General features: G+C 68.8%; 56 protein-coding genes and 8 pseudogenes (1 of these 64 running past the window's edge). 27 read left to right on the forward strand and 37 right to left on the reverse strand.

The genetic code is table 11. From position 1 onward, the window contains the following. A partial coding sequence (locus G3I71_RS51740) for an integrase core domain-containing protein (protein WP_164322794.1) occupies positions 1-206 on the forward strand: 206 nt, incomplete at its 5' end. On the opposite strand, the gene G3I71_RS39565 is transcribed toward G3I71_RS51740, so the two are convergent. The 8 genes from G3I71_RS39565 to G3I71_RS39595 all read right to left on the reverse strand — a co-directional run bounded on the left by G3I71_RS39565 (position 164) and on the right by G3I71_RS39595 (position 9,276). Beyond that, the gene (locus G3I71_RS39565) at positions 164-589 is read right to left on the reverse strand and encodes an NUDIX domain-containing protein (RefSeq protein WP_164322797.1); all 426 of its coding nucleotides are present in this window, start codon (positions 587-589) and stop codon (positions 164-166) included. The two genes, G3I71_RS51740 and G3I71_RS39565, sit on opposite strands and share 43 nt — an antisense overlap. Before the next feature lie 138 nt (positions 590-727). Continuing rightward, the gene (locus G3I71_RS39570; RefSeq protein ID WP_343243208.1) at positions 728-2,026 is read right to left on the reverse strand and encodes a protein-L-isoaspartate O-methyltransferase; all 1,299 of its coding nucleotides are present in this window, start codon (positions 2,024-2,026) and stop codon (positions 728-730) included. Between the two features lie 79 nt (positions 2,027-2,105). After that, positions 2,106-2,699 carry a hypothetical protein gene (locus tag G3I71_RS52810; RefSeq protein ID WP_343243209.1) on the reverse strand — a complete coding sequence of 198 codons (594 nt, stop codon included), beginning with the start codon at positions 2,697-2,699 and terminating at the stop codon, positions 2,106-2,108. Beyond that, positions 2,687-2,974, reverse strand: coding sequence for a hypothetical protein (locus tag G3I71_RS52815; protein WP_343243210.1), 288 nt, complete (start codon positions 2,972-2,974; stop codon positions 2,687-2,689). The genes G3I71_RS52810 and G3I71_RS52815 overlap by 13 nt, the downstream gene beginning before the upstream one ends. A 349-nt stretch (positions 2,975-3,323) precedes the next feature. Further along, the gene (locus G3I71_RS39580; RefSeq protein ID WP_164322799.1) at positions 3,324-3,773 is read right to left on the reverse strand and encodes a hypothetical protein; all 450 of its coding nucleotides are present in this window, start codon (positions 3,771-3,773) and stop codon (positions 3,324-3,326) included. A 54-nt stretch (positions 3,774-3,827) separates the two neighbouring features. Beyond that, the gene (locus G3I71_RS53015) at positions 3,828-4,280 is read right to left on the reverse strand and encodes a helix-turn-helix domain-containing protein (protein ID WP_369335578.1); all 453 of its coding nucleotides are present in this window, start codon (positions 4,278-4,280) and stop codon (positions 3,828-3,830) included. 164 nt (positions 4,281-4,444) lie between these two features. Continuing rightward, the gene (locus tag G3I71_RS39590) at positions 4,445-5,158 is read right to left on the reverse strand and encodes an AAA family ATPase (protein WP_164322801.1); all 714 of its coding nucleotides are present in this window, start codon (positions 5,156-5,158) and stop codon (positions 4,445-4,447) included. A gap of 455 nt (positions 5,159-5,613) precedes the next feature. Beyond that, positions 5,614-9,276: a LamG-like jellyroll fold domain-containing protein gene (locus G3I71_RS39595; protein ID WP_164322803.1), complete on the reverse strand. Its 3,663-nt coding sequence runs from the start codon at positions 9,274-9,276 to the stop codon at positions 5,614-5,616. A gap of 404 nt (positions 9,277-9,680) precedes the next feature. On the opposite strand from G3I71_RS39595, the gene G3I71_RS39600 reads away from it, so the two are divergent. Together G3I71_RS39600 and G3I71_RS51745 are read left to right on the forward strand one after the other, a co-directional pair. Then, complete coding sequence (locus tag G3I71_RS39600) at positions 9,681-10,700, forward strand: LacI family DNA-binding transcriptional regulator (RefSeq protein ID WP_164322805.1); 1,020 nt, start codon at positions 9,681-9,683, stop codon at positions 10,698-10,700. A gap of 80 nt (positions 10,701-10,780) precedes the next feature. After that, positions 10,781-11,025 (forward strand): annotated as a pseudogene (locus G3I71_RS51745) (helix-turn-helix domain-containing protein); the annotation flags it as partial. Between the two features lie 106 nt (positions 11,026-11,131). On the opposite strand, the gene G3I71_RS39610 reads toward G3I71_RS51745, so the two are convergent. The 3 genes from G3I71_RS39610 to G3I71_RS39620 all read right to left on the reverse strand — a co-directional run bounded on the left by G3I71_RS39610 (position 11,132) and on the right by G3I71_RS39620 (position 12,705). Continuing rightward, a protein-coding gene (locus G3I71_RS39610) for an IS5 family transposase (RefSeq protein ID WP_343243217.1) occupies positions 11,132-11,931 on the reverse strand; the annotation gives its coding sequence in 2 pieces (ribosomal slippage) (positions 11,132-11,593 and positions 11,596-11,931; 798 coding nt in all). Positions 11,932-11,950: 19 nt separating this feature from the next. After that, positions 11,951-12,148 carry a hypothetical protein gene (locus tag G3I71_RS39615; protein ID WP_164322787.1) on the reverse strand — a complete coding sequence of 66 codons (198 nt, stop codon included), beginning with the start codon at positions 12,146-12,148 and terminating at the stop codon, positions 11,951-11,953. Between the two features lie 41 nt (positions 12,149-12,189). After that, positions 12,190-12,705, reverse strand: a complete 516-nt coding sequence (locus G3I71_RS39620; RefSeq protein ID WP_164322807.1) for a hypothetical protein — start codon at positions 12,703-12,705, stop codon at positions 12,190-12,192. 170 nt (positions 12,706-12,875) lie between these two features. Here G3I71_RS39620 and G3I71_RS39625 point away from each other — a divergent pair. Next, positions 12,876-13,046, forward strand: a pseudogene (locus G3I71_RS39625) (lamin tail domain-containing protein); the annotation flags it as partial. 284 nt (positions 13,047-13,330) lie between these two features. After that, positions 13,331-13,846: a MarR family winged helix-turn-helix transcriptional regulator gene (locus tag G3I71_RS39630; RefSeq protein ID WP_164322811.1), complete on the forward strand. Its 516-nt coding sequence runs from the start codon at positions 13,331-13,333 to the stop codon at positions 13,844-13,846. Positions 13,847-13,933: 87 nt separating this feature from the next. On the opposite strand, the gene G3I71_RS39635 is transcribed toward G3I71_RS39630, so the two are convergent. From G3I71_RS39635 to G3I71_RS39645, 3 genes are all read right to left on the reverse strand, one after another. Beyond that, entirely contained in the window at positions 13,934-14,359 is a 426-nt protein-coding gene (locus G3I71_RS39635) for a PPOX class F420-dependent oxidoreductase (RefSeq protein WP_164322813.1), read from the reverse strand. 71 nt (positions 14,360-14,430) lie between these two features. Further along, complete coding sequence (locus G3I71_RS39640; protein WP_164322815.1) at positions 14,431-14,826, reverse strand: nuclear transport factor 2 family protein; 396 nt, start codon at positions 14,824-14,826, stop codon at positions 14,431-14,433. A 151-nt stretch (positions 14,827-14,977) separates the two neighbouring features. Beyond that, positions 14,978-15,358, reverse strand: a complete 381-nt coding sequence (locus G3I71_RS39645; RefSeq protein ID WP_164322817.1) for a VOC family protein — start codon at positions 15,356-15,358, stop codon at positions 14,978-14,980. 286 nt (positions 15,359-15,644) lie between these two features. Between G3I71_RS39645 and G3I71_RS39650 the strand changes: the two genes are divergently transcribed. Then, complete coding sequence (locus G3I71_RS39650; protein ID WP_164322820.1) at positions 15,645-16,526, forward strand: radical SAM protein; 882 nt, start codon at positions 15,645-15,647, stop codon at positions 16,524-16,526. 36 nt (positions 16,527-16,562) lie between these two features. Here G3I71_RS39650 and G3I71_RS50505 read toward each other — a convergent pair. Next, a pseudogene (locus G3I71_RS50505) lies at positions 16,563-16,739 on the reverse strand (winged helix-turn-helix transcriptional regulator); the annotation flags it as partial. An 87-nt stretch (positions 16,740-16,826) separates the two neighbouring features. On the opposite strand from G3I71_RS50505, the gene G3I71_RS39660 reads away from it, so the two are divergent. After that, complete coding sequence (locus tag G3I71_RS39660) at positions 16,827-17,216, forward strand: hypothetical protein (RefSeq protein WP_203732572.1); 390 nt, start codon at positions 16,827-16,829, stop codon at positions 17,214-17,216. Between the two features lie 486 nt (positions 17,217-17,702). Here the strand turns inward: G3I71_RS39660 and G3I71_RS39665 are convergent, their stop codons facing one another. Further along, positions 17,703-18,821: an acyl-CoA desaturase gene (locus G3I71_RS39665; protein WP_164322825.1), complete on the reverse strand. Its 1,119-nt coding sequence runs from the start codon at positions 18,819-18,821 to the stop codon at positions 17,703-17,705. Between the two features lie 7 nt (positions 18,822-18,828). Continuing rightward, positions 18,829-19,884 carry a ferredoxin reductase gene (locus G3I71_RS39670; protein ID WP_164322827.1) on the reverse strand — a complete coding sequence of 352 codons (1,056 nt, stop codon included), beginning with the start codon at positions 19,882-19,884 and terminating at the stop codon, positions 18,829-18,831. 86 nt (positions 19,885-19,970) lie between these two features. Between G3I71_RS39670 and G3I71_RS39675 the strand changes: the two genes are divergently transcribed. Together G3I71_RS39675 and G3I71_RS39680 are read left to right on the forward strand one after the other, a co-directional pair. Then, a complete protein-coding gene (locus G3I71_RS39675) occupies positions 19,971-21,110 on the forward strand; it encodes a CdaR family transcriptional regulator (protein ID WP_164322829.1) in 1,140 nt (379 codons plus the stop codon). 561 nt (positions 21,111-21,671) lie between these two features. After that, positions 21,672-22,010: a co-chaperone YbbN gene (locus tag G3I71_RS39680; protein WP_164322831.1), complete on the forward strand. Its 339-nt coding sequence runs from the start codon at positions 21,672-21,674 to the stop codon at positions 22,008-22,010. A gap of 511 nt (positions 22,011-22,521) precedes the next feature. Here G3I71_RS39680 and G3I71_RS39685 read toward each other — a convergent pair. From G3I71_RS39685 to G3I71_RS50510, 5 genes are all read right to left on the reverse strand, one after another. Further along, a complete protein-coding gene (locus tag G3I71_RS39685; RefSeq protein WP_164322834.1) occupies positions 22,522-23,784 on the reverse strand; it encodes an MFS transporter in 1,263 nt (420 codons plus the stop codon). Between the two features lie 93 nt (positions 23,785-23,877). Beyond that, positions 23,878-25,080 carry an acyltransferase gene (locus G3I71_RS39690; protein WP_164322836.1) on the reverse strand — a complete coding sequence of 401 codons (1,203 nt, stop codon included), beginning with the start codon at positions 25,078-25,080 and terminating at the stop codon, positions 23,878-23,880. A gap of 56 nt (positions 25,081-25,136) precedes the next feature. Beyond that, positions 25,137-26,753, reverse strand: coding sequence for an FAD-binding protein (locus G3I71_RS39695; protein WP_343243211.1), 1,617 nt, complete (start codon positions 26,751-26,753; stop codon positions 25,137-25,139). Positions 26,754-26,946: 193 nt separating this feature from the next. After that, a complete protein-coding gene (locus tag G3I71_RS39700) occupies positions 26,947-27,663 on the reverse strand; it encodes a hypothetical protein (RefSeq protein ID WP_164322841.1) in 717 nt (238 codons plus the stop codon). A 116-nt stretch (positions 27,664-27,779) separates the two neighbouring features. Next, complete coding sequence (locus tag G3I71_RS50510) at positions 27,780-28,850, reverse strand: VOC family protein (protein ID WP_203732574.1); 1,071 nt, start codon at positions 28,848-28,850, stop codon at positions 27,780-27,782. A 422-nt stretch (positions 28,851-29,272) separates the two neighbouring features. On the opposite strand from G3I71_RS50510, the gene G3I71_RS39715 reads away from it, so the two are divergent. The 5 genes from G3I71_RS39715 (at position 29,273) to G3I71_RS39735 (ending at position 33,092) form a co-directional block, all read left to right on the forward strand. Then, on the forward strand, positions 29,273-29,716 hold the full coding sequence (locus G3I71_RS39715) for a MarR family winged helix-turn-helix transcriptional regulator (protein ID WP_164322843.1): 444 nt from the start codon (positions 29,273-29,275) through the stop codon (positions 29,714-29,716). Positions 29,717-30,131: 415 nt separating this feature from the next. Then, positions 30,132-31,388, forward strand: a complete 1,257-nt coding sequence (locus G3I71_RS39720; RefSeq protein WP_164322845.1) for a sedoheptulose 7-phosphate cyclase — start codon at positions 30,132-30,134, stop codon at positions 31,386-31,388. Continuing rightward, positions 31,385-32,179: a cupin domain-containing protein gene (locus tag G3I71_RS39725; RefSeq protein WP_164322846.1), complete on the forward strand. Its 795-nt coding sequence runs from the start codon at positions 31,385-31,387 to the stop codon at positions 32,177-32,179. Before G3I71_RS39720 ends, G3I71_RS39725 begins: the two co-directional genes overlap by 4 nt. Then, positions 32,176-32,577, forward strand: coding sequence for a hypothetical protein (locus tag G3I71_RS39730; RefSeq protein ID WP_164322848.1), 402 nt, complete (start codon positions 32,176-32,178; stop codon positions 32,575-32,577). The genes G3I71_RS39725 and G3I71_RS39730 overlap by 4 nt, the downstream gene beginning before the upstream one ends. Before the next feature lie 38 nt (positions 32,578-32,615). Further along, positions 32,616-33,092 carry a MarR family transcriptional regulator gene (locus G3I71_RS39735; RefSeq protein ID WP_164322850.1) on the forward strand — a complete coding sequence of 159 codons (477 nt, stop codon included), beginning with the start codon at positions 32,616-32,618 and terminating at the stop codon, positions 33,090-33,092. 23 nt (positions 33,093-33,115) lie between these two features. Here the strand turns inward: G3I71_RS39735 and G3I71_RS39740 are convergent, their stop codons facing one another. After that, positions 33,116-33,724 (reverse strand): TetR/AcrR family transcriptional regulator, encoded by a 609-nt coding sequence (locus G3I71_RS39740; protein WP_164322852.1) that lies wholly within the window; start codon positions 33,722-33,724, stop codon positions 33,116-33,118. A gap of 87 nt (positions 33,725-33,811) precedes the next feature. Here G3I71_RS39740 and G3I71_RS39745 point away from each other — a divergent pair, with 87 nt between their 5' ends. Further along, positions 33,812-34,579, forward strand: coding sequence for an SDR family oxidoreductase (locus tag G3I71_RS39745; protein ID WP_164322854.1), 768 nt, complete (start codon positions 33,812-33,814; stop codon positions 34,577-34,579). A gap of 101 nt (positions 34,580-34,680) precedes the next feature. Beyond that, a complete protein-coding gene (locus G3I71_RS39750) occupies positions 34,681-35,034 on the forward strand; it encodes a hypothetical protein (RefSeq protein ID WP_164322856.1) in 354 nt (117 codons plus the stop codon). 458 nt (positions 35,035-35,492) lie between these two features. On the opposite strand, the pseudogene G3I71_RS39755 reads toward G3I71_RS39750, so the two are convergent. Then, positions 35,493-35,765: pseudogene (locus G3I71_RS39755) on the reverse strand (ISKra4 family transposase); the annotation flags it as partial. A gap of 53 nt (positions 35,766-35,818) precedes the next feature. Here G3I71_RS39755 and G3I71_RS39760 point away from each other — a divergent pair. Further along, complete coding sequence (locus G3I71_RS39760; protein WP_164322789.1) at positions 35,819-36,070, forward strand: hypothetical protein; 252 nt, start codon at positions 35,819-35,821, stop codon at positions 36,068-36,070. 378 nt (positions 36,071-36,448) lie between these two features. On the opposite strand, the gene G3I71_RS39765 is transcribed toward G3I71_RS39760, so the two are convergent. After that, positions 36,449-36,661, reverse strand: coding sequence for a DUF4287 domain-containing protein (locus G3I71_RS39765; RefSeq protein WP_164322858.1), 213 nt, complete (start codon positions 36,659-36,661; stop codon positions 36,449-36,451). A 1,027-nt stretch (positions 36,662-37,688) separates the two neighbouring features. Between G3I71_RS39765 and G3I71_RS39770 the strand changes: the two genes are divergently transcribed. Together G3I71_RS39770 and G3I71_RS39775 are read left to right on the forward strand one after the other, a co-directional pair. Then, positions 37,689-37,955 (forward strand): hypothetical protein, encoded by a 267-nt coding sequence (locus G3I71_RS39770; RefSeq protein WP_239149623.1) that lies wholly within the window; start codon positions 37,689-37,691, stop codon positions 37,953-37,955. A 119-nt stretch (positions 37,956-38,074) separates the two neighbouring features. Then, positions 38,075-38,686 carry a restriction endonuclease gene (locus G3I71_RS39775; protein WP_343243218.1) on the forward strand — a complete coding sequence of 204 codons (612 nt, stop codon included), beginning with the start codon at positions 38,075-38,077 and terminating at the stop codon, positions 38,684-38,686. A gap of 276 nt (positions 38,687-38,962) precedes the next feature. Here G3I71_RS39775 and G3I71_RS39780 read toward each other — a convergent pair whose 3' ends face one another. The 4 genes from G3I71_RS39780 to G3I71_RS39795 all read right to left on the reverse strand — a co-directional run bounded on the left by G3I71_RS39780 (position 38,963) and on the right by G3I71_RS39795 (position 41,400). Then, positions 38,963-39,448 (reverse strand): hypothetical protein, encoded by a 486-nt coding sequence (locus tag G3I71_RS39780; RefSeq protein ID WP_239149624.1) that lies wholly within the window; start codon positions 39,446-39,448, stop codon positions 38,963-38,965. Between the two features lie 125 nt (positions 39,449-39,573). Continuing rightward, entirely contained in the window at positions 39,574-39,882 is a 309-nt protein-coding gene (locus tag G3I71_RS39785; RefSeq protein ID WP_164322861.1) for a hypothetical protein, read from the reverse strand. Positions 39,883-39,952: 70 nt separating this feature from the next. Next, entirely contained in the window at positions 39,953-40,822 is an 870-nt protein-coding gene (locus G3I71_RS39790; protein WP_164322863.1) for an IS5 family transposase, read from the reverse strand. A 371-nt stretch (positions 40,823-41,193) separates the two neighbouring features. Next, positions 41,194-41,400, reverse strand: coding sequence for a hypothetical protein (locus tag G3I71_RS39795; protein ID WP_164322865.1), 207 nt, complete (start codon positions 41,398-41,400; stop codon positions 41,194-41,196). Positions 41,401-41,618: 218 nt separating this feature from the next. Between G3I71_RS39795 and G3I71_RS51750 the strand changes: the two genes are divergently transcribed. The 7 genes and pseudogenes from G3I71_RS51750 (at position 41,619) to G3I71_RS52440 (ending at position 46,644) form a co-directional block, all read left to right on the forward strand. Continuing rightward, positions 41,619-42,149 (forward strand): transposase family protein, encoded by a 531-nt coding sequence (locus tag G3I71_RS51750; RefSeq protein ID WP_239149625.1) that lies wholly within the window; start codon positions 41,619-41,621, stop codon positions 42,147-42,149. After that, a pseudogene (locus tag G3I71_RS51755) lies at positions 42,146-42,319 on the forward strand (ISL3 family transposase); the annotation flags it as partial. The gene G3I71_RS51750 and the pseudogene G3I71_RS51755, both read left to right, overlap by 4 nt. 49 nt (positions 42,320-42,368) lie before the next feature. Continuing rightward, the gene (locus tag G3I71_RS51760) at positions 42,369-43,373 is read left to right on the forward strand and encodes a transposase (protein ID WP_239149626.1); all 1,005 of its coding nucleotides are present in this window, start codon (positions 42,369-42,371) and stop codon (positions 43,371-43,373) included. Positions 43,374-43,536: 163 nt separating this feature from the next. Further along, the gene (locus G3I71_RS39805) at positions 43,537-44,211 is read left to right on the forward strand and encodes an RNA polymerase sigma factor (protein ID WP_164322867.1); all 675 of its coding nucleotides are present in this window, start codon (positions 43,537-43,539) and stop codon (positions 44,209-44,211) included. Beyond that, positions 44,208-45,254: a CU044_5270 family protein gene (locus tag G3I71_RS39810; protein WP_164322869.1), complete on the forward strand. Its 1,047-nt coding sequence runs from the start codon at positions 44,208-44,210 to the stop codon at positions 45,252-45,254. Before G3I71_RS39805 ends, G3I71_RS39810 begins: the two co-directional genes overlap by 4 nt. Positions 45,255-45,769: 515 nt before the next feature. Then, positions 45,770-46,129 carry a transposase gene (locus tag G3I71_RS52435; RefSeq protein ID WP_275409365.1) on the forward strand — a complete coding sequence of 120 codons (360 nt, stop codon included), beginning with the start codon at positions 45,770-45,772 and terminating at the stop codon, positions 46,127-46,129. Continuing rightward, on the forward strand, positions 46,126-46,644 hold the full coding sequence (locus tag G3I71_RS52440) for a hypothetical protein (protein ID WP_275409362.1): 519 nt from the start codon (positions 46,126-46,128) through the stop codon (positions 46,642-46,644). Before G3I71_RS52435 ends, G3I71_RS52440 begins: the two co-directional genes overlap by 4 nt. Before the next feature lie 117 nt (positions 46,645-46,761). Here the strand turns inward: G3I71_RS52440 and G3I71_RS39820 are convergent, their stop codons facing one another. Beyond that, positions 46,762-47,550, reverse strand: a complete 789-nt coding sequence (locus G3I71_RS39820) for a helix-turn-helix domain-containing protein (protein WP_343243213.1) — start codon at positions 47,548-47,550, stop codon at positions 46,762-46,764. Between the two features lie 377 nt (positions 47,551-47,927). Here G3I71_RS39820 and G3I71_RS39825 point away from each other — a divergent pair, with 377 nt between their 5' ends. Continuing rightward, the gene (locus G3I71_RS39825) at positions 47,928-48,344 is read left to right on the forward strand and encodes a hypothetical protein (RefSeq protein ID WP_164322873.1); all 417 of its coding nucleotides are present in this window, start codon (positions 47,928-47,930) and stop codon (positions 48,342-48,344) included. A 181-nt stretch (positions 48,345-48,525) separates the two neighbouring features. Here the strand turns inward: G3I71_RS39825 and G3I71_RS39830 are convergent. The 7 genes and pseudogenes from G3I71_RS39830 to G3I71_RS39860 all read right to left on the reverse strand — a co-directional run. Next, a pseudogene (locus tag G3I71_RS39830) lies at positions 48,526-49,175 on the reverse strand (serine hydrolase). 456 nt (positions 49,176-49,631) lie between these two features. Continuing rightward, positions 49,632-49,931 (reverse strand): annotated as a pseudogene (locus G3I71_RS39835) (histidine phosphatase family protein); the annotation flags it as partial. Between the two features lie 352 nt (positions 49,932-50,283). Further along, positions 50,284-51,723 carry an NF041680 family putative transposase gene (locus G3I71_RS39840; RefSeq protein ID WP_164322875.1) on the reverse strand — a complete coding sequence of 480 codons (1,440 nt, stop codon included), beginning with the start codon at positions 51,721-51,723 and terminating at the stop codon, positions 50,284-50,286. Between the two features lie 185 nt (positions 51,724-51,908). Continuing rightward, positions 51,909-52,169, reverse strand: a pseudogene (locus G3I71_RS39845) (ATP-binding protein); the annotation flags it as partial. Between the two features lie 713 nt (positions 52,170-52,882). Further along, entirely contained in the window at positions 52,883-53,419 is a 537-nt protein-coding gene (locus G3I71_RS39850; RefSeq protein ID WP_164322877.1) for a GNAT family N-acetyltransferase, read from the reverse strand. A gap of 188 nt (positions 53,420-53,607) precedes the next feature. After that, positions 53,608-54,597: a tyrosine-type recombinase/integrase gene (locus G3I71_RS39855; RefSeq protein ID WP_164322879.1), complete on the reverse strand. Its 990-nt coding sequence runs from the start codon at positions 54,595-54,597 to the stop codon at positions 53,608-53,610. Next, positions 54,594-55,382, reverse strand: partial view of a tyrosine-type recombinase/integrase gene (locus G3I71_RS39860; protein WP_164322881.1) — the 3' portion only. It continues 144 nt past the right edge of the window; only the last 789 of its 933 coding nucleotides appear in the window; its start codon lies off the right edge, out of view; its stop codon occupies positions 54,594-54,596. The genes G3I71_RS39855 and G3I71_RS39860 overlap by 4 nt, the downstream gene beginning before the upstream one ends.

The raw sequence follows: 55,382 nt of genomic DNA on the forward strand, positions 1-55,382 counted from the left end.
CCGGACAGTGCTGGGACAACGCCCTCGCCGAGTCGTTCTTCGCCACCATCAAACGGGAGTTGCTCGACACGAGAACCTGGCTCAACCGGGCCGCGGCCCGCACCGCGATCTTCGACTTTGTCGAGGGCTGGTACAACTTGCACCGACTGCACAGCAGCCTCGGCTACCGCAGTCCCGCCGAATACGAGACCGCACCCGCAGCCTGACCACCACACCAATGGTGTCCGTCAAAGCGGAACAAGCTCAGCACACCGAGGAGCGGCGTCAGACACAGGCCGCCGGGCTTGATCCCCGCCTCTTCGCCCACCTCACGGACCGCCGTGGCAAGCAGCGTGCGATCCACTGGCTCGGGATGACCGCCTGGGACCAGGACCAGGCCGCCGGCCTTGTGGTGGATGTGCAGGACGCGCCGGTCACGGGAGATCACCACGGCGCTGCACGTGATGTGCGCCGGCAACGTCGCGCGACTCGTCGGGTCGCCCGCACCGTCGAGTACCGCCAACAGCGCTTCAACGACGGCGTGTTCGGCGGGGTGGCGCACCAGGTACGTCTGGACGAGCGCGCGGATTTCGGACAGGGCGGGCGCCATGTCAGCACCTTTCGAATGTCGGAGAACAGGGATCGGGGTACGAGCCGGCACCCTCGTGCGGGGGCGGTCCGTACGCCACACGGGGTACGGCGAACCGACGTCGGCGCGGGGCAGTCGGAGCCGGAAGCTCGCCAACGGTCACCGTGCCTCCTCGCCATCGGCCGTATCCGAGCCGGGAAGCGGCCAGGACAGTTCCGTGGTGCCGCTGCCGGCGCTGATCCACTGCTGGTCGTGGTCACCGAGATGGAGCCGGTAGACGGACGGCGCTCCTGCGGCCCTCCAGAGAGCGGCGACGCTCTGGATCTCCTCCCAGATGTCCCGGGGCCCCTCCGCCGCCAGACTCCACCGGCCGCTTTCGCCCGCCCGGGCCGTCAGCCAGGATCCGCACACCGGGGCGCCGATGACCAGGTGGTCGGCGCCCCAGTTCCGGACCAGACCGGGATACAGGTGATCGAGCGCAAGCCAGAATCCGCGGGCGTCGTCTGGTGGTGGCGCCGTACGGGTGTGGACGAGGCGACTTGTGTCTTCCCCGGCTTCGATACGGCCGAGGAACTCCCGCGTAATGCACAGCCGTTCGAAGCCGTGACCAGGCCGGTGCCCGAACTCCACGGGGCGCACCTCTCCTTGGACCCGGCCGTCGGCTGCGGCGGTGACGATCGCCAGGCCGGGCCACGACGGTGAGGTGCCGCTGAGGGTCGCCATCGCCCGCCCGCCCGGGGCGAGTTGGCCTACCCAGGCATGCGGAACCCTGGGCACGGCGTACGAGACGAAGATCCGCTCGTACGGCGCGCCACCCGGCCAGCCCTCTGCCCCGTCCCCGGTCACGGCCGTCGGCCAATACCCGAGGTCGGCCAGGCGGGCCTGCGCCGCCTCGGTGAGGTGCGCGTCGCGGTCCAGCGTGACCACGTTCCGGTCGCCGCAGATCCAGCAGGCGATGGCCGCGGTCACGGCGGCGCCCGTACCGATGTCCAGAACCCGCTGTCCCCGCCTCAGATCCAGCTCCTGCAACAGGCCGGCGGTCATGCCCACCACGCTGGTCATCGACGTGATCACCCCACCGGACCTCGGACCCGGGATACGGCCGAGAACCTGTTCGCCGGAGTGCTGGATGAGCACGCTCTCCCCGCCGTGGAGCAGCGCCAGCAGTTCGTCACGGTCGGCCGGATCGGCCCAGGCCAACAGGTCCCACCGCGGCGGTAGTTCTCCGGGAGGGCTGCGCCTCACGTATGCGTGCGGTATCAGCACCTCGCGCCGGATCGCGAGCAGGGCCTCGCGCACCGGTCCCAGCCGCAGCACCCCGGCTTCCTCCAGCCGGGCGACCATGCCCTCCCGCGCCGCAGCCGTGTCCCCGACGGCATGTGTGCACCCCCGCTCCGGCTCAGCCGGATCCGCCGGAGCGGTGTCGCGTTCTGGTGCGCCGTCCTGTGCCGAGGCCACGAGTCGCCCTCTTCCTGTCGCGCGGGAGTTCGGGTGCGTCTGGCTCAACGAGGTGGAAGAGGTTTCGAACGCACGTTTTTCAGACGTGCTGAGATCCGCCGCAGGTGAGGATGGGCGAGGCCTGTGCGATGCAACGACCCTTGCCCAGCCGGGCCCGAGACCAGAGCGATCTTGGCCGAAACGCCGAGCCCGCACCCTCCACTGTCGAACTGTTGGCGCCGCAGACCGGGCGGGTGCGGTGAACGAAGAGCGCCGGTTCACCGGGGGCTTCGCGAGCGCACGCGGGCAGGAACAGGAGAGAGATCGGCCGACGGCGTTCTGCGATGCTGACCTTCGTGCCCTGAGCGGCCGGGATTTGGCTGTTGCCTCGGTGTCGTCGCGCTTGCAGCGCGAGTCGTTCAGCGAGGCTTGGGCTCTGGCCCTCCGGATTGTCTGGCAGGCGCGGGAGGCGGGCCCGGACATTGCTGATCCTGTGGTTGATGCGCACCGACTGCACGACCTCCGCGCAGTCGCGGAACTCGTGCCAAGTCACCAGGGCCTCGGCGGTGTTCCCCCGCTTGCGCTGGACGTGGCCCAGGTCGGCGAGGACGATAGCGCGGGTGCGTCGCCGGTCGAGGCCGTAGGTCTCGGGCGCCTGAAGTAGATGGGCCTCCGCTGCGGTCAGATCGCCCATCCGGGCGTGGACCATCCCGGCCTCGTGGGCCCATCGGCCGCGACTGTCGTGGCTGCCCAGGACTCGCCCGGCTTCACCGGTGGGTTCTCGATCGCTTTCTGCGCTGCTTTCAACAGCCGTACGGCGACGGGTAGGTGACCCAGATCGATTGCCTGGTCGGCGAGGCCGCGTAGGGCGGTGGCGGCAAGTTCGTTCCCGTCGGCCTCTGCTGCGAGGCGGTAGCTGTCGAGGTCGTAGCGCTGGCACAGGCCGTCGAGGCCCTCGTTACGGGCCATCCACCCGATTGACCGGACCAGCGGGTTGGTTGGGGCGAACGGTTCTCGCCCTACCGGATCCGTGTACCTGCCGTCGAGCCAGCGCTGTACGTCGATGGTGAGGTGGCGCACCCCGAGGTGGCGGGCATGGCCGCCACCGGTTTCGGAGGCGGCGTTGCCGAGTCAGGTGGTCATCGTTCGGATAGCGGCGACCTCGCCCATGGCCACCGCGACAGGACCGGGCCGGTTCACGCGGCGGGTGAGTGCCTCGGCGTCGGGCAGGTCGAGAGCGGCCAGGCCGATCGCTGCCGAGGCCGTCAGAAGCGGGTGTAGCTCGTCTGTTAGGGACTGGACCGTGATCGTGTGTGCGCTACTCGGATCGGCGGCGGATTGCGGAGAGGAGGCGCCGCATGCCCATCACGTGCCCGCCCGTCCCGATGACCAGCCGTCGGTAGATGCCGCCGGCCAGGCCGGGAAAAACGGCTCGGCTTTCGGCGCGCAACCGTGATCGACCCGGACTGACGTGTTCGAGGCGAAAGATCAGGGCGTAGGACGAGAAACGATGGCGCCCCTCGAGGACCAGCTCCCGTCCCGGGACCGCAGCGACCACCCGAAAACCGGGCAACGTCGAGCCCTCGGCCAGGGGCCGTGGCCCAGAGGCTGTGCAGTCGGCGGATCCCACCAGTCTCGCGTAGCCGGCCATACCGGGACCCGAGAAGGATCGGTCCAGTGTCTCGCCCAGACTGCGCCAGACGTCGTCGACCCCCGCCGCAATGACCGTCGCGTGCTCATCGATGTACGGCAACGAAGCGATCGGCATCAAAGCCTCCGTGAGGTCCGGTCCAGGTTGGTGCGATTCGTCGAGCCACACCCGTCAGAAACTGCCGTCGATCCACGTCCGAGCCTCCCAGACGCATGGCTGACGCCACGGTATCGCCGAGCGCCTGCTGGTTCCCCTCGGACGGATCGAGTCCTCCAGGTGTGCCCACGTTGCTGGGACGCGGGGAATCGGCTCGCGCCCGCGATGTGCGTTCGCGCTCTCGCCGGCGGCGCTGAGTCCGAGCATCGCTCCAGGGGTAGTCAGGACCGCGGCGATCCGGCCGAGGACGTCCAGACTCGTCGCTTGGCGAAGGTGCCGCTCGATGGCCGAGACGTCGGACTGGCTCAGACCGGTCAGGCTTCCGACCTGCGACTGGCTCGCGCCCGTGTGCCGACGGAAGAAGCGCAAGATTGCGCCGGCGTCACGCGTCGCCAGGGCCTGGGCGATCTCAGGACGATCCCAGAGGCCCTCGGGAGCGGCTAATCGTGTGGGGGTGCTGGACCGCACAGTGACCCCATCGGCAGTGGTGGCGGGCGTTCCCGGTGTCGATGTCGGCCCGGATCGCTGTCACTGGTTTCTCCGCAGGTCGTGTCCGTACAAGTACCGCGGACGACCTCGCTGTCGAGTCCCATCCCGATCAACAAGGCAGTGAGGGGCTGAGGGGGACCCGCCTACGGTTCGACGATGTGCCGAAGATAGGTGTGCGGGTCGGCGAGATAGCGGCGCCAGTGATCCACGACGCCGAGCTCCCGCCAGGCGACCCTCCGCATACCGTGCTCACCGACCTCGATGATGTCCGCGCCCGGCAGGGCGGTCAGCAACGGGGAGTGTGTGGCGCAGATGACCTGGCCGCCCTCCTTGGCCAATCGGTCGATGTGCCCGATCAGCTCGAGGCACGAAGAGAAGGAGAGTGCTGCCTCCGGCTCGTCGAGAACATAGAGCCCGGGGTGCAGGAACTTCCCGCGGAACGCTGCGAGAAAGCCCTCACCATGGCTGACATGGTCCGGCGAGAACCCTTCCCTGCCCAGGGCGTCCAGCGCGGTCTCGGCACGCAGGAAGAAGCCCTTGCGGGCTGACCAGCTGGTGACCATACGGCGTCCGCGCACCGAGGCGGCGTCGAATTTCATACGCTCGCCGAGGGCCGACTTGCCACGAGGGGAAGCGTAGCGCCAGTCGTGGGAGCCGCCGTAGGAGTCGAGGCCGAACCCCTCCGCCAACGCCTCGACCAGGGTCGATTTCCCCGAGCCGTTCTCACCGACCAGAAAGGTCACAGGGGCGGTGAACCGCAGCCCTTCGTCGAGCAGTTGTCGGACGCAGGGCACCGACCAAGGCCAGGTTTCCTCGTCGTACGAGGAGAGATGGGCATACGCGCGTTCGACAATCACGCAACCAGTGTCGCCTGGACTCGGAAGCGTACGTGCACCGCGTATCCGGCGTCAGTACATCGCGCTCGTTGTTGCCCGGGCTCCGATCGGTCACGCAGCTGTTGCCATGAGCTGCGAGGCGGCGCCCTCAATGCCTCCAAGCTGAACTCTGCACACTCGAGTCGGCGGAATGCGCCAATTGCGGCGAGCGGCCACGATGATGGTCAGCCTTGCCAACTACCAGTTGTCATCGCTGATGGAGTTCGAGATCCACACGGTACGAACGACGCGCAAGGCCGTAGAAGGTTGGTCCGTGAGCGGGAGGAACGCTCCGACTCACGGACCAACCCCGGGTGTTTGCTCGCGGCTCCGGAGGCGAGAAGGTCCTGGGTCGTCGGGCTGGTGCGGGATGCGGTGCGGTGCTGCCCGGCTATCCGGCCTTCGAGCGCATCGCGCCGCCATCGGCGGTGTTCAACTCAGCGCAGCTCCCGCGCGTACGGTGCGATGGTGATCCGGTCGATCAGCGGCGCGTAGCGGGAGCGGAGCGGTACGCCGGGGTAGGTGTCCGAGGCGTAGGTGGTGCCGTCGAAGTCGGGCAGTTCCTCGGAGCGGAAGGTGATCGTGTTCCTCCCCTTCTTGAGGTGGACCGGGACGGTCAGTTCCCAGAAGTTGTTCTGGTGGAAGGTGTGCGGGAAGCCGACGCGTTGAGCCGTGCCACCGTTGACGCTGATGTCGGCGTGGCGGGCGAGCGGGTCCGGGTTGTAGTGGGTCGCCTCGGCCTGTTCCGGGTTGGAGTAGCGGATGCGCAGCGCGTACAGGCCGGGCTGCTTGGCGGAGACGGTGAACGTCGCGGTGTTGTTGTTGCCGGGGTCGCCGCCGATGCCGGTGATCGCCGTGCCGTCGGTGGCCAGCGAGAGCGCGGTCAGCGTGGCCGAGCCCGCGAGGGCCGCGTCCTGCGCCTCGTACGTCCGCGCTTCGAGGGTGCCGGTGGTGGGTGTGACGGTGAGGCGGTCGACGAGCGTGGCGGATGAACCACCGGTCACGGTCACCTTGTTGACGCCGCCCGAGAGGGAGACGGCCACGCTGTTCCTGCCCTTGGACAGGCGCTGTACGTCCTGCCCGTTGACCGAGAGCCGGGCACCCTCGCCTCCGAGGGTGTCGACCCTGAGAGTGGCCTCGCGGTCGGCGGCCGAGTACACCCAGAACGTTGCGGTTCCCTTCTTCGGGAGCTTGGCCGCGCCCGAGCCGCTGGCGGAGGCCTTGGCGTGCTTCGGCAGGTCGTAGACGGGCCGCGCCCCGCCGTCCAGCCAGGCCAGCTCGCCCTCGTACACCTGGGTGCCGGCCGAAGCCGCAGGGAGGGTGAGGGTGAGGCGGTCGACGATGGCGTCGCCCTTGGTGACGCGTTTGCCGTCGGAGCTCTGCGCGGCGAGTGTCAGGGTGTGCTTGCCCTTGGTGAGCTTCACCTTGGTGTCGGTGTGGTCCCAGACCACCCACTTGTAGGCGAGCGGCAGGCTGAGCTCCTGCTCGCCGGCCGCGTCGCCGTCCACCCGCAGGAAGACGTTGGTGGGGCCCTGCTCCTTCACCTTGTCGTACGTGTTGAGGGAGTTGGCGAAGACGCTCAGGTCGTAGGTGCCGTCCTCGGGCACGTCCACCGTGAAGTCGAGCGTGACGTCCGAGCCCGTGCGCAGGCCGCCCACGTCGTAGCCGCCGGAGGTGTAGAACTTCGACACGTCACGGGTGGAGCCCTCCGGACCGTTCTTCGAGTAGCCCGACCCGGTGTGAGCCGCGTCCTCCGCCTCGTACGAACCCTGCCAGCGGGTCGACGCCGACTGTGTGGTCTTCGCCTTCCCGGCCGGGCTGAGGACGATCTCGTAGGCCGAGGACTCCTTCAGAGCCGGCAGCGTGCCGTCGCCGAAGTCGACGGCGACCGTGCCGTCGTCGCCGACCTTCAGGTCGGTCTCGGTGAGCAGCTTCGGACCGGAGGAGTCGCCGACCTGCCCGGTCCACTCGATTTCCCGCACCCAGGCGTGCACGCGCTTGCCGAAGAGCTTCGTCGGGACACCCGCGAAGGTGATGTGACCCTTGCCGGTGGACCCGCCGAAGACCAGCCGCGCCTGCTTCTTCTTCTCATCAAGGGTGGCGACGCCCTGCATGGTGTAGTTCTCGCCGGGGAACGGCGGGGTCACCGTGACGGTGTGTCCGCTCATCGAGGCGTACGAGTTCAGCAGCCACCACTGTCCGTTGCCGCGGCCCGACTGCACCGCGGAGTCGGAGAGGTTGCCGTCGATGTTCCAGTACGCGATGTCGGCGTCCACCTTGGACTCCTCGATCGCGGACACCCACTGGATCATCTGGCCGGGGACGGAGGTGTGGTAATTGAAGGCGTACTCGTTGATGTTGATGGGGAGTTGGGTGCCCTCGCGGCTGGTGCCCTTGAACAGCTCCTTCTCCCAGGCCCGGTACTTGGCGACGTTCTCGCGCACCGCCTCCGGGTGGCTCAGCTCGTGCCAGGTGATCATCTGCGGGAGGGTTCCGGCGGTCAGGGTGTGGGTGAGGAAACCCTTCACCTGGTCGTACAGGATGCTGGTGTTGGGGCCGGAGATCCGGGCGTCGGGCATCTTGCTCTTGATGAGCTTGTAGGCGTCGTCCCAGGCGGCGAAGAAGTCGTCGGGGTCGTTGAGCCAGCTGACCTTGTTGTAGCTCCACTCACCGGTGCCGAACATGTTGCCCTCGGGCTCGTTGAACGGCACGAAGACGATGTTGTCCTGGTACTTCTCCGGCAGCTTCAGGACCTGGTCGACCTGCTCGGCGATCTTCTCCTTGTACAGCTTGATCTTCTCCGCGGGCGTGTCGCCCGGCCACTGGTAGGGGAAGCCGCGGTGGATGTCGGTCATGTAGATGTACACGTCGCCGTCGGTGGAGTCGGCCAGCGGCTTGACCACCTCCAGCGCGTCGGCCCCCGGGTGCTGCGGGCCGTCCTGCGCCTTCGTGGAGACCGTGCGCAGACCCATGCCCTCGATGAGGTTGTTGGTGGGGACGTCCGGCCCGTACACGCCGTAGAGGGTGCCGGAGGCTCCGCCGTGGAACGCGCCGGTGTCCGAGCCGAGGTCGACGGTGAGCTGCCCCTCGCGGACCACCGTGACGGTCGCCGTCACAGCGCGTCCGGCCGCGGTTCCGGCGACCGTGAACGTCCCGGGCGTCGCGTATTTCTCCGCCGGTACGGCGTCCCAGGCGATCGGCGTGTCACGGTCGTAGCCGTCGGAGAAGGAGGAGCGCACGGCGGCGGGCAGGGACGGGGCGGTCCCGGTGGTGGTACGGGCCTCGAAGGCCGTCTTCGACAGTTCCAGGACGGTGGGCAGGGACCCGGACATACCGGCCACCTGCTCCGCGCTCAGCGCCGAGTGCCATACGGTGAAATCGTCGATCGCGCCCTTGAGCAGCGGGTCCGGCCAGAAGGACTTTCCGATGTAGCCGGCGGCCGTGGCCGAACTGTCCAGCAGGTCCGTGGCCTTGATGGTGGTCGCGGCGGAGGAGACCGCCACACCGTCCAGGTAGCTGGTGAGCCGGCCGGCGGAGGTGTCCAGGGTGACGGTGACGGTCCGCCAGGCGTCTGCGGGAAGCATCGCGTAGCCGATGGCCTGTGCCTCCGCTCCGCCTCCGCCGGTGGTCACCGAGGTCTGGAACAGCCCGCTGCCGTTGTACGGAGTGCTGAACAAATACTTGGTGGTGTCGGTGCCGAAATCGAAGATCCGCTGCCAGGACGACTTGTCGCCGTTCCACTTCACGCGCGCGGAGACCGTCAGGTCGGTGGCGTCGCCGAGCACTTCGCGGGGCAGGCGCACATACGCCCCGTCGGAAGTGGGCGCTCCGCCGGGCAGGGCCAGCGCCCTGCCGCTGTCCGCGCCCGCGACGGACTGGGCGGTGGAACCGTTCACCAGGGTCGCCGTCAGGCCGTTGCCCGAACTGTCGGCGATCTTGCCGGAGGCGAGGTCGTCCTGGTCGAACGTGTAGTGGGCGGCGGGTTGGGGAGCGTCGGCCGCCTGGGCGGGGCCCGTGGGTGCGGTCAGCAGGCCCGCGCCCAGAGCCACTGCCACGGCGGCCGAGGCCCGGCGCCGGGCGGATCTGTCAGCGGATGGCATGGAAGGCGTCCTCATCCTTGAGTAACGACAAGTCGAACCGATTCGATCTCCGGAGCCGCAGGGGCAAGGGAGTTCTCCGAGCCGGCAGGGACCGTGGCCCGTACGCCTCGGAGAGGGGGCCGTTCGGGTCCTCGGCTGCCGGAAGGATCTCCTCGTCGAACCGGTTCGGCGAAGCTAGCACCGGGTGGTTCCGGCAGCAATCCCTCGGACACCAGGTTCTACCGGCTCGCTCAAAGGCCGCGCAATGTGGGTCGGGGTCTTGACAGACGTTCCGGCGGTTCTTACCTTCACATCACGCGAACCGGTTCGACACCCGGCCGCACCTCTCGTCCCACCCCACCCCTCGTAACAGGTCGGCGCTCTTTCACCCCGAGGTGTCGCACCCGTTCGAGCAAGGAGCCGTCGTGAACATCGGTGAGATCGCCCGGCGGGCCGGTGTCTCGCGAAGCACCGTGTCCTACGCGCTGAGCGGCAAGCGATCCGTGTCCGACGAGACCCGGCGAAGGGTTCAGGAGGTCATCGACGAGCTGGGATACCGGCCCAACGCGAGCGCACGCGCCCTGGCCAACGGCCGGACCAGCACGATCGCTCTGGTCTTCCCGCCGGCCGGGAACCACTACACCGGGATGCAGCTTGATTTCATCGGCAGCGTCGTGGAGGCCGCGGCGGCCCACGACTACGACGTACTGCTCTCCCCGAGCGGTGCGGACAGCGACCGCTCGTTCCAGCGGCTGCTGGGGGAGCGGCGGGTCGACGGCGCGATCCTGATGGAGATCAGGCTGGAGGACGACCGGGTCGATCACCTGGCCGAACTGGCTTTCCCCTCCGTCGCCATCGGCCGCACCGCACACCCCGAGGGCAGCTGGTGGGTCGGTCTGGACCACACCGCGCTGGCGGCGGCGTGCGTCCATCACCTCGCGGATCTCGGCCACCGCAGGATCGCCTTCGTCAACCGGCCGGAGCAGTTGCTGCATGCCGGGTACGAGTCCGCGCACCGTGGACTGGACGGCTTCACCAAGGCCGCCGCCGAGCGCGGGCTGACAGCACGGACTTACTGCTGCGGGGACGATGCCGCGTCCGGCAGGGCATGCCTGGAACAGATCCTGCACGACGATCCGGCGACCACGGCCGTGGTCACGCTGAACGAGGCCGCCCTGGGTGGCCTCTACGGAGGACTCGCCAAGGCGGGCCGCCATGTGCCACGAGACTTCTCCGTCGCCGGGGTGGTCGCCAGCAGGTGGGCGGAGACGGTGACCCCGCAGCTCACCGCGGCGGACGTACCGGCGGAGGAGATGGGCAGGCGCGCCGTCGAACTGCTGGTGGAGCGGCTCGACCACCCCGACGCGCAGCCCCGGCACCATCTTCTGGCGCCACCGATCTCACTGCGGTCCAGCACCGGGCCCGCAGGCGGCATCGCTCCCTAGGGTTGTGACCGCGAGCCCTCGTCGGGTTGGTTGGGGCGGTTGGATGGGCGATGACGCTAGTTCCAACCACTGGAGGTGTGGTGGCTGATCCTGTGCGGGTGCGCAGACCGACCGATCAGGAAGGGCAGAAGCCACAACAGATCGTGCGCCGGGCGGTATCAGCTCCGTGCGCTACCGGCGGGCGATGATGCTGCTGGCGTCCTGCGGCGGGAACCGCGCCCCGGTGATCGCTCAGCTGGTCCAGGCGGACGAGGACACGGTGCGGATGGTGATCCACCGGTTCAACCAGACTGGGCGGGCCTGCCCGGACCCACGATGGCCGGGGAAGCCGGCCCCGCCGGTCGCTCCAGACCGGTGCCTCACCGACGGTGAGCCGCAGGTGCCCCTGCCCCTGCCTCAGCCGGGCGATGCCCTTGCTCTTAGAAGTCATCTCATTTGGTGAGTCGGCGGTAGCAGATGAGGGTGCAGGCGATGGCGGCGAAGGCGAGGAAGTGTTCGGCTTTGCGTTCGTAGCGGCGGTGGAGTCTGCGACAGCCGGCGAGCCAGGCCACTGAGCGTTCTACGACCCAGCGGTGACGGCCCAGGCGAGTAGAGGACTCGACGCCGCATCGGGCCAGACGGTGCGTGATGCCCCGCCCGCGGAGCCATTGCCGCAGCTGGCGGTAGTCGTAGCCCTTGTCGCCGTGCGGCTTGCCGGGCTTACGGCGGCGCGGCCCGCGCCGCGAGCGGATCGGCGGGATACCCCGCACGAGCGGCTCCAGTCCCTGGCTGTCGTGCAGGTTCGCACCCGAGATACCGACTGACAGTGGCAGACCGGTGCGCTCGGTGATCAAATGGATCTTCGACCCGTACTTGCCGCGATCCACAGGATTCGGACCTGTCAGATCCCCCTTTTCATCGCCCGCATGTTCACCGAGTCGATCGCGCACCGCGACCAGTCAAGCTCGCCGCGGGATCCGAGTTCGTCGAGCACCAGGCGGTGGAGCTTGGCCCACACCCTGGCCTTCGTCCACTCGGTGAAGCGTCGGTGAGCCGTCGCGCCGGACGGCCCGAACGACGCAGTCGGCAACTGCTGCCATGTGCAGCCCGAGGTTGCCACGAAGACGATTGCGGCCAGCACTTCGCGGTCGCCATGCCGACGTCGGCCACCACCCTGGGGCCGTGACGGAGCCTCCGGAACCACCCGCTGAAACAGCTCCCACAACTCATCCGGCACCAGCCGCTCAACGATCCTCACCACGACCGCCAGCTTACCCAGCCAAATGAGATGACTTCTTACTGACGGACTGCGTGACCGCCCCGCCGATGTTCTTCGTGAACCCCATGACCCGCAGCACCTGGCCGTTCTCGAAGTCCACGATGTCCTGAGCGGGCGTACGGCGTCTGATCCACGTCCAGCGCAACAACACGTCCAGCATGGTCTGCGTACCCGCGGCCCGCCGTGCCACCGGTCTGCCGTCTCTCGCCAATTCTCATCCTCCGTGGAAATTCATCGTGACCGTGCCTTCTGCTGTTTCGCGAGGCGATCCGCCAGGGCGGTGCGAAAGTGGGAAAAGCGAGTTTCGTCCTCTTCGAGGATCTCGATAATGTCCAACGCGTTCTCCGTGTCTCCCGACATCGCCTCGCGGTAGAGCACCCACAGCCCTTCTCGAGCTCTCTCGCAACACTCCTCGTCGAGATTCTCCCGCCCTGCTGCCGTCTCACTGGAATGCGATTCCCCGGAAACCGCGAACAGCAGAGTCACCAGGAAATGACTGCGCACGAACGGCGCGAGTTCCTCGGTGAGCGCGGCCAGGATCACGGAGACGGCCGGGACCGCCGCCTCGAACAGCATCGACTGGACTTCGACGTGCCCGTCCAGCCGGTAACCGACCGCGTGCTGGGGCGATTTCGCCTCCAGCAGCTTGCGAAAGGTCACCGGAAGGTGCGCCGCACCGTCGCCGCAACCGCACCGCAACCCCGACCAGTTGTACCTCTCCAGCTCAAGCAGAGCCGTACTCAGCACCTTTGCCTCCTACATGCTGTGGCCCGGTTTTGTCGCCGGAAGGGCTCCGGGAACGAACGATTCCAGCTCGCGATCAACATCCTGCGAGCGGCAGGCCACCCCAGCACCGCCGCCGGGATCCGCGAGATGTCCAACGATTCAAGATCTCAGACTTTGCGACAACCCTGCCCGACCTCTACCAGGACCGCCGCCAGTACGTGTGGAACAACGACCACGACACCGCCACCCTGCGCAACGACCACGGACGCTTCATCGACGACGAGCCCTGGGGCCGCGACCGCGACCACCGCCACGATGACGCCCAGCGCCCACACCACCACACGCCAGGAGCAGGCAGCTGACCACGCCATCCGGCCCCGCACGTGAGATGACGGCGCGCCCGGCCTGCAACGGCCTGGCGCACCGCGGGCGTGAGGTGTGAGGCTCCACGGGGCCGGCGTGGTCGGCCCGACCACGCCCCAGACTGAGGCATGGTGAGGTGCCGCTGCCGCCTTCGCGGAACAGCGGAACTACGGCACCTCCTCGACCCCGCATAGGTGCCAAAACCCTGGCGTTCGCCGAGAGTCCCGATACCGGTGACCTATAATTAACTGTCTATGGAAGATAATTCTTTGGAAGATGTGTGATGGCTGACGCTGACCTGAAGCTGCTGTACCGGGAGCTGGTCTCGCTGGAGATCGAGTTGTGGGACGGCATTGAGGGGCGGTTGCGGACGGAGTACGACTTGGCGCTGACCTCGTTCGAGGTGCTGCACCTGCTGTTGCGGCGGCCGGGGCGACGGATCCAGGACATCGCGGAGGAGTTCTCGATCACGGTGGGCGGCACGAGCAAGGTCGTCGACCGTCTGGAGGCGGCGGGCCTGTGTGGGCGGCGAGCCAATCCGAACGACCGCCGTTCCTCGATCGTCGAGCTCACCCCTGAGGGGCAGAAGCTGGTGGACGGGGCGCTGAAGGTCTTCGAGGAGGAGCTGGAACTGCGGATCGGGTCGGTGATTCCCGAGGAGTCGGTACGTGAGGTGACCGCGGTCCTCAGTACGCTGCGGGCGGCCGGCCGTGCTCTGGACGCGGAGCGGAAGGCCGAGAGTCAGACGCCGGTTCCGGCGATGCGGGCGCCGAAGCAGCCCGGCCGGTCGGCCTCGTGAGCCAGAGCGTCTCGGGCACGACAACGGGCGGCTGGTGCCGGGCAGGTGGCGATGTTCACCTGCCCCGCACCAGCCGCCCGTTGTCGTTCAGTCGGCGATGCCGTTGAAGGCGATGACTTTGTCGATGTGGGCGCGGACGAGGAGGTTGCCGGGGCCGCCGTTGCGGGCGGCGTACTCCTGGGTGCGGTCTTCGCCCATGTAGCGGGCGCCGAGGAGACCGCCCCAGTGCAGCATCTCGTCTGGGTTCGCGGAGGTCTCGGTGAGCCCTTGGAGGATGACGAACGCGTATGGGGGGTGGTCGTCGTCGACGCAGAGGGCGAAGCGTCCGTCGCGGGCGAGGTTGCGGCCCTTGACGCCCTCCTTCTCGGTGGTGAGCACGATGTCGTCGCCGTCGAGAAGGAACCAGACCGGGGTGACGTGCGGACTGCCGTCGGCCCGGACGGTCGACAGCTTGCCGGTGCGGGTGCCGTGCGTGACGAATGCCCGCCACTGTCCGTCGGTCATCTTCCGCATGCGATGCCTTTCACTCTGGTGGGGCCGTTCGCCACCCCAAGGCCGGGCCGGCTCGGGATGCGCAGTGGGTGTCAGCGGCCCCAGAAGGCGTCTTCGGCGTTCTGGGCGCTGGAGAAGAGCCACATCTCGGTGATCTTGCCGTTCTGGATGCGCAGGAGGTCCACGCCGTCCATGGCCATGGACGTGTCGCCGCGGCGGCCGGTGAAGTGGATGGTGGCGGCGACCAGGTCGCCGTTGCCCATGAGGGAGTGGATCTTGTCGATGGCGAAGCTGCCCTGGCTGGCCTCCATCATGCCGCCGAGCATCTGGAAAACGGCGTCCCGGCCCTTGTGGTCCCCCGAGAACTGGTTGGCGCCGGGCTGGTGCCAGACGATCTCTTCGTCGAGGAGGCTGCCGAGGGCGGCCATGTCTCCGGTCTGTACGGCCTGGAAGTAGGCGCGGGCCAGGTCGAGGTTGGCAGTGGTCATCGTGGTCTCCTTGGGTTCGGTCGGGATCATCGGGAACCTCCCGGTCGGGGGAACGGTGGTACGAGGCAGGCCGGAAGGGGCACAGGTTGCGGTGCCGCCCGCTCTCTGAAGGGCAGCTGGCGACGGGGCGGCCGGCGGCCCGTGGTCGGGCTTACGGGGCGGGTGCGGAGAAGACGCCGAAGTGGTTGCCGGCGGTGTCCTCCAGCCGGGCGAAGGTGAGGCCCGCGGAGTCGGAGACCGGCTCCATGAGGACCGTGGCGCCGAGTTCACGGCCGCGCTCGACAGTCGCGGCGACGTCCTGGACCAGGACGTAGAAGATCGCGTAGTTGGGAAATTTGCCCTCCGACTCCCACATGCCGCCGGTCGGCTGCCCGGCGCCCGGCGTCGTCACGGAGTGGTAGGTCACGCCGGGGGTGTTGGTGTTGAGGGCGTACTTCCAGTCGAAGAGCCCGCCGTAGAACTCCCTGACCTTCTCGGGCTGGTCGGTGCCGAACTCGAACCACGCAACCGAGTTGAAGGCGGGGACCGTCATGACATGCACTCCTTATCATCCGAAAAAGTATGATATCCAACTCTTTGCGACAGGCTGAATCCAGGCGGTGACCGCCGCCCTTGGGGGCTCGCGAGAACCCGGCAGAGGTGGCGGGCTCCGAACCGGTCCGGTGTCCAGCAAATCATTTCCATTCCATGGAAGCAACTTCCATAGATTATTGTTCCGTGTGTATGGGTTCGGTGGCCTGCGGTCTGCCGGCCCTCGGACAGCACGGGACCCCGGCACGTCGGACACGGACCGCCGGGCCGCAGGAAGGAAGTACGTCATGGAGCCGGTCGAGATCGAGGCGAAGACCCTGATCCAGAAGTCGAAGACCCCGTCGAACGACTACGTCATCAACCCCTACACCGGCTGCGTGCTGGGCTGTGCCTACTGCTTCGCCAGCTTCGCCGGGCGCCAGTTCGGCCGGTCCGTCAAGGAGTGGGGCGACTACCTGTACGTGAAGAAGAACGCGGTCGAGCTCGCCCGCAAGGAGCTGGCGAAGATGCCGCAGGACAAGCGGCGGGGCACGATGCTGCTCAGCTCGGTCACCGACCCCTACCAGGGCCACGAGACGAAGTACCGGCTCACCCGCGGCATCCTGCGCGAACTGCAAGCGGTCGCGTACCCGGGCCTGGTCCGCATCCTCACCAAGTCGCCCGTCGTCACCCGCGACATCGACCTGCTCACCAGCCTGCCGCGCGCCGAGGTCGGCATGACCGTGACCACCACCGACGACAAGGTCAGCCGCTGGCTGGAGGTCCGCGCCCCGCTCGCCTCCCGCCGCCTGCGCACCCTGGCCGAGCTCAACGAGGCCGGCATTCGCACCTACGCCTTCGTCGGCCCGCTCCTACCCCACTTCGCCACCCAGCCCGAACTCCTGGACGACCTCTTCGGCCGGCTCGTCGAGGCCGGGGTGAGAGAGGTGTTCATGGAGCACATCAACCTCAAGCGGTACATCCGTGAGCGTATGGACCAGGTCCTCGCCGACGAGCCCGAAGACGTCCGCGAGGCGTACCTCCAGGCGCGGACCAAAGAGCACCGCGAACAGCTCGACGCGATCGTGGCGGAGCTGCTGGACAAGCACGGACTGCGGCTGCGCTTCGAGGAGGTCGTCCACCACGACGACAACGACGCCCTGCGCCAGAGGCTCGCATCCTCGGCGTGACTATGACCGTGTCCGGGCCGCCGGACCAGGCGTACGTCAGGCGGTGACGCCAGGCTCGGGATCCGGCACCGCCATGGCCCAGGCTCCCATGGCCTCCAGGACCGCGCGCAGCCCCTCGCTGAGAGGGGTCAGCGCGTACTCGACGCGCGGCGGGATCTCCGCGTAGGCCGTGCGGGTGACGATGCCGTGCCGCTCGAACTGGCGCAGCCGTGCCGCCGCGCGACCCTGGCCGCTGGCCTGGCCGGCAGCGGCACGTCCGACGCGGTCATCGCGCCCGAGCTCCACCTCGAGAACCTGCTCATGCCGCACGTCATCGGCTCGGTCCGCGAGCGCGGCGTACTGCTCTACCGGATCCGGCCCGACTTCCCCGCCTCCTGGGCCTCACACCTGGACGCCGCCGACGCCGCCCTGCTCGACGGCACGGACGTCACCGGCGTGGTCTCCGTCGGCCAATACCCGGCGATCAGGGGGCCGGATCTGGCCGAGGCGTTCGGCGCCCGGCTCGGACGCGACGTGGTCTTCGACCAGATCACCGCCGAGGAGCTCCGTACCTCAATGGCTCCCCTGATCGGCGAGCAGGGCTGCTCCGGCGCCGTGCCGTTGCAGCCGGTCCTGGAGCCGCTCGAACGCGAGGCGGCCCGCGGCGTCCCATACGACCGGCTCGCCGTCCAGCGCTGTCGCGTCCGGTAGTTGTGCGGTCCCGGCGACTACCTCGGGGAAGGGCGGCCCCATCTCGGTGCCGCGCCTCGAGCGCAGTACCACCCGCCCCGCGTCGATGGAGACCTGGGCCTGTCACCTGTCCCACTTCGGCTCTCCCGCCCACCCCGGCAGCCGGCCTGGGTCGGGCACCGGGGCGGCGAGCATCGGTTGCGGCAGTGTCCACGTCACAGCCCATGCCTTCCACCCAGCCGGCCCGTCGGTCAACCGAGTGCGCGTACGCACCTGACCACCGGCCCGACCATGGACCCGTCCACGGCAGGTCAGTGCACTGCAACACCTCGGCGGGGGCTGTGTGCTGAGCTTCTGGCGCACGTCCAGGCGGCGCAGCCGGACACCGGGCTGCCCGGATCCCGTGTCGTACGGTCTGGTGTCGCGGCCGCCCACCGTCCGCAACGGATCTCACCGAACCCGGCGGTGCCGCCGGTACGGCCGAAAGATCTGAACCGATACAGGGAATCAGGCCGCGACGAGCTCCTGCTCGCGGTCCGGCGTCTTGACCGTGGGCTTCTTGTTCGGCAGCGAGAGCCGGAAGACCTTGTGCCACGCGGAGAGCACCTGCTTGGGCAGCGGCCCGGTGACGTACTCCAGCTCGTACTTTTCGAACAGCGCGCGCACCTTCACCGCGACCTCGGCGTACCGGTTGCTCGGCAGGTCCGGGAACAGGTGGTGCTCGATCTGGTGCGACAGGTTGCCGGTCATGAAGTGCATGGCTTTGCTGCCGCTGATGTTCGCCGAGCCCATCATCTGGCGCAGGTACCACTGGCCGCGGGTCTCGCCCTTGATCGAGCGGCGCTCGAAGACCTGTACGCCCTCGGGGAAGTGCCCGCACATGATCACCGAGTGGGTCCAGATGTTGCGGACCAGGTTCGCGGTGAACGTGGCGGCGAGCGTGGTGAGGAACGACGGGCCCGACAGCAGCGGGTGGATCACGTAGTCCTTGAGCACCTGCTTGCGGATCTTGCGGCCCACGGCCTTGGCCCGCGCGCGGAACTCGGGGTTCTTGCGGCGGCGCTTTTGCAGGTTCTTGGCGAGCTCCAGGTCGTACGCTGCGATGCCGTACTCGAAGAAGCAGGCGTTGAGGAAGTTCCACAGCGGCTGGCCGAGGTGGAACGGGTGCCACCTCTGGTCCTCGTCGACGCGCATGATGCCGTAGCCGAGGTCGTTGTCCTTGCCGATCACGTTGGTGTACGTGTGGTGCAGCTCGTTGTGCGAGTGCTTCCACTGCTCGGACGGCGAGGCGTGATCCCACTCCCAGGTGGTGGAGTGGATCTTCGGGTCCCGCATCCAGTCCCACTGGCCGTGCAGGACGTTGTGGCCGATCTCCATGTTGTCCATGATCTTCGCCACGGACAGACCGGCGGTGCCGAGCAGCCAAGCGGGCGGGAAGATCGAGAACAGCAGCACGCCCCTGCTGACCAGCTCGAGCTTGCGTTGCGCCGAGATGACCTTACAGATGTAGGCGGCGTCTTTCTCGCCGCGGACGGCGATCACCTCGTCGCGGATCGCGTCCAGCTCGCGGCCGAGCTCCTCGATCTGCTCCGCGGTCAGGTGGGCGGTGGGGTCGGTGGCGGTCAAGGTGCTCCTACCGTTCGATGTCGCAGGGGCCCGCCGCGGCGGACACGCAGGTCTGGATGAGGACGCCCGGCTCGGCCTCGGTGATCTCGCCGGTGCGCAGGTCGCGGACGGCGCCCGCCTTGAGCGGCGTGACGCAGCCGAAGCAGATGCCCATGCGGCACCCGGAGGGCATGAGCACGCCGGCCTCCTCGCCGATGTCCAGCAACGGAGTGGCGCCGTCCGCGTCGACGGTCTTGCCGGTGGTGCTGAACGTGACCTCGCCACCGTCGCCGACGACGGCGATGCCGGGGCGGAAGCGTTCGGTGTGCAGGCGCTCTTGTGCGCCGTGCTCGGTCCAGCGCTCTTCGGCGGCGTCGAGCAGGCCCGCGGGCCCACAGGCCCAGGTCTCGCGCTCGGTCCAGTCGGGTACGAGTTCGTCGAGACGGGCGATGTCGAGCACGCCGTCCGTGTCGGTGTGCACCTCGGTGAGCCGCAGGTTCTTGTCCGCGACCAGGCCGTGCAGTTCGTTGCGGAAGATCACGTCTTGCGGCTGTGGCGCCGAGTGGACCATGACGACGTCGTCGAACTCGGTGTCGCGCAGCATGCCCATCACGGGCGTGATGCCGCTGCCGGCCGTCAGGAAGAGCACCTTGGCGGGCTTGGCCTGCGGCAGCACGAAGTCACCGGTCGGCTGGTCGAGCTGGATCAGCGTGCCCGGTTTCGCCCTGCGGACCAGGTGGTTGCTGACCTTGCCGTCCGGGATCGCCTTCACGGTGATCGTGACGCGGCCGTCCTGGCGGCTTGTCGGTGAGGTGATGGAGTAGGCACGCCACAGGCGCACCCCGTCGACGTCGACCCCGATGCGCACGTACTGACCGGCTGTGTGGCCGCGCCAGCCCCGTCCCGGCCTGATCACGATGGTCGCTGCGTCACCCGTCTCGGGGTGCACGGCCTCGATGCGCCCACGCAGGTCAGCGCCCGCACGCAGCGGGCCGACCAGGTCGAGGTAGTCCGACGGCAGTAGCGGCGTCGTGACCATCTCCAGCAGTTTCCACGCCCTGCTGCGGAGGGCTGTACTCGTCATGACTCCAGCTTGCTGCGCCTCAGGGCGTAAAGTCCTGACCGCAGGACGTGAATCTGGTCGACTGAATTGTTCACAGGGAACAAAAAATGGGGCATGCAATCAGGAGGGCCAGCGAACTGGCCCTGGATGAGACGACGGTCACCGCACTTCGGGCCGCGCTGAAGACCACGGCCGACGAGATCGTCCAGGCGATCATCGACGAGGTCCCTTCCTACGCCAACGCCCTTTCGGGCCGCATGGGCGCCACCATCCGCCGGGCCGTCCGCACCGCCCTGGGGCACTACCTGGACCTCGCGAGCGGGAACGCCACAGGCGGCGACGCCGGTGACGCGGCCTACGAGCTGGGGCGCGGCGAGGTGCGCGACGGCCGTTCGATGGACGCCCTGCTCAGCGCCTACCGCGTCGGCGCCCGCGTGGCCTGGCGATGCCTGGCAGCGGGTGCCGTACCCGCAGGGCTGCCCGCCGCCGAGGTCGCCAAGTTCGCCGAGCTGACCTTCGCCTACATCGACGAGCTCTCCGCCGCGAGCGCCGCGGGCCACGCCGACGAACTGGGCACCCGGGGCAGGGCCCAGGAGCGCCACCTGGAACACCTGGCCCGCGACCTCCTCGCCGACGCGAGCCCGGACGTGCTGCTGGCCTCTGTTCAACGGGCCGGGTGGCAGCCTCCGGTTTCACTGACCGCGGTCCTGCTGCCCGCCGCCCAGGCTCGGCCCGCCTACCGCGCGCTCGACCCGAGCACCCTCGTCCTCGACGATCTGCCGGACGCCACCGGTGTGCTGCTCGTCCCCGATGCCGACCGATCACATCTCTTGCGGCAGCTGACCGACCGCACCGCCGTGGTCGGCCCGGCCCGGCCATGGACTCGTGCGTCCGCCTCGTACGCACGAGCCGTACGCGCGCGCTCCCTCTCCTCTGATATTCGCGACACCGAGGACCACCTGCCCGAGCTGGTGCTGAGCGCCGACGTGGACGCGTTCGCAGACCTGCGTGCCCGAGCCCTCGCACCGTTGCGGACCTTGCCTGTCGCGACCGCACGGCGGCTGGAGGAGACGTTGCGGGCGTGGCTGCTGCACCAGGGCAGGCGGGACGAGGTGGCGGCGGCGTTGTTCGTCCATCCCCAGACGGTCCGGTACCGGATGTCGCAGCTGCGGGAGCTGTTTCCGGACCTCGCATCGCCACACCGGGTCCTTGAACTGACGCTGGCGGTCGGTCTTCGGGTCAGCTGACGCGTACTTCGACCGTCCACGACCGCGTCCGCGAGCGGTCCAGGAACCGTGCCTCGTTCTCGGTGCCATCAGCCGGCTCATGCGGCCCGGGGAAGAGCGGTATCAGCCAGCTGAGACCGGGGCTGACGTGAAGACCGGACAAGGCATCGGGAAGCCCGTCGGGGGCGCTGTCTCTGACAAGCGCGGTGGCGGATACGGATCGACTGGGTCCGGTGGGCGACGCGCACCGGCCCGCTCGTCGACGCGCTCATCGAGCATCTGGTCGGTGATCCGGTCCGCTATGCCCTGGAAAACGGCTTTCATGTCGTCGTGGAGGGTGCTGTCCTGGCTGGAGCTGATCCACGGGCGCGCGGCGGGCTGCAGCTGGGTGACCGGCGGGACGGCCAGGCCGGGTCACCCGAGTCGGGAGGCCGGGCCGCTCGCGCCGGGGACCGCCGTGGTTCTGCGACGGCCCCGTGCCTCTCTTCCGGCAGGTCAACCGGACGACCGACCGGGCCGGCCTGGCACACCGCGTGAGGGATGATGGGGATGGAATGACGGAACGTGAGGTCAGGAGCTTCCATGGCGAATCGGGTTCACCGGCCCCGTGAGGACGCGGAGTTCAATTTCGTCCTCGGGATGAGCGGAGTTCCGGTCCTCGCATACTTCACCGGGACATGGCCCAAGGCGATCGAGCCCTGCCGGGTGATGGACCTCGTCGTGGGTGGCATCGCCGACGACTACACGGGCCGCCTGACGGCCGTCCGCGCCGACATCACGCGTTGTCCGGCTGCGACCGAGCGATACGGGATCACCGGAGCCCCGTCCTACGTCCTGCTGAAGGAGGGAGAGGCGGTGGCACACGGCACGGGGCCCATGACCATCACCGAGGTACGGAAGTTCCTGGACGGCCACCTCTGAGCGGCCGCTGCGGCACGTGGCCGCGACGTCTGTCACGTCTCGTCCATGGGAGCTGCGCCGTCTGAGACACCTTGGGGCTGAGACACCCCCACAGGTCACATGATCCCGTCCAGCGCTGTCGCGTCCGGCAGCTCGCGGCCCGGCCCCCACCACGGGGAAGGGCGGCCCCATCTCGAGCGCAGTACCACCTGCCCCGCGTCGACGGAGACCAGCGCACTGAACCTGCCATGACGTCGGCTGTCCCGTCCATCCTGGCAGCAGAGTCGGGTCGGGCACCGGGGTGGCGAGTATCGGTTGCGGCAGCGTCCACGTCACAGCCCATGCCTTCCACCCAGCTGGTGCGTCCGCAAACCGAGTGGTGCACGTGCCCGACCACAGACTCGACGACCGCCTGGGCACCGCCGGACATCTGCCCCGACAATGGCAGGTCAGCGGCCCCGGCTCGCCGAGGCCGGCCTGTTGTGGGCCGGACGGCGAGCACCGGGCCAATCCGGAGCTCGTGGGCCGGCGTTCACCGCGGGGTGGGGCTTGTCGTCTTCGGGATCGCCGGTTCGGGCGTCCTGGCCGTGCCCCGTCCGTGTTTCACGGAGACGAGGGCGAGGAGCAGGGCCGCGCCGGTCAGCGCCGCGCCGGCTGCGGCGACGGACGGCAGAGCGTGGCCGTGCGCCAGGAGGAAGCCGCCGAGCCAGCTGCCGAGCGCGATGCCTACGCAGAAGGCGGAGTTGTTGATGGTGAGGGCCATGGTGGGTGATGCCGTGCCCGCGGCGGTCACGATCTGGGTGTTGAGGGCGGGGATCGTGGCGAAGTAGGCGGCTCCGAGCAGGCAGAACAGTCCGGCCACGATGCCTTGGCCACCGACCGGCAGGGACAGGAGCATCAGGGTGGCTGTGGCCGTGCCCAGGGTGACGAGTACGGCGGCTCGGGGGGAGTGGTCGGCTGCGCGTCCGCCGACCGTGTTGCCGAGGATGCCGCCGGCGCCGTAGAGGAGGAGCAGGACGGTGACGGTCTGCGGGCCGAATCCGGCGGACTGTGTGAGGTAGGGGGAGGCGTAGGTGTAGAGGGCGAACACCCCTCCCGTGCCGAGCACGATCACCAGGGCGACGAGCAACATCGGCCCGGGAAGGGCCCGTTTGCGTTGGACGGTGTCGGTCGTACCGCCGGACGCGGCGGCCGTCGGCAGCGGGTCGGGGACCGTGCACCGCATGAGCAGCGCTCCGGCGGCCAGGCTCAGCGCGGCGAGCGCCCAGAAAGTCGCGCGCCAGCCGAAGGCGTTTCCGATCAGGGTGCCGGCCGGCACACCGGCCACGCTGGACAGCCCGATGCCGAGGGTGACCTTCGCTCCCCAGGCGGCCCTGCGGTCCGCGGGTGCCATGTCGCGTGCCGCCGCGACGAAGGCGGCGATGAGTGTGGAGTGGACCAGCGCGCTCACCACCCGTCCGGCGATCAGCCAGCCGAAGCCGGGCGAGAGTGCGGCGAGTACGTTGCCGAGGACGAACACGCCCATCATGCAGGGCATCAGAACGCTCTGGCGGAGCCGGACGGTGGCCGCGGTGACGAACGGTCCGAGCAGGACCACCGCGACGGCGTACACACTGATCAGCATGCCGACGGCGCTGAGTGAGACGCCGACGTCCGTGGCTATCGCCGGGAGGATGCCGGCGATGACGCTCTCTGCGGTACCGATACAGAAGGTGCAGAGCATCATCGCGACGACGGGAAGCGGCATGAGGGTCTTCTCCTTGTCGGTGCTCTCCTCGTCGGCCGTGTCCGGCAAGAACAGACACGGCTTCCCCTGCCGGGGTCGCCGTGTCTGTGCCTGGTACGTAGGTGCCGTGCCGCGGGGAGCACGCGTGCTGGACGCGAGGGGTCAGGTCGAGCCGACGGTGACGGGCCGGTCGCTGTCGTCACGCGGCGACGGGACGGCGGCACCCGGTGCCGGGATCGTCCGCCGGGCCCGGCGTGCTCGGGCCCGGACCGCCGGCCGTTCCACGCCGATGTACAGCAGCCAGGCCAGCAGCAGGCTGACCGCCGCGACGAGCGCGGCGACGCCGACGGCCTCGGCGAGCGAGTCCTGCGCCCGGAAGCCGAAGCGTTCCTGCGTGACGGAGAGCAGGATCTGGTGAACCAGGTAGAAGGCGAAGGACACCTCGCCCAGCCAGATCCATACGCGTCCGCTCACCGCGGTGCCGCGGCCCTGCGCGTCCCGTGCCGCCGCGGCGGAGACGAGCAGGGCGAAGGGGGCCACGACGACGGCGTTCAGGGAGAAGAGGAAGGGGACGTAGAGGCTCACCACGTACGCCGCCACCGTGAGGGCCAGGGCGGGCAGTACTCCGAGGCCGATCCACCGGCCGGACAGTACGATCCGGGCCATCAGGATGCCGAGCAGGAAGTCGAGCACCCGGACGGGCGGAAAAATGTAGACGAGCCACATCTGGGTGATCGAGTGCCCGTACAGCGGCGAGTTGGCGTGATTGGGGCCGAACGTCTCGCCGGTCGGCAGTAGTTCGACGACCAGGGGCAGCAGCACGATGGCCGCGGCGGTTCCGGCCGCCCACCACCACAGCCGGTCGGCACGAATCCGGCGCACACCCCGGTACAGGGCGGGGAACAGCAGGTAGAAGACGAGTTCGCAGGAGAGCGACCAACTGGGGTTGTTGATGCTGAAGAACACGTAGTCGTGCGGTATCCACGCTTGCAGGAGCAGGAAGTTGGGGATGCCGCTCCCCCAGGTGGCCGACACGTAGGCGTACGAGGCCAGGGCGAGGAAGAAGGTGACGACGTGGTTGGGGTAGATCTTGACCAGTCGGCGGCCCCAGAACGCACGGGTGGTGTCGTTGTCCCGGGCGGACCAGGTCAGGACGAAGCCGCTGAGGATGAAGAAGAAGGTGACGCCCGCCCACCCGCCGTTCTTCATGGCGGAGGCGAACGGGCCGTGGCCCTCGCCCGTCGTGGAGTAGGCCTCGAGCAGCGACAGGTGGAACAGGAAGACGAGGAAGGCGGCGAAGAACCGCATCCCGGTCAGTGAGGGGAGCCGGGACGCGCGCCCGGGTGCGGCGGATTCAGCGGACACGATGTTCACCTCGGGGTGTGGGAGTGTCTGGGCGAAGCGGAGCGGACGGGACGGGGTCACGCGGGCCGCACCGACTGGGCGTGCCGGAAGAACCCGTTGGGGTCCCAGGTGGCCTTGGCCTTCTGGAGGCGTCGGTAGCCGTTCTTGTAGTAGAGGTCGTGCCACGGCACGCCCGAGGTGTTCCACCGGGGGTCGCCGAGGTCGGTGTCGGCGTAGTTGATGAAGCAGCCGTCGTTGGTCTCGTTCGGCACCGGCACGCCGCCGGTGGCGGCGAACATGTCGCGGTAGCACTCCCGGACCCAGGCGATGTTGGCCTGGTCGTCCGCCGCGTCGTTCCACAGCGAGACGACCTGGTACTTGAGGACGGAGTCCCGCTGCGGCACCGCGGTGTCACCGGGGGCGACCAGGTTCACCTTGCCGCCGTACGAGGCGATCATGAGAAGCGCGCTCGGGTTGTGGAAGTCGTCGCGGGTCAGGTGCCGATAGGCGGCGGCGATCTGGGCGTCGGTGTAGTTGCGCCGGGCGTAGACGGACTTGCCCTTGAACCTGATCGTGGGGTCCGGGCCGGTGAACCCGGGCCACTGGGTGGCGTGCAGCCACGGGACCCGCCGGTACTGGCGGACCTGGGGTGTGACGCCCACCCCTGCGCCGACCTCGGACATGTAGTTCCGCAGCAGGCGTTCGGCGCCGGGGATGCCGGCGTCGACCAGCGAGTCGAGCACGATCGCGCCCGCCGACTTGTGGAAGGGCTTGAGCTGGCTGAACAACGCTGTGTACGGGGAGTCCGGGGCACTGTTGCGGGCGTGCCAGTCGCCGTGGTTCCACAGGAGCCGGGTGAAGCGGGCCTCGGTCAACTGCTCCCACGGCCAGGCCACCTCGCTCAGCCACACCTCGCGCGGGGGCGTGGGCAGTTGGGTGGTCGGATCGCTGCCCGTGGCATCGGGGGAGCGCAGCCAGTAGCGCGTCACCACACCGAAGTTGCCGCCACCGCCTCCCGTGTGCGCCCACCACAGCTCCCGGTTGGGGTCGTCGGGGTCACGCGTCGCGGTGACCGCGCGGGCAGTGCCGTCCGCCTGGACGACGACGATCTCGATGCCGTACAGGTGGTCGACGGCGAGCCCGTCGCGTCGGCTCATGGAGCCGTAGCCGCCGCCCTGGATGTGGCCTCCGGCCGCGACGGTGGGGCAGTTGCCGGCCGGGAGGTAGACACCCCAGCCCTTGTAGAGGCGGTCGTAGACCCGGCCGAGGGCTGCGCCGGGCCGGACGCTGAAGGCTCGGCGGCTCTCGTCGTAGGAGATGTCGTCCATGCGCGACAGGTCCAGGACGACCGCGATGTCCTGGCTGGTGGTGAAGTCCTCGTAGCAGTGGCCGCTGCTGCGCACGGCCAGGCGTCTGCCGGAGTCGACCGCCTGTTGCACGGCCCGGACGACGTCGGCCGTGGAGGCGGCGAGGACGATCTGCTCGGGGCTGCCGACCCACCGCTGATTGGTGCCGCGCCGCAGGTCGGCGTAGCGCTGGTCCTCCGGGCGCACCGTGACCGGAGGGCCGGCCGGGGCCGGGGCGGCGGAATCCCTGTCCGGCACGGCCGCAGCCGCGGGCCGCAGGCCGGCCGCGGTTGCCGCGAGGGCGCCGCCCGCCGCGGCCGTGCCGGACAGGAACGTCCGGCGGTGCACGCGATCAGGGCGCACGGCGGGAGTCGGTGCGGCTGAGGTGTCTGAGCGAAGTGGGGCAGGAGAAGGCATGGGTGAGTCCTTGGAGTGACGGAGAAGGTGACAGCCGCACGCGTTGGCGGCGTGAGCGCGTGAAAGGTGCCGCTACGGCGTCGACGCGCCGCGCGGGGTGTGTCCGAGGGCCTGGCCCGCCGGGTCAGTCGAGCGCGTCGAGGCGAATGCCGAACCAATCGAGGATGCCGGCCACACGGCGGGCCTCCACCAGGTCGACCGAGGTCGGTCCGGTGACGACGGTGTGCCGTGTGAACGTCCGCAGTGCGTCGGGCGCCAGCGCCACGGCCGTCCCGGGAAACAGACACTTCGCTGCGTACTCGGCTCCCCGGTCGGGACCTGCGCCGAAGTGGGTGGTCCACAACAGATACGGCGCAGGGATTCCGCCGGCCATGGCCCGGAGCCAGTCCGGGGAACGCAGATCGTGCCGCAGCGCGTCGTACAGCAGGTGGGCTCCGGCGACCCCGGCGCAGGACCGCATGGCTTTGGCCTCGCAGCCGCCGGTCAGGTCGAGGCGTGCGTTGACCAGGGCGTCGACGGCCTGGACGGGGTACTCGATGGCGGGCGGGCGCGCTGCGGGCGAAGCCGTGGTGCTGGAGAGCAGCCCGCGCATCAGACGCCGGTAGCCGGCGAGCGAGTGGACAGGTCCGACGACGACCGTGCCGTTCACGGACGAGCGTTCGGTCGACGCGGTCCCGGAGGCCGGCGGCAGTACGTCGTGGACTGTGTACGCCGCCTCGGCGCGGGCCGCTTCCGCCGTCTCCTCCGAAGCGCGCCGACAGTCGAGCCAGAGTGCCACGTGCGCCTTCGCACCACGCGGTGGTCCGGGCGGGCGGTCGGACAAGACGTCGAGCGTGTTCATGGTGGTTCCCCCTGAGTGATGGACAGTTGTGGAAGCGCCCCGTCGGCCGAAGGATCGGGACGACCGTTGACGGAACGTTTCACCGGCGAGCCCCGACCGCGGGCGGGCTCCTTCGCTCAGGGGCGGTCGTGCCAGCGCAGGTCGCCGGGCGTGGCACGGCGGGCCGAGGTCTGCGTCTCGTACGGCAGCGACCCGTCCGGCATGTTGATGATCTCCATCTGGATGCCGATCGGGGTGCTGAAGTAGAGCCAGCGATCGCCGGCGATCGGGCCTTCGGTGATGGTCTCCGGCTCGTCCATCAGCACCACACCGCTCTGCTCGCGCAGGTAGGCAGCGGCAGCGTCCACGTCGTCCACGAAGAAGGCCAGGTGGTGGCCGCCGATGTCGCTGTTACGCGGAGGGCGGGAGCGCAGGGCGCCCGTTCCGCTCTGGATCAGTTCACAGTTGGCGGTCGGGCCGGTGCGCAGCAGCACTCGCCGTGACTGCTCGGCTCCGGGCGGCCAGTGACCGTCCGGCCCGTCCGCCGCATCCTGCGAGCTGTCCAACGGTTCCGCGCCGAGCACGTCGGTGAAGAAGGCCGTGGCGGCGTCGAGGTCGCCGACTGTGTAGCTCACGTGATCCACACCCAGGAGACCCAGTGCTCGCTGCACGCCGTTCGTGTACGGCACGGCCGCGGGCATGAAGCTCCGGCCGGTTCGCAGTCCTTGGCCGCGCAGGGAGAACAGCGTCCCCCAGGGCGTCAGGAACCAGCGGCGACGCTCGGCGAAGGCGCTGTCCGACGGCCCGAGACGGACGGTGCCCGCCCGGCGCAGATGCTCCTCGGCGGCGTCCGGGTCCGCCACGGTCAGGGCCAGATGATGGCCGCCGACGTCGTTCGGGCCGGGCGGGGAGGCGAGTTGGTCCGGGGCGGTGTACTGGAAGAGTTCCAGATTGGTGTGGGGGCCGAGCCTGATCAGGGCGATCTGAGCACTGGCCCGGGGGTGCACGCCCAGCTTCCTCGTCATCCAGTCGCCCGAGGAGTCCTCGACCGGTCCCTCGCGGTAGCAGAGTTCGCCCCCGAGCACGCCGGTGAAGAAGGCAATGGCCTCGTCGAGGTGCGGCACCGTGAAGGCGTGGTGGTCCACGGCTCGCGCGGTGGGCAGACCGGAGAGCAATGGAGTGGACGAGGCCGTGGCGGTGTTGAGCATGGTTCCCCCTTGGATAGTGCGCAGAGTGCGGGACGCCGCACGGCACACGAATGCTCCGACTCCGGCCGCCTGCTCACGGTCAGGGGCCGGCCGAGGGCGACAGTAGGACAATATCGATGCGTGCGCAAGGATCTCGGGATGCGAGTGCAGTACCCACCGGGGCTCCACGCCGTGCCTGAACAGGCATTTCTCACCGCTACGGCCAATCGACAAACAGTCACCACTTCAAGATCGAAGGGACCTCCATGTGTAGGCATGTAAAAGCCCGGTCACCCAAGGGTTCTCTTGGTTGCCGCCGCCTCGTACTCTGGGTTATGGCCTGGCCGTCCCGGTTTCCGCGGGACCGAGCCTGCCGCTCACTGTGTCCCAAGGTCCCTTCGGCGGGGGGCGGAACCCTCGGGCACCCTGGAGAAGGTGACATCATGCGAACGCGCAAGGAAGACAGCGTCGAACTATGGAGCCAGCTGTCCGTTCTCGTCGCGGAGGTCGGGACAACGCTGGACAGGAGACTCTCCGAGGACTTCGACCTGGGCCTCACCGACTTCCTCGCCCTGCGGGCTCTGTGCAACGGCGACCCGGCGGGCATCCGGATGAACGAACTCGCACAGCTCCTCGGCCTCAACCAGTCGTCGGCCACTCGCGCGGCCCAGCGGCTGGAGACCCAGGGGCTTGCCGAGAAGGCGGCCCACGCCGGTGACCGCAGAGGTGTGGTGGTGCGCGTCACTGAAGCCGGCCGGTCGGTGGTCGCGGACATCGGCAACCTCTTCCGCCGCGAAGTCGGCCTGGCGCTGGAGGTCGCCTCCGTGGACAGCCGGACCAGCTCGGTCGTCGCCAGACTGCGGTACGCGCCGACCCTCGACCAGTGACGCGCCCGGCCCCACCCCCCCGTCTCGAACGAACGGGGGGCTTTTTCATGCCCCTGCCCATCCGGCGCGCCGACTGGGCAACCCCTCCAGCTCCTTGCGGAAGCAAGGATTGCCCGAGCCGTTTCAGCCATCCCGCCACACTTCGATCGCGGAATACATCTCTGTACGACATCTTTTGCCCCTTCTAGTTGATCTCTTCTCGGCCGTCCGCCACCGCTGCACCTCCAGTTATTCCTTGCGTGCGCAACGAATCGTGTGTCAGGGTCTTGTTGGCGACGGGGGCAGGCCACGGTGAAGTGGCCAGATCCTGCGCAGGCGGCCCGGAGGGCCTTGCCGCGCGGACACTCAAGCGAGCTGCCCCGACCGAATTCGCGACGGACCCGAACCGAGACTCTTCGTCGGAGGCGGAACCCCTATGCAGCAGGAAACCCAGACCACCCGGAACAATGACGGTCTCTTTGCCGTGGGCAGCCCGGTCACCCACTGGTCGGTGCAGACCAGCAACCCGGTCCAGTACGAGATACGTGCCTGCGAGAACCTGCTCGATCCCGAGAACTCCACGATCCTGGAGGACGCCTCGGGGAGCGGCGGCCAGCGTCGTTTCATCGTCACCGACGGTGTGGTCGACTCCCTCTACGGCGAGCGTATCCGCGCCTACTTCGAGCACCACGGCGTGGACCACCGTGTGCTGGTCCTGGAGGACGGCGAGACGCACAAGTCGATGAACGCGGTGCTGCGGGTCGCCGAGGCCCTCGACGCCTTCGGTATCGACCGCAGACGGGAACCCGTCATCGCCATCGGCGGCGGCGTCCTCATGGACATCGTCGGCTTCGCCGCCAGCCTCTACCGGCGTTCGACCCCGTTCATCCGTATCCCCACCACGCTGATCGGGCTGGTGGACGCGGGAGTCGGGGCGAAGACCGGGGTCAACCACAACGGGCACAAGAACCGCCTCGGCACCTACTTCCCGGCGGACCGCACGCTGCTGGACCGGTCGTTCCTGGCCACTCTCGACGAACGGCACATCAGCAACGGACTGGCGGAGATCCTCAAGATCGCCCTGATCAAGGACGCCCGCCTGTTCGACCTGTTGGAGCAGCACGGCGCCGGCCTGCTGCGCGCCAGGCTCCAGAGCCCGGCGCGCATCGGGCTCACGCCGGCCGATGTCCCGGTGGATCAGCGGCTCGCGGCCCATGGACTGCACCTCGACCCCGCGACCGAGGTGGTCGAGCGGGCCATCCAGGGGATGTTGGAGGAACTCCAGCCCAACCTCTGGGAGAAGGTGCTGGAGCGGGTGGTCGACTACGGCCACACCTTCAGCCCGACCATCGAGATGCACGCCCTGCCGGCACTGCTGCACGGCGAGGCCGTGGCTGTCGACATGGCGCTCACCACCGTCATGGCCGAGCGCCGCGGACTCGTCAGCGCCTATCAGCGTGACCGCGTCCTCAATGTGATGGCGCGCCTCGGTCTGCCCGCGTGGCACCCCCTGTGCACGCCGGAGGTGCTCGGGGAGGCGTTGCGCGACACCGTGCGCCACCGTGACGGCAGACAGCGGCTTCCTCTGCCGGTCGGCATCGGAAGCGCGGTCTTCGTCAACGACGTGACCGAGACCGAACTCGGCACGGCGGCCGAGGCACTCGGACTGCTCATGACGGGGGTCTCCCAGTGACCGTCACCGCCGCTTCTCACCCCGGGACGGTCACCGTCCCGGCGGCGGGCGGCAGCCCGCGCGGCTTCCGCTCGATCGGAACCACGACAGGTGCGGCGACGGTCCATGGCGTCCACGGAGCAGCGGGGCGCACGCGCTGGAAGTGCTTCGCCGGCCGCCGCCAGCTCGACTCCGCCACCGAGGCCGTCGAGTGGGCCTCCATCCCGCCGGGCGGCCTCAGCGGAGAGCACCACCACACCCGCACCGAGGAGATCTACCTCGTCCTGCACGGCCACGGAGAGTTCCTCTTCAACGGCGCTCCCCACCGCGTCGGTCCGGGCTCACTCGCGCTGACGGCTCCCGGCAACGTGCACGGGCTGCGCAACACCGGACCCTCCGACCTCGACTGGTGGGTCATCGAAACGCTCGCACCCGGCACCGACGCTGTCCTGTCCGGAGCCGTTCTCAGCCACCCGGGAGTTCCCCCTATGGGCGACGTAGTCATCCACGACCTGTTCGCGGAGCGGACCGTCTCCACCGACGGTGTCTTCTCCGGCCCGTTGCGACGGGTGGAGACCGTTGAACTCGACGCGGGCGGGCAAACCGAGCTGGGCGCGCCCGACGCCGAGCTCGCCGTGTTCGTGCACAGCGGTACGGGCCGGGCCACTGCCGACGGCGTCACGGCCGCCTTGTCTCCGGACACCTGCGTCACCCTGAGCGCGGGTACGTCCACCGGGTTCGAGGCGGCCACTCCGCTGCGGCTGCTGATCGTGACACTGGCTCTGCCGCGCCACCCCGTGGAGGCGCTGTGATCATCTCGACGACCGCCGAGGCGGTGCAGGCCGCCGCGACCACCGCGGCCCCCGACGCCGACGCGACAGCCGCGTGGGTGTGTCTGGTGCGCCGGGGGATGCTGCACAGCGAATGCGAAGCGGTGGAGCACTGGACGCTTCCCCGGGGCGCGGTCCTCACGACGACCCCTCAGCACGGCGTGGAGGAGGTACTGCTCGTTCTGGAGGGTGAGCCACTCCTGGTCACGGCTTCCGGCGAACGTGTCCTGCGAGCGGGACAACTGGCACTTGTTCCCCACGGCTGTCGGGCACGGCTCCTGACGGACCGGGGCCCAGCGCGGCTGATCACCGTACGCACGCTGGTGGCCTCCGTCTCCGAGGGGCTTCCGCCCCGGGTGCCCGAGCTGGTCCCGTCCTGAGAGGGAACGCAACCCGAAAGACCGAGGACATCGAAGCCGTGACCGAGCCGCACGAAATTGCAGGGCATGCCGACCATCCCGAGCACATCTCCCGGCTGTGGACCCGGGTCGTGCCCATGTTCTCCCTGCTCCAGACGCGGCTCGACCGCGTTCTGACGAGCCGTCACGGCATCGGCGCGGGACCGCTGATGGCCCTGGGCGTGCTGGTGCGTGAGCGGCCGGAGTCCGTGACCGTGGGCGGCGTCGCCCGGCAACTGGGGGTGAGCGACTCGACCGCGAGCCGGATACTCAACCAGTTGGAACGATCGGGCTGGACCGTCAGGGTCGCCTGGCCCTGTGATCAGCGGGCCACTCGCATCGCGGTCACGGACGCCGGCCTGGAAGTATGGAACGGGGCCAGCCGGACGCTCGACCGTGAACTGGACCTGGCCTTCGAGAAGTTGAGGTTTGACGAGAAGTACACGCACGTAGTGGCGCGGCTGTGCCGCACAGGGGAGGACCCGCCCGCCCGCTGACCGGTGGGTGGGTGTCCGGCGTTTCAGGAGACCGGTTCGGGCCAGGCCGCCATGGCGTACTCGGCCACCCTCCGCAGTTCCTGCACGGTCGCGCCGTCCCGCGCCTGCTGTGACATGCCCTGGACGACCGCGGCGAAGTAGACGGCCAAGGCCCGGGTGTCGGTCCCCTCGGGGAGCGTCCCCCGGGCCTTCGCGTCGGTCAGCCTCTTCTCGAAGGAACGGACGTTCGCCGCCCTGCGGGCGCGCATGTCCTCCTCGACGTCCGCGGTCCCCGGGGAGTAGTTGATCGCCGCGCTGATGACGAGGCAGCCGGCCGGGTGATCGGGGTCGGTGTACGACACCGCGGCGTCGTCCAGCATCCTTGCGAAACCCGTCCGCGCGTCGCTCTCCTGGTCGAGCGCGTTCTCCATGAACGCGCCGAAGGTGTCGCCGTAGCGCTCGACGACCTCCGTGAAGAGGGCGCGCTTGTCGCCGAAGGCCGCGTACAGGCTCGGCGGCGAGACCCCCATGGCGGCGGTCAGATCGGCGATGGACGTGCCCTCGTAGCCATGCTGCCAGAACAGCAGCGTGGCCTGTACGAGCGCGACCTCACGGTCGAAACTCCGCGGCCTGCCGCGCTTGGTCGTCGTCATGGCACAGATTTTACAGCGATCGCTAGGAAATTCAGGTACGCTATTTCCGTAGTCATCGCTACAGAACGTGGACGCGAAAGGGAGCCCATGGGCGCGCTCGCAGGAAAGACAGCACTGGTGACCGGCGGAAGCCGCGGGATCGGACGGGCGATCGCCGAACGACTCGGCAGCGACGGGGCATTGGTGGCCGTGCACTACGGGCGCAACGGCGCCGCCGCCGACGAGGTCGTGGAAACCATCCGGGCCAAGGGCGGGGCCGCCTTCATGGTCCACTCCGAACTGGGCAGGGCCAGGGACGTGGAAACCCTCTGGGAGAGCTATGACCGCCAGGTCCTGGAGCACTCCGGCAGCACCGACCTCGACATCCTGGTCAACAACGCCGGCATCACCCCGCGCGGCGAGATCGAGGAAACCACGGCCGAGGCGTTCGACGAGGCCGTCGCCGTCAACATGCGTGCGCCCTTCTTCGTCACACAGCACGGGCTCAAGCGCCTGCGGGACGGCGGACGGATCATCAACACCTCGTCGGGTGCCACCCGGATCGCGCTCACCGACATCATCGCGTACGCCATGACCAAGGGAGCCGTCGACGCCTTCACCTTCACCCTCGCCAAGGCGCTCGGCACACGCGGCATCACGGTCAACTCGGTGGCCCCCGGCATCATCGACACCGACATCAACGCCTCCTGGCTGCGCGGCAACGCGGCAGCCGAGGAGTCCGCAGCCGCACTCTCGGCCCTCGGCCGGGTGGGGCGCCCCGAGGACGTCGCCGACATCGTCGCCTTCCTCGCCTCCGACGACGCCCGCTGGGTGACCGGACAGAACATCGACGCCACCGGCGGCTCCCAGCTCTGACCGCCGGACCGGCCGTCCCGGACGGGACCGAGGCCACGCACGGGTGTCAACGGGGACACCGCGATTACACGCACACCAGACACTCTGCTGCCGGAGGCCCCATGCACGTCGTCATCGCCTGGTGGGACAAGCGACGCACCGTCGAAGTCCGCACCCTCCAGCCACACCCGTCCGGAACGTCCGACGCCCGTTCGATGGGCCCCGCATCCCACGCCGGAGAATTCCCCGGGCTGCGGGCCAGCCAGTGGATCACAGACTCGGTGGCAGACCTCCAGGGGCTCGCCCTGATCTGGGATTCGGAGGCCAGCGCCGACCTCTGCCTGCCGACCATCTCCCAGCGGATGTTCGGCTGCGCCCCTTCCCACCGCTGGGGGTTCGAATTCGACAACACGACGCCCCCGCACGGAGACGGCAGAGGACTGCCGACCGAACTGGACCTCCTGCTCCACGCCTGAAGCGCGGGTCTGTCCGGGCCGAAGACCGTACAGGCCCGCAATCGCCTGGAGAAGGCTCCGGCAGGGCGGCGACCTGTGCGGTCAACGTCCATTCATCGGAGGGTTTGGATGGTCGCTGCCGCCAAGCCGCCAAGCCGGCGAGGGCGGCGACGGTGGCTGCGGCAAGCAGTCACCGGATCGATTGGGCATGAAAGCGGGTGTCACGCCCGGCCCTTGCGCGTTCGGTCACGTAGTCCAGGAGTCCGCGGAGCGTTTCAGCATCGAGTTCCTTGCCCGCTCCATCCTGAGTGGGCTCGGGGTCGCTGAGCGATGCCGTGTTGTGCGCACCGGCGGTTGGTTCAGGGCAGGGTCTGTACCCCGTGGCCGGCGTCGTGGAAAGCGCGCGTGCAGGGTGAAGGAGCATTGGGCGCGGCTCGTTTCGAGTGAGGTGCTGATCAGGCGCTGAGGGTGGATTCGCCCTAGCCGGCTGGTCGGTAGAGGCGTTCGTGTTCGTGGGCGGCGTGGTAGCGCCAGTAGGCGTCGAAGTCGCAGTTGCTGCGCAGGGCCCGGAGTCTGAGGACGGCTTCGGCACCGTCGAGGCCCCAGCGGGCGCCGGAGATGTCGAGTCGGTCGGCGATCAGATGCCGGCATGCACCTTCGATCACGCCGATTGCGATGGGCCAGCAGGCTGCGAGTGCCCGGTCGTAGCGCAGGAACTCGGCCTTGCTGGTCAGGTAGCGGACGCATGCATCGGCGCCGCGGAGCCGGTCCTCCGTCAGCCCGGCGTCGTCACTTGGTCCGCCTCGTGCGCAGCGACGGGTGTGACGCGCTCGGTCTGGGCCTGCAGGGGATCGCCCGCGCCCTGGTCTGTATCCCTCCTCACGGTCAGGTGCGGGCCTACGACCCGGCAGTGGGGGAGTACCGGGCGTACGGGCCCGCCGAGCGCCGCGCCGGCCTGGCGCAGATCGCCGCGCATCTGCCGGGGGTGGATTGCGGCAGTGCCCTGTGGCCCGGCACGGGCCTGGTGCCCGCGCTGGTCGGAGAGGTGTCCCCGTGACGTTCCGGCCGTGCACCGTCCTGGTGAGCGGCGCTGAGAATACCGACGGCCCGGCACCGAAGGTGTTGATGAGTGAGAACGCGATCGCCTCGCTGAGAGGGTCCCGGCGGAACGATCGTCGGGGAGATGCCGCGGTGGCCGGCAAGATGCCGGAGGTTGTAGGGCCTGTCCGGTGAGGCGACACCGCACCGCACCGCACCGCACCCCGCTCCGTCTGGACGGTGTGGGGCGGGGCGGGGTAGGTCTTTTGGTCCGGCTGACGAGTCCGGCTTCCCGCACGGAGCGCGATGCATGCGAAATCCTGGGTCGTCGGCCGGGTTGTCCTTTCCCAGGGGATGACCGCCGGTGGCGATGTGCTCGCGGCTCCGGGGGAGCGGCTTACTTCTGGCTGTCCTCGGCGAGGGTGTGTGCGACCAGGGCGTTTGCGTGACCGTGCCCCAGTCCGTGTTCGGTTTTGAGCCAGGAGACGAGTTCCATGTGCCGGGCCAGGGGCGAGGAACGGATGATCTCCTTCCATTCTGTTATCGGGCGGCCGTACTTTTTCTCGATCGAAGGGAAGTAGCTGGCAGGGCCTTTCACGGTGTCCGTCATGTCGGTGGTGTCCCATCTCTTGGTGCAGAACAGTCATGGGGTGTTGAGGAGCCTTGCCTGTATGACCGGAGACGGCGGACGAAGTCATCGGTCGCGCAAAGGGACCTGCGCCGCTTTCGGTCGTGTGCGGCGGTCTCGTCCTGTGTGGGGACATTCGCGGCAGCGGCTCTGTGTACCGGCTTCATCCAGGTGCAGGACCTCACCAGCGTCCGTCCGGGATCTGTCGACTGCCGGCATCGAAGCCCCCGCCGCTTCGTCACCGACGAACGCGCAGCCTGGCCGCTGGCATCAGCCGCCTCCCTGAAGGCCGTCGGCCGTGCCGAACCCACCGGCCCGGCCTGACCGTCGACTGCGCCCGCAGTCCCGGCGCGTGACCGTGCTTGATCCCTGCCTGCTGAGGTCATCGGCCGTCTGATCCAGCGGCTGCCCGTGTCCCGGGAACACTTCGAGTGCACCGTGCTGAGCGGCGCCGTCTGACGGACCGCAGCTGCCCGCCCCTGTCCCTGCCACGCCGACCGATCTCCAGCCTGCCGCGACGCCTGTACCAGGCCCGCAGACCGGCCGGGGCGTCGTGCCTCATGCACCTCACGAGACCCTCGCCCCTCTATCTGTCGCCTCGTGGCGGCGACTGCCGGAAACGACCGGATCCGTGGGGTGTTCAGCTCGATGGGTGAACCTTTCCACCAGGGAACCCTCGCTGGCCCTTGGCAGGCCTGCGCCGCAGGTGGACCCGTCTCCTGCGGCAGGCTGCAGTTGTTCGCCGGCCAGTACCACCGGCTTCTCCCGCCCCGGGAAGAACATGGCAAGGAAGGCGTGAGGGAACGTCTCATGTCCTGAACTCGCCGCAAATCAAGGGGTGTTGGCTGCGGTGGGCTGATCGGTTGTCAGTGCCGGGCTTCACCATGACTGCGACACGGGAAACCATCAGCAGTTGGAGGACCACATGCCTTTTGTCCGCCCCTACGTGCGCTCCGACGGAACGCCGGTACGCGGACACTCCCGATGGGCGCCGGGTGCGCGCCGGGAGATGACCCTCTTCGCCGCCTTCGGCCTGGCGGTGCTCGCCATCGGCAACGCCTCCACGGCAACCGAAGCCGGCGGCACATCGCCCGGGCCGTCAGCGACCTATCCGATCCTCTTCGATCACTCCACCCACAGCGCACCGAGGACAGCCGTGCCGCGTCCTGCGGTGTCGTATCCGGTCACGTTTGACATGCCCGCGCTGCGGCGGGCGGCGCCCACGCCGAGCGTGTCGTACCCGGTCGATCTTGCGGCGCTGGCCGGTGAGCGATGACCCGGCGCCGACCTGGCGCGCGGCGCCGTGACGGCGGCCGTCCGGCTCGGCGGCGTCCCGCACGGCGTCCCGGCCGTCGGCGCAGGCAGCAGCAGGAAACACAGTTCGTCGTCCTGTGCGTGGTCGTGGTGGCCGCAGTCGGCCTGGTGGTGACGGCCGTCAACTGGCTGCTCGCCCACTGGTGGCTGCTGCTCGTCGCGTCCGTCGTCGCTGTCCTGGGCGGCATCGCCTGGTGGCAGCAGCGGGCGCAACGCGAGCAGTGGAGGGAGATCCAAACCCGCGCTGTGCGCTACGGGCTGGCCCAGCTGGACGGCCTGTCCCACCTGCAGTTCGAATACGCGGTCCGGGACCTGATGCGCCGGGACGGCTGCGCCGACGCCGTTCAGGTCGGTGGCCAGGGAGACCTGGGGGCGGATGTGAAAGCGACCGATCCGCAGGGGCGGCGTTGGGTCATCCAGTGCAAGCACCGCCGCCACGGTGAGGGGGGCTCCGCCGTGGGCACCCCGGAACTGCAGGTGCTAAACGGAACGGGACGCCCGGTCCACCGGGCGGATGTCGTGGTGATGGTGACCAACGGCAGGATCACCCAGCCCGGCCGCATTTTCGCCCGTCAGCAACGACTGCACCTCGTCGACCGCCAACTGCTCGGTTCCTGGGCATCGGGTTCACAGCCGCTGTGGGAACTGCTCTCCGCGCTCCCCCCGCCCCGCCGACCGACCCCACTGTCCTAAGCGACTGTCTGCGAGCCCTGGCGGAGCCAGCCTCCGGGGGATGGCACGCGGACGTCCACCGTGCGACGTACCGCCTTTGTGAAGGCCGCCGGGACGGCCGGGCTGTCGCCTGCCCGGGCTGCCACCAGCTCACCAGGTGTCGGCGGTTCATGTATTTTCCCATCGGCGGCGCCAGCTTCCCCGTCCAGATGTTCGAGCCATCGCCACACCATCGTGGTCGTTTCTCCGGCGGTCGGCGGTCGGCGGTCGGCGGTCGGCGGTCGGCGGGTGGGTTGGTCAGTCCCAGTCGGATGCCGGCTGGTCGACTCGGCCGCCTCTGTGTGGTGTAGGGATGTAGTCGCGAGCGCCATCAGGCAGCGCGGCGACACACGCCGATGAGCAGGCGCTGACCAGCAGGGGCAGTACGTCAGTGGCAACGCGCAGCGAAATCCACACCTGATGGAGTCCGCCCTGCTCGACCAGGCGGTCGCAGACGCTGCAGTTGTGGTTGGCGGTGGCGTCCCAGTGCCGAGGATCCGTGGTGCCCGGATCGAGGTCCGCAGCGGAGCCCGGAGCGGGCTGAAGCCTCGGGAAGGGCGGTCGCAGCTTGTAGTTGCCGAACAGTGCGCGCGTGCTGACCGTGCTGCGGGTCAGCTTCCGGCAGCGGGTGATCTCGTAGGGCAACCAGTGCAGCCGGTAGGAGGTGTAGGGGGTGAACTCTTCCAGGCTGGCCATGGCCCCGATCTCGGGCGGGATACGGACCAGGTTGCTGCCGTAGAGCACGAGGTGCTTGACCGCCGTCAGCCTGGCGATGCTCGGCGGCAGGGTGATGACCTGACGCCGCTCTTCAGGGCTCAGATCAGGCAGGGGACGGAACTCTTCACGCCCGTCGGCGACCGCCTCGTCGACTAGGCCGTGTTTTGGAAGTCGCGGGCGGCGAGCCAGATGATGAGGTCGCTCGCGATTCGGCCGATGTCGTTCTCGGTGGTCACGTGGTGTTCGCGGCGGGTGGTGTCACGGCGGACGATCTCGTAGCCGCCTTCGTCGAGGACTGTGACGGACGCGAACCAGGCAGGGTCGTCCTGGTCTGGCTGGACGACGACGAACGTGTTGTCCGTGTCGTTGAGTTCGCTGATCAGGTCGAACAGGGCGTCTTCGGACGGGTCGTCGATGTGGTCGCCGTTTTCGCTGTCTGCGCAGTAGTACTCGGCGGCCACTGGATTTCTCCCCACGGTGCGCTGTCAGTTCGGGCGCCAGCATGGCACGGCCGGATGCACCGTCGGCGGGTCACAGCCACTGCTGGAGCGCCGCGATCTGGACCGTCGCCTCGAAACGGACGGCAAGCTTGTCGTACCGGGTGGCCACACCCCGGTGCTGTTTGAGGCGGCTGATCCCGCACTCGACCGCGTGGCGGGCCTTGTAGTCCTGGCGGTCGAAGGCGGGCGGACGGCCTCCCCCGCTGCCGCGCCGCTTACGGTTGCGGATCTGGTCGGCCGGCTCGGGGATCGTGCACCGGATGCCGCGTCGGCGCAGGTAGGCGCGGTTGGCGCGTGAGGAGTACGCCTTGTCGCCCCGTACCCGCAAAGGACGCACCCGGGGACGTCCACCGGCGGTGCGGGGCACCCGGATCGCTTCGAGGACCGGCTCGAACTGCGGGCTGTCGCCCCGCTGGCCCGCCGTGACCAGCAGCGACAGCGGCTTCTGCCCCTGCTCGCAGGCCAGATGGATCTTCGTGGAGAACCCGCCGCGTGAGCGGCCCAGCCCGTGTTCGTCCGGCTCGGTCCGTGTCCCGCCCGGCGGTTCCTTCTGCCCGGCACCGTCCCGGCGGGCACCGGCGGCATGCTGATGGGCCCGGCAGACCGTGGAGTCGACGTTCACCTCCCATACGATCAGGCCCGCAGCATCGGCCCGGGCCTGGAGGGCAGTCAGGATCCCGGCCCACACGCCCTCACGCTGCCAGCGCCTGAACAGCCCATACACGGTCTGCCAGTGCCCGTACTCGACCGGCAGATCCCGCCACGGCACACCGGTCCGCACACGCCACCGCACCCCATCGATCAACCGACGCCGATTACGAGCCGGCCGCCCCAGCCCCACAACCGGCAACAACGGCTCCAGCACCGACCACTGCTCATCCGAAAGATCCCCACGCCCCACACCTAGATCATCAAGGCATGAACCATGGTCAGGGACTCAGTTCCAAAACACGGCCTAGGTCCAGCAGGTGTTGCCAGCCCGGGGCGGAGGTGTCCTGCTGCTCGGTGTGGAATCCGACTCGGGCTCGCGGATGAGGTCTGGACTGGTCGAAGCACGAGCAGATGTCCCTGGAGGACCCTCGCCGGCCTGGGGCCGGGTCCGGCATGTCGCCCCAGCGGTTCACAAAGAGCCTCGGCTCTGCCTCGTCCGTCATGACGCCAAGATACGGAGATCGCCATGGGTCGGCGCGCTCATTACTCAGGCGAGGGAACCAGCGGCACCCATCGCCATGCTCGAAGGTTTGAGCGGGAAGTCACGCTGCTGATGGAGAATTACATGACGTTCCCCAGCAAGGACGTTGCCTTGAGGTCTGCGATGCTCTTGATGCCGCGCTCGGGCGGCGTGCCGAGGGCCGGGCGATCCCGGGTGACGGCGAAGACGACGGCTCCGTGCAGGGCGTCGATCTGCGCGGGGGTCACATCGGGTGCGATGTGGGCGTGGCAGTCGAGCGGTGGCAGTTCGTCAGGGAAGGGGGACATGGGTGGGGCCAGTTGGAGTCGCCGCGAGTGGAGCCAACTGGCGGTTCTGGCACAGATCTTGGGGAGCGGTCGCGGAGCGTCACCACAGTGTTCGATTGCAAGGGGCCGCTCTCGTGTGAGACCGCGTACGCTTCGCCGCCGGACAGTCTGTAGTGACGCTCCATCAGGTCTCTGCAGACCTCCGTGGTTGTCGACTGTGACCAGTGACGGTGCTGGTCATGCAGACCGACTCATCGTTCTGGGACTCGCTGGTGTTCGACGGGATCGACGACGCGGACATCGAGGCGGCGTCCGCCGCCTTCGGCACGGTCGACATCGTGACGAGAGGCCGGGCGGCCGGCGCGGGGTGTCCGGACTGCGGTCACTTCTCCGACCGGGTGCACGACTCCTACCAGCGCAGGTTGAAGGATCTTCCGATCGGTGGGCAGGGCGTTGTGATCCTGCTGTGGGTCCGGCGCTTCATCTGCGACGCCGCGACCTGTCCGCGCCGTACCTTCGCTGAGTCGTTCCCACAGCTGACCACCCCATACGCGCGGTTCACTACCAGGCTCAACCACACGCTGGAGCGCATCGGGCTCGCACTGGCCGGACGGGCCGGCGCCCGACTGGCTGCCCAACTATGTCTCGGCGCCGGGCGAATGACACTACTGCGCCGGATCATGGCGCTGCCGGACCCGCAGGTCACCACGCCTCGCGTGCTCGGGGTGGACGATTTCGCCACCCGCGCGGGCACTCGTACGCCACCGTGATCACGGACGGTGAACGCCACCGACCCATCGAGGTCCTGCCCGGACGCGAAGCGGCGCCCTTGGCCGCATGGCTGATGGCGCATCCGGGAGTTGAGGTGATCTGCAGGGACCGTGCCGGGGCTTACGCCGAGGGTGCCGTGCTCGGCGCCCCGGACGTCCTCCAGGTCGCTGATCGGTTTCATCTGCTCCAGAACCTCGGTCAAGCCGTCGAGAAGTGCGTTGCCGCGCACCGCGGCTACCTGTGCTCCGTCGCCCCGCAGCCCGGCCGGGCAGTTCACCGCTACGCAGACCGACGGTGCCTGCGATGTCGAGCCGACGCCGCTCGCCCTCCCGTCCGGCCGGCGCGCAGAGCGGATGCGCGCCCATCGCGCTCTGGTCCACGGTCTGTTGAGCGATGGGATGGGGCTGCGTGCCATCGCTCGCCACCTGGGCTGGGGGCGGCACACCGTCCAGCGGTATGCTCGCGCCGCCCGCTGGCAGGACATGGTCACCGGACGCCGCACCCGCACCAGCCGCCTCGACCTGCACCGGCTCTTTCTGCAACGGCGCATCGATGAGACGGACGGCAAGATCAGCATCATCGAGTTGCGCAAGGAGCTCGCCGACCGCGGCCATCCGGTGCCCTACAGCAGCCTGCGCGACTGGGCCCGCAGCCGCCTTCAGTGGCCTCATGCACCCACGCCAGCTGCCGCGGCGCCGTCCGTCCGCACCGTCGTCGGCTGGATCACCCGTCACCCCGACACGCTCACCGAGGACGAAGGTAAGCAGCTCAAGGCGGTGCTCGACGCCTGCCCAGAGCTGGAGCAAACTCACGAACTCGTCCGCGACTTCGCGCAGATACTCGCCCAGCGCATGGGTGCTGACCTGCCGGACTGGATCAGCTCCGCCTGCGACGCGCAACTGCCCGGGATCACCGGCTTCGCCCGCAGACTGATCGCCGACCTCGAAGCCGTGATCGCCGGGCTGACCGTGCACTGGAGCTCCGGGGGCACCGAAGGTGCTGTGAACCGCATCAAGAAGATCAAGAGACAGCTGTACGGTCGTGCCGGATCCGACCTGCTCCGCAAGATGATCCTGCTTCAGTCACCTTCCGCGACCGCTCCCCAAGATGTGGCGCCATCGCAGCCTCGTCCCACAGGGCATGTCCATGCTCCGACCGCAAGCCCCCAGGCGTGGCCTCCATCCGTCGACAGCCCGGGGCGAGGGCGGCCGTGCCCTCAGTGACGTGGCGGAGTCTGCCCGGCAAGGGCCCCAGGCTCGTCACTGGCGAATGGTCCGAGAAGCCGGAATGGTTGCAGCGGTCCGGTGATGTGCACTGCGGGGTTGGTCCGGCCATGGTGTGACGCGGATCACCGCAGCGCGGTCCTCGCAGCGGACAGAGAGGAGTGTGGAGATTTCACTGCGGGCCCGCGTGCAAGCCGGGGATCCAGATGCGTTCAGGCAACTCTTCGACGAGCACGCTTCGGTGGTCCACCGGCACGCCGTCCGGATGACCGGCAACTGGGTCATGGCCGACGACATCGTGTCGCTGACCTTCCTGGAAGCATGGCGGCTGCGTGAGCGGGTGCTTCCGGGTGACGACAGCCTGCGCCCGTGGCTGCTGGGGATCGCGACGAACGTCACACGCAACACCGCGCGGGCGGCGCGAAGACACCAGGCCGCGCTCATCAGAGTCCCGCCCCCCGATCCCGTGCCGGACTTCGCCGACGAGGTGACACAGCGCCTGGCCGACACCGAGGAACTGGCCGCCGCGCAGAAGGCATTGAGCACGATGCGCCGCGGGGAGCGCGAGGTGTTCACGCTCTGCGTGTGGGAGGGCCTGGACGCCGCCACAGCGGCCGAGGCCCTGGGCGTGGCCGTCGGCACCGTACGGGCCCGGCTCTCGCGCGCGAGGAAACGCCTGCGCAAGCTCACTGAGCTCGAACTCGACGGCGGCACAGGCGGCAATAACGGCGCGGAAGACGCCACCGGGCAGAGCCGAGTGCAACGCCCGGCCACGGTCGGACAGTTACCGGTTAGCCGCCATCAGGCGGCTCGGTCCACGCAGGAGAAGAAGCGATGAACACCAACCCGCGACGACGCGATCAGCCGGTCGACTACCAGGATCTGGCCGAGTTGCTGCCCGCGCCGGGCCGTCCGGTGCTCGCGCAGGACCGCCACCGCGTACTGAGGGAACACCTGATGGAGCAGATCACTCACGAGACCACCCACGAGCAGTCGGGTGCGACGAACCCATCACCGAGCGCATCACCTGTGCCCCCCGCACGCCGACGCCCCGGGCGGCGCCTCGTTCTCGTCGCGGCCCCGCTGGCACTGGCCGCCGTCGTGAGCCTGGGCGTAGTGGCGGTCGACGGCGCACAGGACGGCCGGCGCGACACAGCTGCCGCAGGTGTCACCGCGGACGACCACCGGAAAGCCACGCAGTTGCTGGACCGGATCGCCCTGGCGGCGGCCGACCGCCCGGCGGTCACGGTACGTGGCGACCAGTACATTTACACCAAGTCTCAAGGTTCGGCAGGTGAGTTGGGCGTTGACTTCCGCGATTTCGAAGAGCTCGCGAAGCACAAGGGGACCTTCGAGGTGGAGGAGTACAAGGGGTCCGTCCGACGAGAGCAATGGGATTCGGTAGACGGCAAGCGGGACGGTTTGAGGAAGGGCGTCGCGCTCAACGACCCGTCCAAGAAGATGGTCATGGGCATGAGCGGCGTCGGATACCTGACCTTCCGGCAGCTTCAGGCTCTGCCCACCGATCCCGACGCGCTGCTGAAGAAGCTCTCCGGCGATGCGAAGAATGTGGAAGCGAGCCGCCTCACGGAATTGGTCGTCGAGAACCTCGGGGCCATCATCGACGACGCCACTCTGCTGCCCGACCTCAGCGCCGCGATCTACCGTGCCATGGCCAAACTCCCCGACGTGCGAGTCGTGAGTCATGTCAAGGACGCCGCAGGGCGGGAGGGCGTCGGCCTTACGTTCCAGGGCTCCTCAAAGGGCTACGCCTGGGTCTTCGACTCGTCGAGTCTCGTCTACCTTGGAACAACCAAGAGCGCACTCCTGGGAATTGGCGTCGCGGACAAAACGGGTGAGGTGCCGGTCAGCTCATCCTGAGTCAGCCTCGGTGCCGCCGCGCAGCCAGAAGGACGTCCGCTCCGGCGGACGCCCTTCTGGAGTTCCGGCGGTGCCGAAGGTGCTGTGAACCGCATCAAGAAGATCAAGAGACAGCTGTACGGTCGTACCGGATTCGACCTGCTCCGCAAGATGATCCTGCTTCAGTGACGCTCCGCGACCGCTCCCCGAGATCTGTGCCAGAACCCAACTGGCGCCGCCCTAGCGGTGGTTTGTTTACGGCGGGCCAGACTCGTATTGGGCCGGTAGCAGAGGAACGTCGCTTCGCTGCCCGGGGAGCTTGTGATGACCCGTCGTGTGCCGTGTCCACCCGCTCCGGGTCCGTTGGAAGCCTGCGCCGAACGCTTCGATGACCCCTTCTCCACACTGGCACAGCGCCGCGGGTTCCGGGAGTACCTCGCGGGGCTGCTGCCGCGGCACCGCAACAAGACGCTGACCTGCCTGGCTGGCACTGAGCCCGTGGCCGGCGCCCGGCAGCACAGCGGCTGCAGTTCTTCCTGTCCGAGTCGACGTGGGACCACGAGCGGGTCAACGCCCGCCGGGTGGAGTTGCTGCGTTCCGACCCGGCGACCGCGCCGCACCCGGGCGGGGTGCTGGTGATCGACGACTCCGGGGACCGCAAGGACGGGAAGGCGACCGCGCACATCGGCCGGCAGCGGCTGGGGCGGCTGGGCAAGACCGACAACGGCATCGTCACCGTGACCACCTGCTGGGCGGACGAGAACCTCTACTATCCGCTGCACGCCGTTCCCTACAGCCCCGCCCACCACTTTCCCCAAGGCAGGAAGGACCCCGGCTTCCGCACGAAACTGCAGATCGCCGTCGCACTCGCCCGCGCCGCGAAAGCGCCGGAATGACCTTCCGAGCCGTGGCCGCCGACCGCGCCTACGGCGACCAGGACGGCTTCCGCCGAGAGCTCTGCTCGGCCGGGCTGCCGTTCGTGATGGCCCTCAAGCCGAGCCACGGCACCTGGGCCTACGGCAAGGACGCCTACACTCCCGTCCACGCCGCCCGCGCCCTGGCCTGGACGGGTCCCGAGAGTCCAGGCGACTGGACCCCGGTCGGGCGGACCTTCCGCGACGGGCACACCGAGACTTGGTGGGCCGCTGATGCCAACCTCGGCTTCTGGGGGCCCGACGGCAACGTCCGCCTGGTCGTGGCCACCACCGACCCCACCGACCTGCCCTCACAGTCGACCTGGTACCTGGCCACCGACCTGCCCCGCCCCGGCAGCCCCCGTCCGGATCGGTCAGCCCCGCGGCTCCCGGTCAGGGAAGGCCGGCGAGCAGCCCTTCGGGGGCGTCGTTCTTCCGGAAGAGGATCGTGCCGTACTCGATCGGCCTGCCGCGATGCCCTGGGCGGACCCAGCTGAAAGCGGCCTGTCAACGGGCGTCAACGGCGGGCCTGCCACCACAGGATGAGCAGACTCACCGCACCGTTGCCGAGCTTGTGCGCGACACCCTGCACGACCGATTACCACATCCTGCCGTCATGATGTCTGCTGCGCCCCCAGAAGGGCGGCTCCCAGTGTGGTGAGGGTGTGCAGGGCGTAGTTGGCGCGCCGGTGGGTGGTGATGAGACCGGAGTCCCGCAGGGCCGTGGTGTGGTGGGTGGCGGTTCCGGTGGAGACCCCGGCCCGGCGTGCCGCCTCGCTGGTGGTGACCCCGGTGGCGGTGGCCCGCAGGATGACCGCGCGGGTACGACCGAGGAGGGCGTGCAGGGCGGCCTCGTCCTGAGTGGAGGCGGCCGTCAGCACTTTGTGGACGGGGTACAGGAGCACCGGCGGAAGTCGGGGGTCCGCCAGGGCGATGGGTGACTTCCAGCAGAAGTAGGACGGGATGAGCAGCAGTCCGCGGCCGCTCAGATGCACATCGCTCTCTGCGGGGTAGTCCGAAACCTCCAGCACCGGGTGTCGCCAGCGGACCGACGGTGAGAGGCCGGCCAGCAGCCCGGCGGTCCCCTCGGCCAGCATGCTCCGGGCATGACGGGCGCGCTCCGCCTGGAAGGTCTCCTGGATGTCCTCCTCGTGGGGAGTGATGACGGTCCGGTGATACGCGCGCAGCAGGTGCACCAAGTCGCCGCGCAGCGACTTCTCGGCGACGCGTAACGTCCAGGACGGCACCCGGCTCGCCCGGGCCGCCCTGGCCATCTCATGGTTCACCTGCCCGTCGGGCGTCGCGAGTATGGCCTCAAGCGCGGGCTCCAGACCGTCGACGCCTTCGAACGGCGTGAGGAAGTCGGCGAAATAGCGGGCGCGCGGGAAGAGCGGCAGCAACATCGTTCTCACCGGATGTGCGAGCCCTGTTTCCTGAAGGTTCTCGCACGCACGGCCGTACCAATCCGCATAGTTCCATCTGCCGCTCCGGGTCTGGAATCTGTGCAGGCTAGCGGCGATCTCCCACAACGGATGCGGCGAGGCCGCCACCCGTGTGCGCGCCAAGTCCTCGGCAGTGAAATGGAAGCGAAGCATCCGCTGTCTCCCCCCAGATGCACCTGCGAATCTTCACTGGAATCGAATGAGCATGACAGTCCGTGTCGGGCATTGGGAACATGCCTTCAAGCCAGCCACGAAGACAACACCGAGGCGGGTTCCGTAAAGAACGGAATTCCGTGACTGGAAATCAAGCCCGGTACTTCAAACCGAAAGGACATGTCATGGGTCGTATGCGGGAGAGAGGGCTCCGTACACGCCGGCTGGGCATCCTGGCCACGAGCGTGCTGTTCCTCTCCTTCCTGGTGCCGGCCACCGCGTCGGCCACCACCAACGGGGCCGACCAGGCGGCGGTCACCTGTTACGGCGGGTCGGTGGCGATCAGCCTGCCGTCGAACGGCTACAGCGGCACCTACACGACGAGTTCGCGCTGCAACGACATCAACCTGCGGATCGACTCCGGCGGCAGCCAGTGGGTGGCCGTGTGCTGGGCCGCTCACGGGTACTGCCAGGACCACTGGACTCTGGTCACGGAGGACGCCGGCTACACCGTGGTGGCCGACGACGTGCTGGACGGCACCACCTTCTACTTCGTGACCACGAACGGCGGCGGCACCCGCAGCGGGCGTACGGCCTACTAGGGAACGGACACCGGCAGCGGGCGTACAGCCCACCAGGGACCGGAGCCCGAGAAGCAGGGACCACGGACCAGGAAGCCGGGGGCCCGCCGTGCCGGGCAGGCACCCATGCGACGCACCGCGCCGGACGCGGTGCGTCGCATGCGTCTGTGCCGTCAGCCGGACGTGCCGTCGCGTTCCGCCGTCAGTCGGCGGCCCGCGCCGAGGAGACCGCCGTGCGGGCCGCGCGTTCGACCGTCGCGATGCCGCCCGTCATCGACACGTTGCCGTCGGAGAGGACCGCGACGAGGTAGTGGTGTGTTCCCGAGGTGACCCGTCCGACGCTGTTGATGTCCGACAGGCCGGTGGTGTTGCGTTGCAGCCAGCCGTTCTTGAGCGCCGATTCGGAGCGTACGGATGTAGTTCCGGGACGTCTTGGTCAGTGCGGACTCGCTCGCGGACGAGGTCCCACCGTCGGCGAACACCGCGCGCAGCAGGAGGATCTGGTCGGTCACTGTGGTGCGCGTGAGTCCCCACTTGCCGCCGGTCCCGCCCACGGTCGAGGACAGGCCGAGGCGCTTGTTCACCGCCTCCAGGCCGGGCGCCAGGCCGATCCGCCGCCAGAGCGCGTTCGCCGCGTCGCTGTCGCTGCGTTCGATCATCGCCTCGGTCAGCGTGCGCTCCTGCTGGGTGAGGCCACGTCTGGCGTCCTGCGCCTGGAGGAGCAGCGCGGCGAGGATGTCGACCTTGATGATGCTGGCCGTGTCGTAGGGGACGTCCTTCCCGCGCACCTGCGGCTTCCGGGGGGTGGTCCAGGTCCAGCACGGCGGTCGTCACATGCGCCTCGCTCTTCACAGTCGCCTGCGTGGTGCCTGCTACGGAGTGCTCCGACGTCCCCAAAAGCACCGGATCGGCGAGACGCCGGTCGGCGTCGGCGAGCTGACGGCGGAACAGTCCCGTCTCTTTTGGCCCCCACGGGCGCCTGCGCTCGGCGAGCACCGCCGCGGCCGCGCAGCCGGGCGGCCCGGCTGCGCCGCGACGAACACCACCACCGGACGCGCCGGATCCGGCTGAGGCACCGCGCCCTGCAGGGCGCCGGGGAGGACGGTGCCAGTCAGTACCTCAAGGCTCTCCTGCTCGGACAGGATGGCCCGCTCGTCGCCCGATCTCGCCAACGAGTCCTCCTGGTATGCGATGTCCGGTCTCAGATAAGTCCGGGCGAGGCGGGCCCCTGACCTGCGGTGCCCGGACTTGAGTGAGACGGGTTTCGCAAGGTCGTCTCACTCAAGTCCGGGCGAGCGGCCTTCTTGGTCAGATGTGGAGTTCGGGCGGGAAGCCGGTCCAGCGCAGTTCTGCGGGCAGGTGCCGCATGTCGTTGTGGAACAGCACGGAGGACGGCCTGCCGGGTGCGTATCGGATGGCCGTCAGAGCTGCGTTGCCGTGGTTGAGGCCCATCCAGCGCCACTCGGGCGCGTCGAGGGCAGCCCGGATCAGCCATCCGATGAGGAAGTTGTGCGTGACAACCAGTTCATGGCGGGGGCGATCGCCGTCGACCGGACCTGTGAATTCTGCGAGCGCTTCCCGGGCCAGTGCTGGACCACGGTTGCGCTCCCCTTCCCAGGTCGTCACGGACGCTGCGAAGCCGGTGCAAGCGAAGCAGATCGTGCCGAGGATCAGGCTGCCCGCAGCGACCGCGAAGATCGAGGGGACGCGGGGGAAGCAGAAGCCAGCGGCGGTGCTCGCCGTCCTGCAAGGCGTGGTCCGCCGAGCGGTCTCGGCCCGGGGGCGGCGGTGCCCCCGGGCGTGAGTGACATGCGTCGAGGTCTCGCGTGACATGAGTTGGTGACGCGCTGGGCCGGGCCGCATCCGGTCGTTGAATCTCGCCAGACTCAGCGAGACTGTGCCGCCTTCGAGGAGACAGGACTCGAACAACCTGGCGAACCACATCTCCTGAGCTTGTTCCTTATCTACCGGGTCTGCCGATGGCCTTGAGGGTCTCGGGCCGTTTGGCGGTCTTGCCCACGTCGTAGCGGGGTGCGGGACGGCGGTTCTTGGTCCCGGGCGGCCGTCCGGGACCGGCGCCACGAGGTTGGGGAACACGGGTGGGGCAGAGCAGGTGGGCTCGGATGTTCCTGAACCCCCTGCGGACCCGGGCCGGGGTGAGGCGTTCGGGCCTGGCCGGCTTCTCCCAGGGCCGACGGAGGTCGGCGGCCAGCGGCCGGGCGAGGCGGAGCTGGGTGTGCGCGACGACCAGGAGCCAGGTCCAGCGGTCCGCCGCCTGGGGTGTACGCAGGTTCGGGGTGGTCCAGCCGAGTGTCTGTTTTCCGAACCGGAAAGTGTGCTCCAGGTCGAATCTCCTCAGAAACCCCTGCCATAGGCGGTCCACGTCCGCCGGGGCGGCTCCGGTCTTCGACGACCACAGCCACACCGGCGGCGCCTCCCGCTCCTTGGAGAGGTGCTCGACTTTGAGGCGGACCAGGGTGCCTTCGACGATGGGGAGTTCACCATCGTGCTCCAGCCAGGCCGAACGGTGGGTCAGCCGCGGGTGGACCCGGTCCCACGCCTGCGCTTCGGCCTTGCCGTAGTCGGCGGTGCCGGTGGCCGTCATGATCGCCGGTTCGGGCCAGGACTCGGGCTTGTCGAAGCGGAACTCCGGCCCGTGCTTGGGTGGATGTCCGCCCTTGGGGTTGTAGACGCGGGGCGGCTTCGGAAGCCGCATCACCCGGTCGCTGCGGATCCGGCCGACGAGCTCGACCGGGAGATCGCGCAGCACCCAGGTCAGACGGGTGACGTCATAACCGGCGTCCATGACGATGGTGATGTCCGGGTCCCCAGGTGTCCACTGGCCGGCCGCGATGAGCCGCTCCACCACAGCGCGGAGCTGAGCGGCGGTGACCGCGGTCGCATCATCCTCGGGTCCGAGACGGACCACGTCCAAGATCCCGGTCCACGAGGTGGCGCCGGGCTCCAAAACGGCGACGAAGGAGTACGGCCGGCCCGGGATGAACTGGGAGGCGGACTTCGCCCGGCCGTAGACATGGCAGAACAGCCTGTCCGCCGAGCACGGCGCGTCCGAGCGCAGCCACGGTGACACGTCGACCGCGAGCACCAGGCGGTCACCGTCGAAACGCGGCAGCGGCAACCCGGCCAGCACCGTCCGTAGACGGTCGACGTCCACCCCGCCGCGGTTGAGGGCGCCGTACAACGCGCCGTGCCCACGCCGGTGTTCGGGCACCAACGTCAGATCCACCGGCGATTTCACCGGGCCGTCCGCACACAGCACCGCGTCCACCAACTCGAACAACTCGTCGCGCCGGGCGGTCAGACATGCGTAGAAGGCGCCCCGGAAGTGTGACGCTTCCGCGAACGCTTCCCGCCGGGCATTGGGGTGCAGCAGACTCATTTCCCCACGGCCTTCGTACTGCTCAAGTGCCTCTTTGGTCGGAGCACAGGATCAGGCGAAGGCCGTGTTCAGGTCCCGGGATGTCAACGGCCATTGAGATGCCCAGTTGGGTGGCCGTTGCGGGGCCAGGCTGGTGGCCATCAGAAATCCAGGCGTGTGGCCAGTGGTGTTCCTGGGGGTAGGGGTCAGTTCAAGGCGACCACTCCCTTCCCTGCGAGGGCCTCGGCGAGGCGGTGCGAGTCGCCGGTGGTGGTCACGAGGTGAGCGTGGTGCATGAGGCGGTCGGTACTCGCTCCCGCGAGAGTCTTCGGCATGATCGTGTCGAAGCCTGAGGGGTGGATGTTGCTGTTCGCAGCGATGGACCGGCGTTCGTAGGCGGCATCGATGATCCGGTAGAACGCCTCGGCTGCGTCTTCCCCGACGGGCAGCAGGCCGATGTCGTCGATCTATGCCGATATCGGCATAGGTCGACCTATGCCGAGACCGCGACTATGCCGACAGTCCGCTGTCGAGAGCTGGGCCTTCGCCTGACTTGCTTGCGCTTGAGACTTCGAGGTGGAAGGGCGATCCACTGACATATGGCGTCCACCCTCGTGCGAGAGCGGTCCGAATGGCCTGGACGACATCCGCTGGAAGGACCGGCTTCGTCGGCAGGCCGAACCAGTTCCCGGGGTGGGGGCGATCGGTCCGAACGACGAGAGCGGCCCCTGGGACCGTTGCGTCCTCGACTGCGAACGTCAGCGGATTCCAGCCGTTGGCCTGGCAGTAGGTCGGCTTGTGGCGGATGCGCCAACGGTAGGTGACGCCGTCCACGACGATGAGCCGGGACCCCTTCTTGACGAGCGCCACTATCTGCTCCAGCTCCTTCGACTGGCCACGGTGCCGCCCCGACAGTCGCAGCTTGTCGACGTGCGAGTGAACGTGCACAGCGTCGTCCGGATCGATGATGAGACGAGCGGAGGCAGGTCCGACGTTCAACCGACCGCGATCCGACCACCGGACTCAGCGAGACCCATATGAACGGTCCGGCCGCCGTGGTGTTCCGTCCCGAGCGCCCCGGCATCGAGCGTGTGCCGCATCCGCTTCTGCCGACGGAATGGGGACACTTGCCGCCTGCCAGCACTGCACGGAGCCGTCCGGAAGGCCAACATTGGGTGTGTCAGAGCCGTCTCGTGGTGAACAGGGTGGTCCCGCGCACCGCGTCTACTTCCTTCCGCTCAGTCTCGGTGAACCCGACCTTGGCCAGCACATGGCGAGAAGCGGTGTTCCAGTCCCAGACCGTGGCCCACAGACGTTCGTGTCCAGATGATCTCGCCCATTCCAGAACCGCCAACGAGGCCTCGGTCGCGTATCCCTGACGCCAAACTCGGCGTAGCAGCTCGAATGCCAGTTCCGGTTCCCCTGCCGATCCTCGCCCGCTGTCGACCAGCCCGCAGTAGCCGATGACGTCGCGAGAGGCTTTCCGCTCGACCGCCAGCAACCCGCTCGACCACAGCTGGTTGGTGCGGATCGAATCCTCGAGCTCCGCGACCGTGGGGCGTCCGTCCGTGTCGATTCGGCGGTGCGGCGGCACTCGTGGATCGCGTTCGGTCCACAGTTCACGCTGGACGACAGCCTCGGCTGGCCGCCAAGGTCTGAGCAGCAGGCGACTCGTCTCGAGTACAACCTCGCTGCTCGGAGTCGTGCCAACTGTCATGCCAGTAACCATCTCATGGGCGAACGCGCGGTCGGTCCTGCCGATCGTGGACGCTCGATATGCGGGACAAGGGAAATCAATCCCTGAGCGTCGTCTTGGAACGGTGCACGTTCGGCTGTACCCGGTTGGACACGTTGCCACAGTTTGTCCTGCGCGCATACAAACCCTTTGGAAAAGCCTCGGCATAGTCACAGGCGGTCGAGGAAGGCGAGGACCTTGTCGGTGGGCCGGTAGCGGCCTGGCTGGGCGGTGACCGGCGCCGTCAGAGCCAGGGCCTTCTCCTTGATGGTCATGTCGGCGTGGACGTAGGCGTCGGTGGAGCGGACGCCGGCGTGGCCGAGCCAGAGCGCGATGACCGTGGTGTCCACCCCGGCCTGCAACAACGACATCGCGCAACTGTGCCGCAGGACGTGTGGGTGGATGCTCTTGTCCAGCAGGGACGGGCAGGTTCGCGCCGCAGTCTTGGCGTGGGTGCTCAAGCGTTGCGCGACGGCATCACGACTGAGGCGCCGTCCGGTGCGGGTGCAGAACAGGGGGTCGTTGCGGCGTCCGCCGCGTTCGTTCAGCCAGGAGCCCAGCAGGTTCTGGACGGGACGGTCGAGCGGGACGGTGCGCTGCTTACGTCCCTTTCCCTCGCAGCGGACGGCGGCGCCGTCGCCCAGGGTGATGTCGTCGCAGTTCAGGCTGGTGAGTTCGGAGACGCGCAGGCCGGTCTGGACGGCCAGCGCCAGCATGGCTTTGTCCCGTCTTCCTTCCCAGCGTTTCGGATCCGGTGCTGCCAGCAGCGCGTCGACCTCTGGGCTGGTCAGGAACGTGACGGTCCTCTTGTCGAACCGCTTCGGCGGGATGCCCAGGACGCGCTGGATGAGCAGGGCGTGTTCGGGGTGCTGGAGGGCGGCGTAGGAGAACAGGGAGCGGATCGCGGTCAGGCGGACGTTGCGGGTTCGGGTGCTGTTGCCGCGCTCGTCTTCCAGGTGGTTCAGGAACGCGGAGATCACGTCCGAGTTCAGGTCGTTCCAGTCCAGCTTCGCCGGAGCGGTCCCGGTCCGCTGTTGGACGAAGGTGAGCAGGAGGCGGAGTGCATCGCGGTAGGCGGCGATGGTGCGGGGGCTGGCCTGGCGCTGGCGGGCGAGCCGGTCAGTGAAGAACGCCTGCAGGGTGGGGGCGATCAGGGTCATGGGCGGGCCGCTTTCCGGACGCCGTCGCGGCGGGCGGCGGCCAGTGCGAGCAGTTCCGGGGCCGCCGACAGATACCAGTAGGTGCAGGCCGGTTCGCGGTGTCCCATATAGGTCGACAGCGACGGGATCCTCGCCTGGATGTTGTCCTCGGTGCGATACCAGTGCAGCAGGGTGCGAACGGCGAAGGTATGTCGCAGCTCGTGCAGTCGCGGTCTGTGCGGGGCGCCGAGGCCGACGCCCGCGGTGTCGACCAGGGCCCGGAACACCGGATGCACGCAGGCGTAGATCAGCCTCTTGGCGGTGAGGGAGATGAAGAACGCGGGGTCCCTGGGCCTGGGCATCAGCCTTTCGCGCAGGGTGTCGTACTCGCGCAGCGCGTTCGTCGCGCTGTCCTGCAGCGGGACCAGCCGGGACTTGCCGAACTTGGACTCGCGAATGTGCAACACGCCCTCGGTCCAGTCGATGTCGTCGCGGTCCAGCTTGATTGCCTCGCCGATGCGCAGGCCGGACGCGGCCAGCAGCCCGATCAGCGTGTGATAGGTCGCCGCCCGCAACGGCTGAGGGATCGTCTCCTTGGCCGCGGCCATGATCGCTGCGATGTCGGCGTCGGAGTAGAGGAAGATCCGACCCCGACGTCGGATGTAGGGCACCAGCCCCAGTGGCGGCACCTCGGTCGCCGGGTCGGTCCCGCTCAGATAGCGGGCGAACCCGCGGACCGCGGTGATCCGTCGAGGGCTGACCGTCGTGACCACCTCGGGCTCGCGGGTCTTCATCCAGTCCAGCGC

Origin of the sequence: Streptomyces sp. SID12501, from assembly GCF_010550245.1 — a bacterium.
Lineage (GTDB): Bacteria > Actinomycetota > Actinomycetes > Streptomycetales > Streptomycetaceae > Streptomyces.

Coding starts and splice junctions, on each gene's coding strand:
- G3I71_RS39565 (WP_164322797.1), bottom strand. CDS start 589: ATGGCGCCCGCCCTGTCCGAAATCCGCGCGCTCGTCCAGACGTACCTG.
- G3I71_RS52810 (WP_343243209.1), bottom strand. CDS start 2,699: ATGGGCGATCTGACCGCAGCGGAGGCCCATCTACTTCAGGCGCCCGAG.
- G3I71_RS52815 (WP_343243210.1), bottom strand. CDS start 2,974: ATGGCCCGTAACGAGGGCCTCGACGGCCTGTGCCAGCGCTACGACCTC.
- G3I71_RS39580 (WP_164322799.1), bottom strand. CDS start 3,773: ATGCCGATCGCTTCGTTGCCGTACATCGATGAGCACGCGACGGTCATT.
- G3I71_RS39595 (WP_164322803.1), bottom strand. CDS start 9,276: ATGCCATCCGCTGACAGATCCGCCCGGCGCCGGGCCTCGGCCGCCGTG.
- G3I71_RS39630 (WP_164322811.1), top strand. CDS start 13,331: ATGGCTGACGCTGACCTGAAGCTGCTGTACCGGGAGCTGGTCTCGCTG.
- G3I71_RS39635 (WP_164322813.1), bottom strand. CDS start 14,359: ATGCGGAAGATGACCGACGGACAGTGGCGGGCATTCGTCACGCACGGC.
- G3I71_RS39640 (WP_164322815.1), bottom strand. CDS start 14,826: ATGACCACTGCCAACCTCGACCTGGCCCGCGCCTACTTCCAGGCCGTA.
- G3I71_RS39645 (WP_164322817.1), bottom strand. CDS start 15,358: ATGACGGTCCCCGCCTTCAACTCGGTTGCGTGGTTCGAGTTCGGCACC.
- G3I71_RS39650 (WP_164322820.1), top strand. CDS start 15,645: ATGGAGCCGGTCGAGATCGAGGCGAAGACCCTGATCCAGAAGTCGAAG.
- G3I71_RS39660 (WP_203732572.1), top strand. CDS start 16,827: ATGCCGCACGTCATCGGCTCGGTCCGCGAGCGCGGCGTACTGCTCTAC.
- G3I71_RS39670 (WP_164322827.1), bottom strand. CDS start 19,884: ATGACGAGTACAGCCCTCCGCAGCAGGGCGTGGAAACTGCTGGAGATG.
- G3I71_RS39675 (WP_164322829.1), top strand. CDS start 19,971: ATGGGGCATGCAATCAGGAGGGCCAGCGAACTGGCCCTGGATGAGACG.
- G3I71_RS39680 (WP_164322831.1), top strand. CDS start 21,672: ATGGCGAATCGGGTTCACCGGCCCCGTGAGGACGCGGAGTTCAATTTC.
- G3I71_RS39700 (WP_164322841.1), bottom strand. CDS start 27,663: ATGAACACGCTCGACGTCTTGTCCGACCGCCCGCCCGGACCACCGCGT.
- G3I71_RS50510 (WP_203732574.1), bottom strand. CDS start 28,850: ATGCTCAACACCGCCACGGCCTCGTCCACTCCATTGCTCTCCGGTCTG.
- G3I71_RS39715 (WP_164322843.1), top strand. CDS start 29,273: ATGCGAACGCGCAAGGAAGACAGCGTCGAACTATGGAGCCAGCTGTCC.
- G3I71_RS39720 (WP_164322845.1), top strand. CDS start 30,132: ATGCAGCAGGAAACCCAGACCACCCGGAACAATGACGGTCTCTTTGCC.
- G3I71_RS39740 (WP_164322852.1), bottom strand. CDS start 33,724: ATGACGACGACCAAGCGCGGCAGGCCGCGGAGTTTCGACCGTGAGGTC.
- G3I71_RS39745 (WP_164322854.1), top strand. CDS start 33,812: ATGGGCGCGCTCGCAGGAAAGACAGCACTGGTGACCGGCGGAAGCCGC.
- G3I71_RS39750 (WP_164322856.1), top strand. CDS start 34,681: ATGCACGTCGTCATCGCCTGGTGGGACAAGCGACGCACCGTCGAAGTC.
- G3I71_RS39765 (WP_164322858.1), bottom strand. CDS start 36,661: ATGACGGACACCGTGAAAGGCCCTGCCAGCTACTTCCCTTCGATCGAG.
- G3I71_RS39770 (WP_239149623.1), top strand. CDS start 37,689: ATGACCCTCTTCGCCGCCTTCGGCCTGGCGGTGCTCGCCATCGGCAAC.
- G3I71_RS39795 (WP_164322865.1), bottom strand. CDS start 41,400: ATGTCCCCCTTCCCTGACGAACTGCCACCGCTCGACTGCCACGCCCAC.
- G3I71_RS51750 (WP_239149625.1), top strand. CDS start 41,619: ATGCAGACCGACTCATCGTTCTGGGACTCGCTGGTGTTCGACGGGATC.
- G3I71_RS39810 (WP_164322869.1), top strand. CDS start 44,208: ATGAACACCAACCCGCGACGACGCGATCAGCCGGTCGACTACCAGGAT.
- G3I71_RS52440 (WP_275409362.1), top strand. CDS start 46,126: ATGACCTTCCGAGCCGTGGCCGCCGACCGCGCCTACGGCGACCAGGAC.
- G3I71_RS39820 (WP_343243213.1), bottom strand. CDS start 47,550: ATGTTGCTGCCGCTCTTCCCGCGCGCCCGCTATTTCGCCGACTTCCTC.
- G3I71_RS39825 (WP_164322873.1), top strand. CDS start 47,928: ATGGGTCGTATGCGGGAGAGAGGGCTCCGTACACGCCGGCTGGGCATC.
- G3I71_RS39840 (WP_164322875.1), bottom strand. CDS start 51,723: ATGAGTCTGCTGCACCCCAATGCCCGGCGGGAAGCGTTCGCGGAAGCG.
- G3I71_RS39850 (WP_164322877.1), bottom strand. CDS start 53,419: ATGACAGTTGGCACGACTCCGAGCAGCGAGGTTGTACTCGAGACGAGT.
- G3I71_RS39855 (WP_164322879.1), bottom strand. CDS start 54,597: ATGACCCTGATCGCCCCCACCCTGCAGGCGTTCTTCACTGACCGGCTC.